Origin of the sequence: Paenibacillus sp. Y5S-9 (assembly GCF_036894235.1) — a bacterium.
In the GTDB taxonomy this organism is placed as follows: domain Bacteria; phylum Bacillota; class Bacilli; order Paenibacillales; family Paenibacillaceae; genus Paenibacillus.
On record NZ_CP145887.1, the window covers coordinates 6,055,502 to 6,113,172 of the forward strand.

68 protein-coding genes, 2 rRNA genes and 1 other annotated feature (1 of these 71 cut by a window edge) are annotated in these 57,671 nt (G+C 46.5%); of the genes, 1 reads left to right on the forward strand and 69 read right to left on the reverse strand.

All coding sequences use genetic code 11. The annotated features are described in order from the left end of the window. The 59 genes from rpsI to V6669_RS26950 all read right to left on the reverse strand — a co-directional run. On the reverse strand, positions 1–274 hold the 5' portion of the coding sequence (gene rpsI, locus V6669_RS26660) for a 30S ribosomal protein S9 (protein WP_017692105.1). The gene continues 119 nt to the left of window position 1, outside the view; 274 of the gene's 393 nt are visible here — the first part of the coding sequence; the start codon lies at positions 272–274; its stop codon lies off the left edge, out of view. Positions 275–293: 19 nt separating this feature from the next. Continuing rightward, a complete protein-coding gene (rplM, locus tag V6669_RS26665; protein ID WP_024633564.1) occupies positions 294–731 on the reverse strand; it encodes a 50S ribosomal protein L13 in 438 nt (145 codons plus the stop codon). Between the two features lie 206 nt (positions 732–937). Next, positions 938–1,711 carry a tRNA pseudouridine(38-40) synthase TruA gene (gene truA, locus V6669_RS26670; RefSeq protein ID WP_338588646.1) on the reverse strand — a complete coding sequence of 258 codons (774 nt, stop codon included), beginning with the start codon at positions 1,709–1,711 and terminating at the stop codon, positions 938–940. Positions 1,712–1,870: 159 nt separating this feature from the next. Beyond that, positions 1,871–2,236, reverse strand: coding sequence for a 50S ribosomal protein L17 (gene rplQ / locus V6669_RS26675; RefSeq protein WP_017692102.1), 366 nt, complete (start codon positions 2,234–2,236; stop codon positions 1,871–1,873). 34 nt (positions 2,237–2,270) lie between these two features. Beyond that, the gene (locus tag V6669_RS26680; protein WP_017692101.1) at positions 2,271–3,215 is read right to left on the reverse strand and encodes a DNA-directed RNA polymerase subunit alpha; all 945 of its coding nucleotides are present in this window, start codon (positions 3,213–3,215) and stop codon (positions 2,271–2,273) included. Positions 3,216–3,351: 136 nt separating this feature from the next. Further along, positions 3,352–3,747, reverse strand: coding sequence for a 30S ribosomal protein S11 (gene rpsK / locus V6669_RS26685; RefSeq protein WP_017692100.1), 396 nt, complete (start codon positions 3,745–3,747; stop codon positions 3,352–3,354). 19 nt (positions 3,748–3,766) lie between these two features. Next, positions 3,767–4,135 (reverse strand): 30S ribosomal protein S13, encoded by a 369-nt coding sequence (rpsM, locus tag V6669_RS26690; protein WP_062329455.1) that lies wholly within the window; start codon positions 4,133–4,135, stop codon positions 3,767–3,769. 20 nt (positions 4,136–4,155) lie between these two features. Continuing rightward, positions 4,156–4,269 (reverse strand): 50S ribosomal protein L36, encoded by a 114-nt coding sequence (gene rpmJ / locus V6669_RS26695; protein WP_003333770.1) that lies wholly within the window; start codon positions 4,267–4,269, stop codon positions 4,156–4,158. Positions 4,270–4,421: 152 nt separating this feature from the next. Then, entirely contained in the window at positions 4,422–4,637 is a 216-nt protein-coding gene (gene infA, locus V6669_RS26700; RefSeq protein WP_017692098.1) for a translation initiation factor IF-1, read from the reverse strand. 3 nt (positions 4,638–4,640) lie between these two features. Next, entirely contained in the window at positions 4,641–4,949 is a 309-nt protein-coding gene (locus tag V6669_RS26705; protein ID WP_091039171.1) for a KOW domain-containing RNA-binding protein, read from the reverse strand. Positions 4,950–4,959: 10 nt separating this feature from the next. Then, on the reverse strand, positions 4,960–5,712 hold the full coding sequence (map, locus tag V6669_RS26710) for a type I methionyl aminopeptidase (protein ID WP_036607191.1): 753 nt from the start codon (positions 5,710–5,712) through the stop codon (positions 4,960–4,962). 3 nt (positions 5,713–5,715) lie between these two features. Then, complete coding sequence (locus tag V6669_RS26715; protein WP_036607188.1) at positions 5,716–6,360, reverse strand: adenylate kinase; 645 nt, start codon at positions 6,358–6,360, stop codon at positions 5,716–5,718. Between the two features lie 90 nt (positions 6,361–6,450). After that, entirely contained in the window at positions 6,451–7,749 is a 1,299-nt protein-coding gene (gene secY / locus V6669_RS26720; RefSeq protein WP_047841120.1) for a preprotein translocase subunit SecY, read from the reverse strand. Continuing rightward, the gene (gene rplO, locus V6669_RS26725) at positions 7,749–8,189 is read right to left on the reverse strand and encodes a 50S ribosomal protein L15 (protein WP_062836188.1); all 441 of its coding nucleotides are present in this window, start codon (positions 8,187–8,189) and stop codon (positions 7,749–7,751) included. Before rplO ends, secY begins: the two co-directional genes overlap by 1 nt. 43 nt (positions 8,190–8,232) lie before the next feature. Further along, positions 8,233–8,418 carry a 50S ribosomal protein L30 gene (rpmD, locus tag V6669_RS26730; protein WP_017692092.1) on the reverse strand — a complete coding sequence of 62 codons (186 nt, stop codon included), beginning with the start codon at positions 8,416–8,418 and terminating at the stop codon, positions 8,233–8,235. A 13-nt stretch (positions 8,419–8,431) separates the two neighbouring features. Then, positions 8,432–8,929 (reverse strand): 30S ribosomal protein S5, encoded by a 498-nt coding sequence (gene rpsE / locus V6669_RS26735; RefSeq protein ID WP_017692091.1) that lies wholly within the window; start codon positions 8,927–8,929, stop codon positions 8,432–8,434. Between the two features lie 27 nt (positions 8,930–8,956). Then, positions 8,957–9,325 (reverse strand): 50S ribosomal protein L18, encoded by a 369-nt coding sequence (rplR, locus tag V6669_RS26740; RefSeq protein WP_017692090.1) that lies wholly within the window; start codon positions 9,323–9,325, stop codon positions 8,957–8,959. Positions 9,326–9,442: 117 nt separating this feature from the next. Then, positions 9,443–9,985 carry a 50S ribosomal protein L6 gene (gene rplF, locus V6669_RS26745; RefSeq protein WP_017692089.1) on the reverse strand — a complete coding sequence of 181 codons (543 nt, stop codon included), beginning with the start codon at positions 9,983–9,985 and terminating at the stop codon, positions 9,443–9,445. A 30-nt stretch (positions 9,986–10,015) separates the two neighbouring features. Continuing rightward, a complete protein-coding gene (rpsH, locus tag V6669_RS26750; protein ID WP_017692088.1) occupies positions 10,016–10,414 on the reverse strand; it encodes a 30S ribosomal protein S8 in 399 nt (132 codons plus the stop codon). 32 nt (positions 10,415–10,446) lie between these two features. After that, complete coding sequence (locus V6669_RS26755; protein ID WP_013312154.1) at positions 10,447–10,632, reverse strand: type Z 30S ribosomal protein S14; 186 nt, start codon at positions 10,630–10,632, stop codon at positions 10,447–10,449. 73 nt (positions 10,633–10,705) lie between these two features. Then, positions 10,706–11,248, reverse strand: a complete 543-nt coding sequence (gene rplE / locus V6669_RS26760; protein ID WP_338588647.1) for a 50S ribosomal protein L5 — start codon at positions 11,246–11,248, stop codon at positions 10,706–10,708. Positions 11,249–11,280: 32 nt separating this feature from the next. Beyond that, positions 11,281–11,634, reverse strand: coding sequence for a 50S ribosomal protein L24 (gene rplX, locus V6669_RS26765; RefSeq protein WP_017692086.1), 354 nt, complete (start codon positions 11,632–11,634; stop codon positions 11,281–11,283). 39 nt (positions 11,635–11,673) lie between these two features. Continuing rightward, complete coding sequence (rplN, locus tag V6669_RS26770; RefSeq protein ID WP_017692085.1) at positions 11,674–12,042, reverse strand: 50S ribosomal protein L14; 369 nt, start codon at positions 12,040–12,042, stop codon at positions 11,674–11,676. Positions 12,043–12,076: 34 nt separating this feature from the next. After that, positions 12,077–12,343, reverse strand: coding sequence for a 30S ribosomal protein S17 (rpsQ, locus tag V6669_RS26775; RefSeq protein WP_017692084.1), 267 nt, complete (start codon positions 12,341–12,343; stop codon positions 12,077–12,079). Positions 12,344–12,391: 48 nt separating this feature from the next. After that, positions 12,392–12,589, reverse strand: a complete 198-nt coding sequence (rpmC, locus tag V6669_RS26780; RefSeq protein WP_017692083.1) for a 50S ribosomal protein L29 — start codon at positions 12,587–12,589, stop codon at positions 12,392–12,394. Further along, positions 12,579–13,013 (reverse strand): 50S ribosomal protein L16, encoded by a 435-nt coding sequence (rplP, locus tag V6669_RS26785; protein WP_017692082.1) that lies wholly within the window; start codon positions 13,011–13,013, stop codon positions 12,579–12,581. The genes rpmC and rplP overlap by 11 nt, the downstream gene beginning before the upstream one ends. 2 nt (positions 13,014–13,015) lie before the next feature. After that, positions 13,016–13,681, reverse strand: a complete 666-nt coding sequence (rpsC, locus tag V6669_RS26790; protein WP_076216858.1) for a 30S ribosomal protein S3 — start codon at positions 13,679–13,681, stop codon at positions 13,016–13,018. Between the two features lie 15 nt (positions 13,682–13,696). Beyond that, complete coding sequence (gene rplV / locus V6669_RS26795) at positions 13,697–14,029, reverse strand: 50S ribosomal protein L22 (RefSeq protein WP_024633583.1); 333 nt, start codon at positions 14,027–14,029, stop codon at positions 13,697–13,699. 35 nt (positions 14,030–14,064) lie between these two features. Continuing rightward, positions 14,065–14,343: a 30S ribosomal protein S19 gene (gene rpsS, locus V6669_RS26800; protein ID WP_062836183.1), complete on the reverse strand. Its 279-nt coding sequence runs from the start codon at positions 14,341–14,343 to the stop codon at positions 14,065–14,067. A gap of 71 nt (positions 14,344–14,414) precedes the next feature. Continuing rightward, positions 14,415–15,245 (reverse strand): 50S ribosomal protein L2, encoded by an 831-nt coding sequence (gene rplB / locus V6669_RS26805; protein ID WP_017692078.1) that lies wholly within the window; start codon positions 15,243–15,245, stop codon positions 14,415–14,417. Between the two features lie 30 nt (positions 15,246–15,275). Continuing rightward, on the reverse strand, positions 15,276–15,566 hold the full coding sequence (rplW, locus tag V6669_RS26810; protein ID WP_017692077.1) for a 50S ribosomal protein L23: 291 nt from the start codon (positions 15,564–15,566) through the stop codon (positions 15,276–15,278). Then, complete coding sequence (rplD, locus tag V6669_RS26815) at positions 15,566–16,189, reverse strand: 50S ribosomal protein L4 (protein ID WP_017692076.1); 624 nt, start codon at positions 16,187–16,189, stop codon at positions 15,566–15,568. The genes rplW and rplD overlap by 1 nt, the downstream gene beginning before the upstream one ends. Before the next feature lie 25 nt (positions 16,190–16,214). Next, the gene (rplC, locus tag V6669_RS26820) at positions 16,215–16,838 is read right to left on the reverse strand and encodes a 50S ribosomal protein L3 (protein WP_024633587.1); all 624 of its coding nucleotides are present in this window, start codon (positions 16,836–16,838) and stop codon (positions 16,215–16,217) included. 45 nt (positions 16,839–16,883) lie between these two features. After that, positions 16,884–17,192 carry a 30S ribosomal protein S10 gene (rpsJ, locus tag V6669_RS26825; RefSeq protein WP_017692074.1) on the reverse strand — a complete coding sequence of 103 codons (309 nt, stop codon included), beginning with the start codon at positions 17,190–17,192 and terminating at the stop codon, positions 16,884–16,886. A gap of 434 nt (positions 17,193–17,626) precedes the next feature. Next, positions 17,627–18,817, reverse strand: coding sequence for an elongation factor Tu (tuf, locus tag V6669_RS26830; protein ID WP_062836181.1), 1,191 nt, complete (start codon positions 18,815–18,817; stop codon positions 17,627–17,629). Between the two features lie 95 nt (positions 18,818–18,912). Continuing rightward, positions 18,913–20,991, reverse strand: a complete 2,079-nt coding sequence (gene fusA / locus V6669_RS26835; protein WP_091039168.1) for an elongation factor G — start codon at positions 20,989–20,991, stop codon at positions 18,913–18,915. 49 nt (positions 20,992–21,040) lie between these two features. Further along, positions 21,041–21,511, reverse strand: coding sequence for a 30S ribosomal protein S7 (rpsG, locus tag V6669_RS26840; protein WP_018753997.1), 471 nt, complete (start codon positions 21,509–21,511; stop codon positions 21,041–21,043). A gap of 87 nt (positions 21,512–21,598) precedes the next feature. After that, positions 21,599–22,021, reverse strand: coding sequence for a 30S ribosomal protein S12 (rpsL, locus tag V6669_RS26845; protein WP_017692070.1), 423 nt, complete (start codon positions 22,019–22,021; stop codon positions 21,599–21,601). Positions 22,022–22,174: 153 nt separating this feature from the next. Continuing rightward, the gene (locus tag V6669_RS26850; protein WP_047841123.1) at positions 22,175–22,423 is read right to left on the reverse strand and encodes a ribosomal L7Ae/L30e/S12e/Gadd45 family protein; all 249 of its coding nucleotides are present in this window, start codon (positions 22,421–22,423) and stop codon (positions 22,175–22,177) included. A gap of 205 nt (positions 22,424–22,628) precedes the next feature. Then, positions 22,629–26,243 (reverse strand): DNA-directed RNA polymerase subunit beta', encoded by a 3,615-nt coding sequence (gene rpoC / locus V6669_RS26855; RefSeq protein WP_091039166.1) that lies wholly within the window; start codon positions 26,241–26,243, stop codon positions 22,629–22,631. Between the two features lie 113 nt (positions 26,244–26,356). Next, positions 26,357–29,902 (reverse strand): DNA-directed RNA polymerase subunit beta, encoded by a 3,546-nt coding sequence (rpoB, locus tag V6669_RS26860; protein ID WP_091039164.1) that lies wholly within the window; start codon positions 29,900–29,902, stop codon positions 26,357–26,359. A gap of 394 nt (positions 29,903–30,296) precedes the next feature. Next, positions 30,297–30,917: a class I SAM-dependent methyltransferase gene (locus V6669_RS26865; protein WP_338588648.1), complete on the reverse strand. Its 621-nt coding sequence runs from the start codon at positions 30,915–30,917 to the stop codon at positions 30,297–30,299. 96 nt (positions 30,918–31,013) lie between these two features. Beyond that, the gene (rplL, locus tag V6669_RS26870; protein WP_062836176.1) at positions 31,014–31,373 is read right to left on the reverse strand and encodes a 50S ribosomal protein L7/L12; all 360 of its coding nucleotides are present in this window, start codon (positions 31,371–31,373) and stop codon (positions 31,014–31,016) included. 73 nt (positions 31,374–31,446) lie between these two features. Continuing rightward, positions 31,447–31,950 carry a 50S ribosomal protein L10 gene (rplJ, locus tag V6669_RS26875; RefSeq protein ID WP_017692064.1) on the reverse strand — a complete coding sequence of 168 codons (504 nt, stop codon included), beginning with the start codon at positions 31,948–31,950 and terminating at the stop codon, positions 31,447–31,449. A gap of 23 nt (positions 31,951–31,973) precedes the next feature. Continuing rightward, positions 31,974–32,121, reverse strand: a sequence feature (ribosomal protein L10 leader region). Between the two features lie 68 nt (positions 32,122–32,189). Then, positions 32,190–32,882 carry a 50S ribosomal protein L1 gene (rplA, locus tag V6669_RS26880; RefSeq protein WP_017692063.1) on the reverse strand — a complete coding sequence of 231 codons (693 nt, stop codon included), beginning with the start codon at positions 32,880–32,882 and terminating at the stop codon, positions 32,190–32,192. 94 nt (positions 32,883–32,976) lie between these two features. Next, on the reverse strand, positions 32,977–33,402 hold the full coding sequence (gene rplK, locus V6669_RS26885) for a 50S ribosomal protein L11 (RefSeq protein ID WP_017692062.1): 426 nt from the start codon (positions 33,400–33,402) through the stop codon (positions 32,977–32,979). Positions 33,403–33,470: 68 nt separating this feature from the next. Beyond that, a complete protein-coding gene (gene nusG, locus V6669_RS26890) occupies positions 33,471–34,004 on the reverse strand; it encodes a transcription termination/antitermination protein NusG (RefSeq protein ID WP_024633599.1) in 534 nt (177 codons plus the stop codon). A gap of 21 nt (positions 34,005–34,025) precedes the next feature. After that, entirely contained in the window at positions 34,026–34,217 is a 192-nt protein-coding gene (gene secE, locus V6669_RS26895; protein ID WP_017692060.1) for a preprotein translocase subunit SecE, read from the reverse strand. Positions 34,218–34,234: 17 nt separating this feature from the next. Continuing rightward, positions 34,235–34,384, reverse strand: a complete 150-nt coding sequence (gene rpmG / locus V6669_RS26900; protein WP_072735843.1) for a 50S ribosomal protein L33 — start codon at positions 34,382–34,384, stop codon at positions 34,235–34,237. 305 nt (positions 34,385–34,689) lie between these two features. After that, positions 34,690–35,334, reverse strand: coding sequence for an RNA polymerase sporulation sigma factor SigH (gene sigH / locus V6669_RS26905; protein WP_017692059.1), 645 nt, complete (start codon positions 35,332–35,334; stop codon positions 34,690–34,692). A gap of 171 nt (positions 35,335–35,505) precedes the next feature. Continuing rightward, positions 35,506–36,027, reverse strand: a complete 522-nt coding sequence (locus V6669_RS26910; RefSeq protein WP_338588649.1) for an NYN domain-containing protein — start codon at positions 36,025–36,027, stop codon at positions 35,506–35,508. Between the two features lie 5 nt (positions 36,028–36,032). Continuing rightward, positions 36,033–36,779: a 23S rRNA (guanosine(2251)-2'-O)-methyltransferase RlmB gene (gene rlmB / locus V6669_RS26915; protein WP_017692057.1), complete on the reverse strand. Its 747-nt coding sequence runs from the start codon at positions 36,777–36,779 to the stop codon at positions 36,033–36,035. A 43-nt stretch (positions 36,780–36,822) separates the two neighbouring features. Further along, a complete protein-coding gene (locus V6669_RS26920) occupies positions 36,823–37,302 on the reverse strand; it encodes a ribonuclease III domain-containing protein (protein ID WP_017692056.1) in 480 nt (159 codons plus the stop codon). Beyond that, positions 37,299–38,699, reverse strand: coding sequence for a cysteine--tRNA ligase (gene cysS / locus V6669_RS26925; RefSeq protein ID WP_338595054.1), 1,401 nt, complete (start codon positions 38,697–38,699; stop codon positions 37,299–37,301). Before cysS ends, V6669_RS26920 begins: the two co-directional genes overlap by 4 nt. 42 nt (positions 38,700–38,741) lie before the next feature. After that, the gene (gene cysE, locus V6669_RS26930; protein ID WP_307415963.1) at positions 38,742–39,401 is read right to left on the reverse strand and encodes a serine O-acetyltransferase; all 660 of its coding nucleotides are present in this window, start codon (positions 39,399–39,401) and stop codon (positions 38,742–38,744) included. A 536-nt stretch (positions 39,402–39,937) separates the two neighbouring features. After that, a complete protein-coding gene (gene gltX, locus V6669_RS26935; protein ID WP_338588650.1) occupies positions 39,938–41,395 on the reverse strand; it encodes a glutamate--tRNA ligase in 1,458 nt (485 codons plus the stop codon). Between the two features lie 33 nt (positions 41,396–41,428). Further along, complete coding sequence (ispF, locus tag V6669_RS26940) at positions 41,429–41,905, reverse strand: 2-C-methyl-D-erythritol 2,4-cyclodiphosphate synthase (protein WP_017692052.1); 477 nt, start codon at positions 41,903–41,905, stop codon at positions 41,429–41,431. After that, on the reverse strand, positions 41,902–42,597 hold the full coding sequence (gene ispD / locus V6669_RS26945; RefSeq protein WP_338588651.1) for a 2-C-methyl-D-erythritol 4-phosphate cytidylyltransferase: 696 nt from the start codon (positions 42,595–42,597) through the stop codon (positions 41,902–41,904). Before ispD ends, ispF begins: the two co-directional genes overlap by 4 nt. Positions 42,598–42,679: 82 nt before the next feature. Further along, positions 42,680–43,765: a PIN/TRAM domain-containing protein gene (locus V6669_RS26950; protein WP_338588652.1), complete on the reverse strand. Its 1,086-nt coding sequence runs from the start codon at positions 43,763–43,765 to the stop codon at positions 42,680–42,682. A gap of 173 nt (positions 43,766–43,938) precedes the next feature. Here V6669_RS26950 and V6669_RS26955 point away from each other — a divergent pair, with 173 nt between their 5' ends. Beyond that, the gene (locus V6669_RS26955; RefSeq protein WP_017692049.1) at positions 43,939–44,334 is read left to right on the forward strand and encodes a hypothetical protein; all 396 of its coding nucleotides are present in this window, start codon (positions 43,939–43,941) and stop codon (positions 44,332–44,334) included. 126 nt (positions 44,335–44,460) lie between these two features. On the opposite strand, the gene pssA is transcribed toward V6669_RS26955, so the two are convergent. From pssA to V6669_RS27005, 10 genes are all read right to left on the reverse strand, one after another. Beyond that, positions 44,461–45,192, reverse strand: a complete 732-nt coding sequence (gene pssA / locus V6669_RS26960; protein WP_338588653.1) for a CDP-diacylglycerol--serine O-phosphatidyltransferase — start codon at positions 45,190–45,192, stop codon at positions 44,461–44,463. A 45-nt stretch (positions 45,193–45,237) separates the two neighbouring features. Further along, the gene (gene disA / locus V6669_RS26965) at positions 45,238–46,314 is read right to left on the reverse strand and encodes a DNA integrity scanning diadenylate cyclase DisA (RefSeq protein WP_062836168.1); all 1,077 of its coding nucleotides are present in this window, start codon (positions 46,312–46,314) and stop codon (positions 45,238–45,240) included. Between the two features lie 13 nt (positions 46,315–46,327). After that, a complete protein-coding gene (radA, locus tag V6669_RS26970) occupies positions 46,328–47,695 on the reverse strand; it encodes a DNA repair protein RadA (protein WP_036671578.1) in 1,368 nt (455 codons plus the stop codon). Positions 47,696–47,955: 260 nt separating this feature from the next. Beyond that, complete coding sequence (locus V6669_RS26975; RefSeq protein ID WP_062836200.1) at positions 47,956–50,418, reverse strand: ATP-dependent Clp protease ATP-binding subunit; 2,463 nt, start codon at positions 50,416–50,418, stop codon at positions 47,956–47,958. Between the two features lie 183 nt (positions 50,419–50,601). Further along, positions 50,602–51,672 (reverse strand): protein arginine kinase, encoded by a 1,071-nt coding sequence (locus V6669_RS26980; RefSeq protein ID WP_036607140.1) that lies wholly within the window; start codon positions 51,670–51,672, stop codon positions 50,602–50,604. A 28-nt stretch (positions 51,673–51,700) separates the two neighbouring features. Further along, on the reverse strand, positions 51,701–52,225 hold the full coding sequence (locus V6669_RS26985; protein WP_338588654.1) for a UvrB/UvrC motif-containing protein: 525 nt from the start codon (positions 52,223–52,225) through the stop codon (positions 51,701–51,703). 31 nt (positions 52,226–52,256) lie between these two features. Further along, positions 52,257–52,718 (reverse strand): CtsR family transcriptional regulator, encoded by a 462-nt coding sequence (locus tag V6669_RS26990; protein ID WP_036607135.1) that lies wholly within the window; start codon positions 52,716–52,718, stop codon positions 52,257–52,259. Between the two features lie 467 nt (positions 52,719–53,185). Continuing rightward, positions 53,186–54,361 carry a GNAT family N-acetyltransferase gene (locus V6669_RS26995; protein WP_338588655.1) on the reverse strand — a complete coding sequence of 392 codons (1,176 nt, stop codon included), beginning with the start codon at positions 54,359–54,361 and terminating at the stop codon, positions 53,186–53,188. Between the two features lie 179 nt (positions 54,362–54,540). Further along, a 5S ribosomal RNA gene (gene rrf, locus V6669_RS27000) occupies positions 54,541–54,657 on the reverse strand. Between the two features lie 75 nt (positions 54,658–54,732). Next, positions 54,733–57,658: ribosomal RNA gene (locus V6669_RS27005) — 23S ribosomal RNA — on the reverse strand. Positions 57,659–57,671: the final 13 nt, after the last annotated feature.

Consider the following 57,671-nt stretch of genomic DNA (forward strand, 5'->3'; position numbering starts at 1 on the left):
GATCTGCTTTCAACAGAGCGCGGGAGATACCATGACGGATTGCGCCGGCTTGACCGGAGATTCCGCCACCATGAGCAATAACAAGAACGTCATAGTTGTTGAGCGTTTCTGTCAAGTTCAGTGGTTGTTTTACGATCAGTTTGAGTGTTTCCAAACCGAAGTATTCATTAATATCACGTTTATTGATGACAATGCGTCCTTCACCCGGTACAAGGCGAACACGTGCTACCGAATGTTTACGACGACCTGTCCCATAGTATTGTACTTGTGCCATGAAACTGTCCTCCTTTTAATTAACCGCGAAGTTCGTAAACTTCTGGTTTTTGTGCTGCATGTGGATGCTCAGTGCCTCTGTACGCTTTAAGTCTCAACTTCATTTTCTCGCCCATGCGAGTTTTAGGAAGCATACCGCGAACAGCCAATTCCAACATACGCTCAGGTTTGTTTTTAACCATCTCTTCAGCAGTAGTTACTTTCAAACCACCTGGGTGCATAGAGTGACGGTAGTATTTTTTACCTTGCATTTTCTTACCAGTCAATACGATTTTCTCAGCATTGATGATAACAACGAAATCGCCAGTGTCCACATGTGGAGTGAATTGTGGCTTATGTTTGCCGCGAATCAAAGCAGCTGCTTCGCTCGCCAAACGTCCGAGGGTTTTGCCTTCAGCATCAATGATGTGCCATTGGCGCTCAACTTCGTTAGGCTTCGCCATGTACGTAGTACGCATGAAAAGTTCCTCCTTAAAATGTTCAAAATCATCATTTTCATTTATCTTCGTTCGTTAAGTTATAACTTTAGGTGTTGATGGATTGTAAATTTGATGTGAACCTCTTAATTGGGGCTGTGGGAAAGCCATTAAGAAAACACAACTTTTATATTACATGATAGGCGATTAAATCGCAAGTGTTAATTAAGCTTTTCACTCACCAAAATTTAATCTTTTTTGTATTCAAGATCCCAGAGCATTAAACCGCAGCTAACTGCAGTAGGTCCTGCAGCAGATCGATTACATGCAGCAATCATATTCGGTACATCAGAGGCTTTCCGTTTGCCCTCTCCGATCTCCAGCAGTGTCCCAACAATGATACGAACCATATGCTGCAAAAAGCCGTTACCACTCACATAAATGTGAATGACACCCTGATCGCGCGGATGGTCTCTGCACATTGATCGGTCCACTTCCATCCATGCTTCGTATACCGAACGGACATGATTCTCTTTCTGAGACTTGCGTGAAGCAAAAGAGGTAAAATCATACGTCCCTATGAAATGTCGTAAGCCCTCCTGCATTGCCATAATATCAAGCTTCGCATGATGATGATATTGCAGTCTTCTGTTGAATACATCCGGAAATTGATTCGCATTGACTGTATAACGATACGTTTTCTTTTTCGCTGCATAGCGAGAATGAAAATCAGCCGAAACTTCAATCGCATCAATAACGACAATATCGGAGGGTAGTCTGGAGTTGAGTGCAATACACCAACGTTCAATCGGGATCTGGGACTCCGTAGGAAAATTGAAGATCTGTCTGCGAGCGTGAACACCTGCATCTGTTCGGCCTGAACCAGTAATTTTAACCTTCTCACCGGTTAAAGCACGAATCGCATCTTCAAGATGATCCTGAATGGTATTCCCGCCCGGCTGTACTTGGAAGCCATGATAGGCAGTGCCATCATAAGTTAACGTCATACATAAGTTCCGCATTATTACCACACCTTTGTTCCATACTATACATATCCCTATCCCGAACAGCAAAAGAAGCCCCTTACGGAGCTTCTATTACAGCACGAATTCCGAAATGAAGAGAAAAAAAGGGTTAATCCAGAATCGTTGATTCTGTCCCCTTTCCTCATCTCATCTGTTTTACGCGCGGTCTACCAGTTCCAAGTAAACCATTGGCGCTGCGTCACCACGACGAGGTCCCAGTTTCAGGATACGAGTGTATCCACCTGGACGCTCAGCGTAACGACCGGACAATTCGCTAAACAGTTTTTGGATTGCATCTTGCTCACCATCGATAGTTTCGCGGCGAACATAAGCTGCCACTTGGCGACGGGCATGAAGATCTCCCTTTTTCGCTTTAGTGATCAATTTTTCAGCAATAGAGCGAACCTCTTTTGCTTTCGCTTCAGTTGTCTGAATGCGTTCGTATAAGAACAGGTCGGTTACCAGGTCACGGAACAAAGCTTTACGTGCGCTGGAATTACGGCCCAACTTTTGGTATGCCATTGTTTTCCCTCCTTCACTTCAAGCACTCGGCTGTCTATTCTTCTGTACGGAGTCCCAAACCAAGTTCCTCAAGCTTCTCTTGAACTTCTTCCAAAGACTTGCGTCCGAGGTTACGGACTTTCATCATGTCTTCTTCCGTTTTCGTAGTCAGCTCTTGCACGGTATTAATACCGGCACGTTTGAGGCAGTTGTAGGAACGAACAGAGAGATCCAGCTCTTCGATCGTCATTTCGAGTACTTTTTCTTTTTTGTCTTCTTCTTTTTCGACCATGATCTCTGCATCTTTCGCTTCGTCTGTAAGACCCACGAAGAGCATCAGATGCTCAGTCAAAATTTTAGCGCCGAGGCTTACAGCCTCTTCAGGACGAATACTTCCATCAGTCCAAACTTCCAACGTGAGCTTGTCATAGTTGGTCACTTGACCGACACGCGTATTTTCCACAGCGTAGTTAACGCGACTGATCGGGGTGAAGATGGAATCGACTGGGATGACGCCGATCGGCTGGTCATCGCGTTTATTCCGATCTGCCTGGACGTAGCCGCGACCGCGATTGGCAAAAATACGCATGTGAAGTCTCGAACCTGGTCCGAGCGTAGCAATGTGCAAATCCGGATTAAGGATTTCCACATCGGAGTCAGCACGGATATCTCCAGCCGTAATTGCTCCTTCGCCTTCAGCATCAATCTCGAGCACTTTCTCCTCATCAGAATGAATCTTAAGCGACAAAGCTTTCAGGTTAAGAATAACCTCCGTTACATCTTCCATTACGCCAGGAACTGTAGCAAATTCATGCAGAACGCCATCGATTTGAACCGAAGACACTGCCGCACCCGGCAGTGACGAGAGCAAGATTCGGCGAAGCGAGTTTCCAAGCGTCGTACCGTATCCGCGCTCAAGCGGTTCTACTACGAATTTCCCATAGGTGCCATCATCGTTGACGTCTACCGTCTCAATTTTCGGCTTTTCGATTTCAATCACTGCAATACCCCTCCTTCAAAACGTCGGTCCTCTATGAAACATTTACCTTCTCTTGCGAAAACATGTAGTAGTATGCCTAAACAACCATTATTAGCAGATTGTGCCGGAAATATACCACACGCAGGGGCAAATCTCATTAGACACGACGACGTTTTGGAGGACGGCATCCGTTATGCGGGACTGGAGTTACGTCTTTGATCAGGTTAACTTCAAGACCAGCAGCTTGCAAAGAGCGGATCGCTGCTTCACGGCCTGCGCCTGGTCCTTTAACCATAACCTCAACGGCTTTCATCCCATGTTCCATTGCAGCTTTGGCAGCAGTCTCAGCAGCCATTTGTGCAGCAAACGGAGTCGATTTACGGGAACCTCTGAATCCGAGGCCGCCGGAGCTTGCCCACGAAATTGCATTTCCGTGAGGATCCGTAATAGTAACGATAGTGTTATTGAAAGTGGAACGGATATGCGCCACGCCAGATTCAATATTCTTACGGTCACGACGTTTAGTACGTACGACTTTTTTCGGTTTAGCCATTTTCTCTTATCCCCCCTTATTATTTCTTCTTGTTCGCTACTGTACGACGAGGACCTTTACGAGTACGAGCATTCGTTTTCGTACGTTGTCCACGAACAGGCAGACCACGACGATGACGAACTCCACGGTAACAACCGATCTCCGTCAAACGTTTAATATTCAAAGAGATTTCTCGACGCAGGTCACCTTCTACTTTGACCTCTTTATCGATACTTTCACGCAATTTGCTGACTTCATCTTCCGTCAAATCACGAACACGAGTGTCCGGATTGATGCCTGTTGTGCTCAGAATTTTCTGGGAAGTCGTTTTACCGATTCCGAAAATATAAGTCAAGGCGATCTCAACGCGCTTATCACGTGGCAAATCCACACCAGCTATACGTGCCATTTTACGCTACACCCCCTTCTTTAACCTTGTTTTTGTTTGTGTTTCGGATTTTCACAGATAACCATAACATTCCCTTTGCGGCGAATGACTTTGCATTTTTCGCAAATCGGCTTGACCGAAGGTCTTACCTTCATGTGAATTACCTCCTCAAAGTTTTGCTAAGCAAAACCCTCTTCGTAAGCATTGACCTTGTTCTACTATTGTAAAACCGGCTTCGAAGCTTTCGCAAGTTTTGCCGGGCAAAACCCGCTACATAAGCTTCACAGTTCATTGCAACTGTCTACTACTATTTACGGTAAGTTATGCGACCTTTTGTTAAATCATAAGGCGACAACTGAACAACTACTTTGTCTCCAGTCAGGATACGGATAAAGTGCATCCGCAGTTTTCCGGAAACGTGAGCGAGAATTTGATGACCGTTCTCAAGCTCAACCTTGAATGTTGCATTCGGTAGCGGTTCGAGAACCGTACCTTCCACTTCAATGACATCTTCCTTGGCCATTAGTCAGTCTCCTTTCTCTTCAGCTTGAATGTTGGTGGATTCCAGAAATGAATGAACCGCGTAACGGAGCTTTCCATTTGTCACCCGACCACTCTCGTTTAAACTGTTCACAACCTCGCTGCTAATCATGGGCTGGAGTTCAAGATGAAGAAGATTCTTCTTCTTAGGTTGATCAAACTTACGTTTGTCTCCATCCGCAATATATACGAACTTACTGTCCGCTATAGCAACAATTACTGCGGCTTGGTCCGCATTGCGGCCTTTACGGATCTTCACAAGTTGACCGAGCTGCGGATTAGACTGACTGTTCATGCCTCATCACCTACGCATTCAGTTTCGTGAAAATTTCCATACCATCTGGTGTAACTGCTACGGTGTGTTCAAAGTGGGCACATAACTTACCATCAACCGTGACGACAGTCCAGTTATCTTCCAACGTTTTCACATACCGTCTACCTACGTTAACCATCGGCTCTATGGCCAGCACCATGCCCGCTTTAAGCCGTGGTCCCCGATCGGGAAGACCATAGTTCGGAATCTGTGGTTCTTCGTGCAGATCTGCGCCTATGCCGTGACCGACATATTCACGAACTACGGAGAACCCTTCATCTTCAATATATTTCTGAATCGCATGAGATATTGTAAACAAGCGAACGTCCGGTTTCACCAGCGCCAGACCTGCGTATAACGAAGCCTCGGTAACGTCCAGAAGACGACGGGCTTCTTCGGAAATACGGCCGACCGGATAAGTCCAGGCGGAATCTCCATGATACCCCTGGTACTGCGCGCCAATGTCAAACGTAACGATATCGCCCTCGTTCAACTTGCGTTTGCCGGGAAATCCATGTACCAACTCTTCATTAACTGAAGCGCACACACTGGCAGGGAAACCGTTATAACCTTTGAAAGACGGCACAGCTCCTTGACTGCGGATATATTGATCTGCCATATGGTCAAGTTCTCCAGTCGTAATACCGGGAGCGATATGCTCTGCCAAGAGACGATGCGTTTCCGCAACAATTCTCCCTGCTTCCCTCATCAAGCCCAGTTCCGTTTCGGACTTACCAATGATCATCAATTAACCTCTCAGTAAGGACACGATTTCTTGAGAAACTTGATCGATATCCTGTTCTCCGTTCATTTGACGAAGAAGACCTTTAGTCTCATAGAACGTGAGGAGTGGTGCTGTTTTGTTGATATACTCGTCCAGTCGTGTACCTACACTCTCTTCATTATCATCAGAGCGTTGATACAACTCACCAGCGCATTTATCACAAATACCTTCCTGCTTAGGCGGATTGAATACCACATGATAAGTGGAACCACAGTTTTTACAAATTCGACGCCCCGTCAAACGAGCGAGTAATTTGTTGCGATCCACTTTCAGGTTGATTACATGATCGAGACCTGAGTTCAATCGATCCAGAATGCCATCGAGCGCTTCTGCTTGCGAAAGGGTTCTTGGAAATCCGTCCAAGAGGAAACCTTCTCTGCAGTCAGGCTGCTGCAAACGTTCTTCAACGATGCCAATGGTTACATCATCTGGTACAAGCAATCCTTGATCCATATATTCCTTGGCTTTCATGCCAATGGGAGTTCCCTGTTTGATCGCTAGACGAAATGCATCGCCTGTTGAAATATGGGGAATACCGAACTCTTTCACGATGACGTCTGCTTGCGTTCCTTTTCCTGCCCCCGGAGGGCCCATGAATAGGATGTTCACGTTATGTCACTCCCTCCAAGACTACCCTACATCAACAAACAGCACAATAGGTGCCGGCAAGTAAATCTTCACTCGACCGGTACCTATTGCCTATTTATTGATAAAACCTTTGTAGTGGCGTTTGATCAATTGGCTTTCGATTTGCTTCATCGTATCCAGCGCAACACCGATAACGATCAGGAGGGATGTTCCTCCAATTTGCGCAGATTGAGGCAAACCAGAAAGTGCCCCTAAGAATACAGGCAGAACGGAAATGACTGCCAAGAAGATGGCTCCGGCCATTGTCAAACGAGTCATGACACGGGTCAGATATTTCTCGGTTGCTTTACCCGGGCGAATGCCTGGGATGTAACCGCCGTTCTTTTTCATATTGTCAGCCATCTGCTGTGGATTCATCTGTACAAAAGTATAGAAGAATGTGAAACCGAAGATCATCACGACATACAGCAACATACCAAGAGGTTTGTGTGTAGTCAGATTCTGTCCGATCCACTGTGCCCAGAGGCGATCTGCCCAGAAGTTGGCGATGATCGTTGGGAACATCAACAGCGATGAAGCAAAGATGACAGGGATAACACCTGCTGCATTAATTTTCAGCGGGATATGTGTATTCTGTCCACCGTACATTTTGTTACCTACGACACGCTTAGCGTACTGTACCGGAATCTTCCGAATCGCCTGCTGAATGTAAATGACCCCTATGATGATCAACACAATAACAATTGCGATGATAACACCTTTAAGAATATTCATAAACAGTTGGTCAGGTTGAATGAAGTCAGATTCGATTGTTTGTTTGATAATGTTAGGCACCGTAGATAGGATACCCGCAAAGATCAAGATCGAAATCCCGTTTCCTATGCCCTTCTCAGTGATCTGCTCACCAAGCCACATCAGGAATGAAGTACCGGCCGTAAGTACAATCGCGATCAAGATATAATCTGCAAATGTAGCGTTAGGCACCATCTCTGTATTGTACAAGCGGTTGAATCCGATCGACGTACCAAACGCTTGAATCAATGCCAGCCCGATGGTTAAATAACGGGTCAACTGTGCAGATTTCTTCTTACCTTGTTCACCTTGCTTTGCCCACTCCGCTAATTTAGGAATAACGTCCATGGAAAGCAACTGTACTATGATAGACGCAGTGATGTAAGGCACGATCCCGAGCGCAAATATCGAGAACTGGAAGAGTGCTCCACCCGAGAACGTATTGAGAAGTCCAAAAACTTCTTTACCCGCAGAATTTGTCGCTTCGAACACATCTTTGTTAACTCCCGGTACGGGAACAAAGGAGCCGATGCGGTAAATGATCAGTACAAAAAGGGTAAATAATACCCTTTTGCGCAGATCTTCAACCCGCCAGATATTCTTTAGGGTCTTGAACATTAAATCACCTCGGTTGTACCGCCGGCAGCTTCAATTTTCTCAATAGCAGATTGAGAAAACTTGTTAGCTTTAACAGTCAGCTTCACAGTGACATCACCGTTACCCAGGATTTTGATTCCGGATTTAGCGTTTTTAACTACGCCGTTCGTCATCAAGAATTCTGGAGTTACTTCAGTACCCGCAGCAAAACTGTTCAGGTCTTCAGTATTCACAACTGCATATTCTTTGCGAGTTGGGTTTACAAAACCACGTTTTGGCAAGCGACGATACAATGGATTTTGTCCACCTTCGAAGCCTGGACGTACTCCACCGCCAGAACGAGCGTTTTGTCCTTTGTGACCGCGACCTGATGTTTTACCTGTACCACTACTTGGACCGCGACCAAGACGTTTACGTTCTTTGCGGGATCCAGGAGATGGTGAAAGCTCATGTAACTTCATCGTTCGTTGCACCTCCTTAAAGATTTGTGGGATTAACCCGATATTAAGCTTCTACTTCTTTAACAGCAACCAAGTGGCTTACTTTGTTAATCATACCACGGATGGCAGGATTATCGTTTTGTACCACTTTGCTATTGATTTTGCGCAAACCCAATGTTTTCACAGTTGTTCTTTGCGTCTCCGGACGTCCGATCAAGCTGCGGACGAGGGTAATTTCTAATTTAGCCATGAGAATTCCCTCCTTAACCCAGAAGCTCTTCGACGGATTTTCCGCGCAGTTTAGCCACGTCTTCAGCACGCTTCAAACGGGACAAACCTTCCAAAGTCGCATTGACCATGTTCATGGAATTCGAAGAACCCAGAGATTTTGTCAAAATGTCACCTACACCAGCAAGTTCGAGAACCGCACGTACAGGACCACCAGCGATAACACCAGTACCTTCAGATGCTGGTTTCAACAGCACGCGTCCTGCGCCGAACTTACCTGTTACCAAGTGAGGAATCGATGTTCCTACGAGTGGAACGTGTACAAGGTTTTTCTTAGCGTCTTCAATACCTTTGCGAATTGCATCAGGTACTTCGCCCGCTTTACCGATACCAGCTCCAACCCAGCCGTTGCCGTCGCCGACTACAACCAGTGCGCTAAAGCTGAAACGGCGTCCGCCTTTTACTACTTTAGCTACGCGATTAATATTTACAACTCTTTCAGTCAGTTCCAAAGTATTCGGATCTACACGCAAGTCGTTAACCTCCTTTTGAAAAATATCTTAAAACTCAAGTCCTGCTTCACGAGCCGCTTCAGCCAATGCTGCGATACGACCATGGTACAGATAACCGCTACGGTCAAATACGATGTTGGAAACACCTTTGTCTTTCGCACGTTTAGCAACGAGTTCGCCAACTTTACGAGCTGATTCAACAGATGCACCATTTTTGATGTCAGTGCTCAATTCTTTGTCTACGGTAGACGCGGAAGCGATTGTTACACCAGCAACATCATCGATGATTTGAGCATACATATGTTTACCAGAACGGAATACGTTCAAACGAGGACGTGCTGCCGTTCCTTGGATTTTCTTACGAACACGAAGGTGTCTTTTCAGACGAGCCTTATTTTTATCTGGTTTCGTAATCATCTCAAAGATTCACTCCTTTCAGGTTACCTCGCTGGCTTCAAAGCAGAAGCCACGGGGTATATTAGAAACACACGAAGCAAGCAAGCCGAAAGCCGCGCAAAGGCGGTAAGAGAAATCTTATTTCTTCTTACCGGCTTTACCTTCCTTACGGATGATACGCTCGCCTTCATATTTAATACCTTTACCTTTGTACGGCTCAGGTTCACGTACGGAACGGATTTTAGCAGCGTAAGCACCTACACGCTCTTTGTCAATTCCGCGAACGATGATTTTTGTATTCGAAGGTACTTCGAATTCGATTCCCGCTTCCGGTGTAATTTCAACCGGGTGAGAGTAACCAACGTTCAGAACGATTTTATCTCCGGATTTGCTTGCACGATATCCGACCCCAACCAATTCCAGAGATTTCGCGAATCCTTCAGTAACGCCGCTCACCATATTGTTTACAACGCTACGCGTTGTGCCGTGCAAAGAACGGTGAGTTTTGTTATCGGAAGGACGCACAACTGTGATTTCGTTATTTTCAACTGTAACCTTCATGTCTTTATGAAGCTCACGAGTCAAAGTTCCTTTAGGTCCTTTTACCGTAATAACGGTGTTGTCCAGGGTGATGTCTACACCACTTGGTACTGTGATTGGTTTGCGACCAATACGAGACATATGTTGCACCTCCTATCTTGTGACGTTATATTACCAAACGTAGCAAACGACTTCTCCGCCGGATTTCGATTGACGAGCTTCTTTGTCCGTCATGATACCTTTAGATGTCGAGATGATCGCGATTCCCAGGCCACCAAGTACACGAGGTACTTCGTTGCTTTTCGTGTAAACACGAAGACCAGGTTTACTGATTCTTTTCAGACCAGTGATAACGCGCTCGTTATTTTGACCGTATTTCAGGAAAACACGGATAATCCCTTGTTTGTTATCATCGATAACTTCAGCGTCACGGATGAAACCTTCACGCTTCAGGATATCGGCGATTTGTTTTTTCATTGTCGAAGCAGGCATTTCTACCGTTTCGTGACGAACAGTGTTCGCGTTACGAATACGAGTAAGCATATCTGCAATTGGATCAGACATAGTCATTGTGAGTTAACCTCCTTCCCGTTCAGGACTTTTTACCAGCTTGCTTTTTTCACGCCAGGGATCTGGCCTTTATAAGCTAATTCACGGAAACAAATTCTGCAAATTTTGAACTTTTGCAGGACCGAATGTGGACGTCCGCAACGCTCACAGCGTGTATATGCACGTACTTTAAACTTAGGTGTACGTTGTTGTTTAACTTTCATCGAAGTTTTTGCCACTTAGCCTGACACCTCCTAAATAATTTCGGAGAAAAGGGAGTCTTTCCAGACACCCGGAAACGTTATGCCAACATTACTTAACGAAAGGCATTCCCATTTGCGTGAGCAATTCGCGGGACTCTTCGTCTGTTTTCGCCGTTGTTACGATGACAATATCCATACCGCGGACTTTATCAACTTTATCATACTCGATCTCTGGGAAGATCAGTTGTTCTTTCAGACCCAGCGTGTAGTTACCACGTCCGTCGAAAGCTTTGCTCGATACACCGCGGAAGTCGCGGACACGAGGAAGCGTAACGTTGAACAGTTTATCGAGGAAGAAGTACATACGCTCGCCGCGCAATGTTACTTTAACACCGATAGGCATATTCTCACGCAGTTTGAATCCTGCGATAGATTTTTTTGCACGAGTGATTACAGGTTTTTGACCTGCGATCAGTTGCAAATCGTTTACTGCGGAATCCAACACTTTGGAGTTTTGGACAGCCTCGCCCACACCCATGTTGATAACGATTTTCTCGATTTTCGGCACTTGCATTACCGTTGTATAGTTAAACTTCTGCATCAAAGCAGGAGCGATTTCTTGCAGGTAACGTTCTTTCATTCTTGATGCCATGAATCATAGCCCTCCTTTCTCATTCGGTTCAATTAGTCGATAATTTCTCCGGAACGTTTAGCAACGCGCACTTTCTTTCCGTTATCCAAAACTTTGTAACCTACACGGGTTACTTTTCCGCTCTTCGGATCGATGTGCATTACGTTGGAAACGTGAATCGGAGCTTCCTTCTCGATAATGCCGCCTTGCGGATTTTGCTGGTTAGGCTTCTGGTGTTTTTTCACCATGTTAACACCTTCCACAAGGACGCGGTTCTCACGAGGATAAGCAGCGATGACACGGCCTTTTTTACCTTTGTCTTTACCGCTGATCACCATAACCGTATCTTCCTTCTTAACGTGAAGTTTGTTGTTATGGGATTCCAGAACTTTTTTCACTCTTGGCATTTCGTACACCTCCTGTTTCTAACATCACGAGATTAAGCTTTAGATAACTTCTGGAGCCAAGGAAACGATTTTCATGAAGTCTTTATCGCGAAGTTCGCGAGCAACTGGTCCGAAAATACGTGTTCCACGTGGGCTTCTGTCGTCTTTTACAACAACCGCTGCATTTTCATCAAAACCGATGTAGGAACCGTCTTTACGACGTACAGAACGTTTCGTACGAACGACAACCGCTCTAACTACATCACCTTTTTTGACAACGCCGCCTGGTGTTGCTTGTTTAACAGAACAAACGATCAGATCACCGATTTGAGCTGTACGACGTCCCGTACCGCCGAGTACGCGGATACACATCAGTTCCTTCGCACCGGAGTTGTCAGCCACAGTCAAACGTGTAAATGGTTGAATCATTTAGTATTCCTCCTTTCAGCAGTGCTGCTGAGCATTAGATGATAACCGCTTTTTCTACGATTTCAGTAAGTCTCCAGCGTTTATCTTTCGAAAGCGGACGAGTCTCCATGATTTTCACCGTGTCACCGATTTTCGCAGTGTTTTCTTCGTCATGTGCTTTGAATTTTTTAGTAACCTTAATGCGTTTATGGTACAAGTTGTGTTTTTTGTAAGTTTCTACAGCAACAACAATTGTTTTGTCCATTTTATCGCTGACCACTTTACCAGTTTGCACTTTACGTGCGTTACGTTCTTCGCTCATTGTTGGCCTCCTTCCTGATTACGGACGGATTGTCCATCCTATCCCTAATTAACCGATTCCCAATTCTCTCTCACGGATAATGGTTTTAGCACGAGCTATTTCTTTCCGCACATCACGGATGCGAGTCGGGTTATCCAGCTGACCGGTAGCTAATTGAAAGCGGAGGTTAAAGAGTTCTTCTTTAAATCCGGCAATCTTTTGCTCGATTTCAGCAGAGGTTAGGTTGCGAAATTCACTAGCTTTCATTTGCTTCACCACCCAATTCTTCACGTTTCACGAACTTCGTTTTGATTGGCAGTTTGTGAGCGGCAAGACGCATTGCTTCGCGTGCAATTTCCTCCGGTACACCAGCAAGTTCAAACATGATCTTACCTGGTTTCACTACTGCAACCCATTTTTCTACGTTACCTTTACCGCTACCCATCCGAACCTCGAGAGGCTTTTGAGTGATTGGTTTGTCTGGGAAAATTTTGATCCAAACTTTACCACCACGTTTGATGTAACGAGTCATCGCAATACGAGCCGCTTCGATCTGACGGTTCGTAATCCAAGCCGGTTCCGTAGCTTGCAGACCGTATTCGCCAAAGTTCAGAGTCGTTCCGCCTTTAGCTTGGCCTTTCATATGTCCACGTTGTTGCTTACGGTGTTTTACGCGTTTTGGTACCAACATGATTAGTTGCCTCCTTCCTTAGCAGCTTGTTTCTTAGCCGTAGGAAGAACCTCTCCACGATAGATCCATACTTTTACGCCGATACGTCCGTAAGTAGTATGAGCCTCTGCTGTACCATAGTCAATGTCAGCACGCAGTGTGTGCAGTGGAACAGTTCCTTCGCTGTAGCCTTCAGAACGTGCGATCTCAGCACCGCCAAGACGTCCGCCTACTTGAGTTTTGATACCTTTAGCACCGGAGCGCATAGTTCTTTGAATTGCTTGTTTCAGAGCACGACGGAAAGAAACACGACGTTCCAATTGTTGTGCAATGCTTTCAGCTACAAGAACAGCGTCCAAGTCTTGGTTCTTAATTTCAGAAATGTTGATGTGTACTTTTTTACCGCCAGCAATTTTCGTAATTTGGTTACGAAGATTTTCAACTTCCGAACCACCCTTACCAATAACCATACCTGGTTTAGCAGTGTGAATCGTTACGTTTACGCGGTTAGCCGCTCTCTCAATTTCTACACGAGATAAAGCGGAGTCTTTCAATTTATTTTTCAGGAATTCACGAATTCTCACGTCTTCCATCAAAAGATCACCGAAGTCTTTGCCTGCATACCACTTAGATTCCCAGTCACGGATAATTCCGACACGGAGTCCGACTGGATTTACCTTTTGGCCCACACATTTCCCCTCCTTCTACTTCTCAGATACCACCAAAGTAATGTGGCTAGTACGTTTGTTAATACGACTTGCACGTCCCATTGCACGAGGGCGGAAACGTTTCATTGTCGGTCCTTGGTTCACGTAAGCTTGCGAGATAACCAAGTTGTTAACATCCAAAGAATAGTTATGTTCCGCATTCGCAATAGCGGAGTTAAGCAACTTCTCAACGATTGGAGAAGCGGATTTCGGAGTGTGACGGAGAATGGCAACCGCCTCACCTACTTGCTTGCCGCGAATTAAGTCAACAACGAGTTGAACTTTACGAGGAGCAATCCGGATAAACTTAGCATGTGCTTTTGCTTCCATTGTGTAACCTCCTCTCAAACATTAAAGATGTTCATTTATCTTCTTGTTTTCTTATCATCATCAGTATGGCCTTTGTACGTACGGGTTGGAGCGAACTCACCCAGTTTGTGTCCGACCATGTCCTCAGTTACATACACTGGCACGTGTTTACGACCATCGTAAACGCCAAATGTGTGTCCGATGAATTGTGGGAAAATTGTAGAACGACGGGACCAGGTTTTGATTACGTTCTTCTTACCTGAAGCTTCCATCTCTTCTACCTTTTTGAGCATGTAGCCATCAATGAATGGCCCTTTTTTCAAACTGCGACCCATGTGGAGATCCTCCCTTCAAACGTAGCTATTATGCATCCGCAGATGCCTCACGAAGTTATGCACAATGTGTATTACTTCGTGCGGCGGCGAATGATGTATTTATCAGAAGCTTTATTTTTCTTACGCGTTTTATAACCAAGAGTAGGTTTACCCCATGGTGACATTGGCGATTTACGTCCGATTGGAGCACGACCTTCACCACCACCGTGTGGGTGATCGTTAGGGTTCATTACTACACCACGAACCTCAGGACGTTTACCCAACCAACGGCTACGACCGGCTTTACCGATTTTGATGAGCTCGTGGTCTTGGTTACCAACAGATCCGATTGTCGCGCGGCAAACTTTCAAAATACGACGAACTTCTCCGGAAGAGAGACGAACGGAAACGTATTTTTCTTCTTTACCAAGCAATTGAGCTTCTGTACCAGCAGCACGAACCAATTGTCCGCCTTTACCTGGTTTCAACTCGATGTTGTGGATAACGGTACCTACTGGAATGTTTTCGAGTGGCAGTGCGTTACCGATTTTGATGTCTGATTCAGGTCCGGAGAATACTTGATCTCCAACTTTCAAACCTTTAGGAGCGATGATATAACGTTTCTCACCATCAGCATAGTGAATCAGAGCGATGTTGGATGTACGGTTCGGGTCATACTCAATCGTAGCAACGCGGCCCGGTATTCCATCTTTAGTACGTTTGAAGTCAATGATACGGTATTTACGTTTGTGTCCACCACCATGGTGACGAACTGTAATTTTACCTTGGTTGTTGCGGCCTGCTTGTTTGCTCAACGGGGCCAACAACGATTTCTCCGGCTGATTTGTGGTGATTTCCTCAAATGTAGAAACGGACATGTTCCGTCTTGCCGGGGATGTTGGTTTATACTTTTTGATTGGCACTGGGTTTCCCTCCTTACTTCAAAAATTCAATTATACTGTTTCAAAGAACTCAAGCGTTTTGCTGTCTTTTGTCAGCGTTACAAACGCTTTTTTCCATTCGCTAGTATATCCGGAATAACGTCCGTACCGTTTCGGCTTAGCTGGAACACGAAGCGTGTTCACGTTTTTCACTTTTACATTGAAAATAGCTTCTACTGCCTTTTTGATCTCGGTTTTGTTTGCACGGATATCGACTTCAAATACATATTTCAAGTCGTTCATCATGTCAGCAGTACGTTCCGTAATAATCGGACGTTTTACAATATCACGAGGATCCTTCATTACGCGAGCACCTCCTCTACCTTCTGAACTGCTTCTTTCGTAATGATCAATTTGTCGTGCGAAAGCACGTCAAGAACATTAATGCCGTCAGCAGCTACGAATTTCACGCCTGGAATATTCCGTGCGGAAAGAGCTACATTATCATCATAGCTAGGAGCTACGATCAAAGCTTTACGTCCCACTTTGAGGTTACTCAAGATGGCTGCGAATTCTTTAGTTTTAGGCGTGCTCAATGTGAGAGCGTCCAAAACGATAATGTCATTGTCAAGCACTTTGGATGAAAGGGCTGATTTGATCGCCAAGCGGCGAACTTTCTTAGGCAGTTTATACGCATAGCTCCGTGGTGTTGGACCAAATACGATACCGCCGCCTTTCCATTGTGGTGAACGAATTGAACCTTGACGAGCGCGACCTGTACCTTTTTGTTTCCAAGGCTTACGTCCACCGCCACGTACTTCAGAACGTCCTTTTACTTTGTGGGTACCTTGACGAAGGGAAGCGCGTTGCATAAGAACTGCATCGTACAGAACGTGTTGGTTCGGCTCAATTCCGAAAACCGCATCGTTCAATTCAACTTCGCCTACTTGGCTACCATCTACATTGTAAACTGATACTTTTGGCATTTTGTGTTCCTCCTTTCTTCAGTGGTTATTTTTTCACCGTTTCTTTAACTTTAATGAGACTGTTTTTCGGTCCAGGAATGGAACCTTTCACGAGCAACACGTTACGCTCAGCGTCTACTTTAACTACTTCAAGACGTTGGATTGTAACAGTATCATGTCCCATGTGTCCTGGCAGGCGTTTGCCTTTAGGAACGCGGTTAGCTTGGATCGAACCCATTGAACCAGGGCCACGGTGGTAACGCGAACCGTGTGACATAGGTCCAGTGCTTTGTCCCCAACGTTTGATAACGCCGGCAAAACCTTTACCTTTAGAAATACCCGTTACGTCAACGAATTCGCCTTCAGCGAAAATGTCAGCTTTCAGTTCTTGGCCAACTTCATATTCTGCGATGTTGATACCGCGAACTTCACGAACGTAGCGCTTAGGGGCAGTGTTCGCTTTTTTAGCGTGACCTGCTTCTGGCTTGTTAGCATTTTTCTCTTTCTTATCGGAGTAACCGATTTGAATTGCTTCGTAGCCATCATTCTCAATGTCTTTCTTTTGCAAAACAACACAAGGGCCTGCTTCGATAACCGTTACTGGAACGACGTTACCTTCAGGAGTAAATACTTGAGTCATTCCGAGTTTTTTTCCTAAGATTGCTTTCATGTTGACACCTCTTTTCCTCTATACATGGTCTTTGTTGTAGCTATATTACAATTTAATTTCGATATCTACACCGGACGGCAGATCCAAGCGCATCAAGGCATCCACAGTTTGTGGAGTCGGGTTAACGATGTCGATCAAACGTTTATGAGTACGTTGTTCGAATTGTTCCCGAGAATCCTTGTACTTGTGCACCGCACGAAGAATAGTAATGATTTGTTTTTCAGTAGGAAGCGGAATCGGACCGGATACACCAGCACCCGAACGTTTTGCTGTTTCAACAATTTTCTCCGCGGATTGATCAAGAATTCTGTGGTCGTAAGCTTTCAAACGAATACGAATTTTTTGCTTTGCCATTTTAGTCCCTCCTTCTATCGCCCAATTTTTTATCGGACATACTCCGTGAAAATTTTCTAGCCACTCTCCCATGGCAAAGGGGCCGGGTGTGCCAGTAACCTCTCACATCATCGCAACGTCACAGAACAACATTCATTATTATATAGAAAAGATAGGCGTATTGCAAGCATATTTAAGAAAAACATTTAAACTTATCTTTTCTGATGAAATGACTTCGTTTATTGCAGTGTTTATCTTCAATATCCAGGCTGCCTTGCCAATCCTTCTAAACTCGTAAATGATGTTCATCGTATGACGCAGGTTCCGAGCTTTAAACATAATAAAAGAGTTCTCTATCCGATGTCGGATAAAGAACTCTTCCGAAGCTTCGTTACAATACAATGTTACTCGTTCCAGTACACTGTTACATATGCTTTATTCAGCGTTAAGCCGAATTATTTTTGGATAGATGCTACGGAACCGGCACCTACTGTACGTCCGCCTTCACGAATGGAGAATTTAGTTCCTTCTTCAATCGCGATTGGGGAGATCAGGGAAACAGTAACAGTGATGTTATCACCAGGCATTACCATTTCAGTACCTTCAGGCAAGTTGATGATGCCTGTTACGTCAGTTGTACGGAAGTAGAACTGTGGACGGTAACCAGTGAAGAATGGTTTGTGACGTCCGCCCTCTTCTTTAGTCAGAACGTAGATTTGAGCTGTGAATTCTGTGTGAGGCTTAACAGAACCCGGTTTAGCCAAAACTTGGCCACGCTCGATGTTGTTACGGTCAACACCACGAAGAAGTGCTCCGATGTTGTCACCAGCTTGAGCGGAATCCAGCAATTTGCGGAACATCTCAACGCCTGTTACAACAGATTTTTTAGTTTCTTCAGTGATACCAACGATTTCGATCTCTTCGCCGACTTTAACAGTACCACGCTCTACACGGCCAGTAGCAACAGTACCACGACCAGTGATGGAGAATACGTCCTCGACAGGCATCAAGAAAGGTTTGTCAGTTTGACGCTCAGGCAGTGGGATGTAAGTGTCGATCTCTTTGAACATCTCAACGATTTTTTGAGCCCATTCGCCATCTGGGTTTGCCAGTGCTTCACGAGCGGATCCACGAGTGATTGGAGTATCGTCACCTGGGAACTCATATTCGTTAAGAAGGTCGCGAACTTCCATCTCAACCAATTCCAACAACTCTTCGTCTTCAACCATGTCACATTTGTTCAAGAATACAACAATGTAAGGTACGCCTACTTGACGGGAGAGCAAGATGTGCTCACGAGTTTGTGGCATTGGGCCGTCAGCTGCGGATACTACCAAGATAGCTCCGTCCATTTGTGCCGCGCCAGTGATCATGTTTTTAACATAGTCGGCGTGACCTGGGCAGTCTACGTGAGCGTAGTGACGAGTGTCAGTTTCGTACTCAACGTGTGCTGTGGAGATAGTGATACCGCGCTCGCGCTCTTCTGGCGCTTTGTCGATTTGGTCGAATGCTACAGCAGCACCACCGTAAGTTTTGGACAATACAGTTGTGATTGCAGCAGTCAGTGTTGTTTTACCATGATCGACGTGACCGATAGTACCGATGTTAACGTGGGGTTTATTACGTTCGTATTTAGCCTTTGCCATTTGAACGTGGCCTCCTTAAAATTATAATTTTATGTTTTCACTGAATGAAGTGCTCCGAATTAAATTCTTATGCACTTGCATCCAGTGTGAGAAAACTACTCGGTGCCTTTTGTTTTGGCAACGATTTCTTCAGCGATGCTCTTAGGAACTTCTTCATAATGAGAGAGTTCCATGGAGAATACGCCGCGTCCTTGAGTACCGGAACGAAGAGTTGTAGAGTAACCAAACATTTCAGACAGAGGTACCTTAGCACGGATGATTTGAGCTCCACTACGGGAATCCATACCTTCGATGCGGCCACGACGGGAGTTCAACATACCCATTACGTCACCCATGTACTCTTCTGGAACAGTTACTTCTACTTTCATGATAGGCTCAAGAAGAACTGGTTTACACTTGTCTTTAGCCGCTTTAAGCGCCATAGATCCGGCAATTTTAAATGCCATCTCATTGGAATCGACATCATGGTAAGATCCGTCTACGATTGTAGCCTTAACGTCAACAAGCGGGAAGCCTGCAATAACGCCGTTTTTCATTTGCTCTTCAATCCCTGACAGTGCAGGTTGAATGTATTCTCTAGGTACGGAACCACCGACAACCTTACTTTCGAACTGGCTGCCTGTACCCGGCTCGAGAGGTTCGAATTCAACCCATACGTGACCGTATTGACCACGACCACCGGATTGACGTACGAATTTACCTTCAACGCGCGCTGGAGCACGGAATGTTTCACGGTAAGCTACTTGTGGTTTACCCACAGTAGTTTCAACCTTGAACTCACGACGCATACGGTCGATGATGATATCAAGGTGAAGCTCACCCATACCTGCCAAGATTGTTTGACCTGTTTCTTCGTCAGTATGAGCACGAAGAGTTGGATCCTCTTCAGTCAACTTACCGAGAGCAACACCCATTTTATCTTGGTCAGCTTTGGTTTTAGGTTCAACGGCGATTTCGATAACCGGATCAGGGAAGTTCATTGACTCCAGGATAACCGGATTTTTCTCATCACATAGTGTATCACCTGTACCCGTATCTTTCAAACCTACGGCAGCTGCAATATCACCGGAGTAAACTTCAGTGATCTCTTGACGGCTGTTCGCGTGCATTTGAAGGATACGACCGATACGCTCACGTTTGTTTTTAGTGGCATTCAATACATATGATCCGGATTGAAGAACACCGGAGTATACGCGGAAGAATGTCAATTTACCAACGTAAGGGTCAGTCATGATTTTGAATGCCAATGCGGAGAATGGCTCTTCATCAGAGGACTTACGAACTGCTTCAGTTCCATCTTCAAGATGACCAGTGATTGATGGTACATCTGTTGGAGCTGGCAAGTAGTCGATAACAGCATCCAACATCAGTTGAACACCTTTGTTACGGTATGAGGATCCACAGATAACCGGGAAGATCTTAACATCTACAACACCTTTACGGAGTACGGCTTTGATCTCATCAATTGTGATCTCTTCGCCTTCCAGGTATTTCATTGTCAAATCTTCGTCCAGTTCAGCAACGCGTTCAATCAACTCGTTGCGAAGTTCTTCAACTTGATCTGCAAATTCTGCAGGAATGTCGGTTTCTTCGATATCTTGTCCAAGATCATCTTTGTACATATGAGCTCTTTGTGCAACGATATCGATGATACCTTTGAAATCATTTTCAGCGCCGATTGGAAGTTGAATTGCAACAGCGTTCGCTTGAAGGCGATCACGCATGTCAGATACAACGTTCAGGAAGTCAGCACCGATGATATCCATTTTGTTTACATATGCGATACGAGGTACGCCGTACTTGTCAGCCTGTCTCCATACGGTTTCGGACTGAGGCTCAACGCCTTCTTTCGCACTGAATACACCAACTGCTCCGTCCAATACACGAAGGGAACGTTCAACTTCAACAGTGAAGTCAACGTGTCCCGGGGTATCAATAATATTAACGCGGTGGCCTTTCCAAGCAGCGGTAGTTGCAGCGGAAGTAATCGTAATTCCGCGCTCCTGTTCCTGTTCCATCCAGTCCATTGTCGCAGCGCCTTCGTGTACTTCACCGATTTTGTGCGTACGTCCTGTGTAGAACAAGATCCGCTCAGTTGTCGTGGTTTTACCCGCATCAATATGAGCCATGATCCCGATATTACGTGTATTTTTCAAGGAGAACTCTCTAGCCATGAAATGGGTCTCCCTTCAAAATTGAAGTTTTTTTATTGTGAACTGAATCCTACCAACGGTAGTGAGCAAACGCTTTGTTCGCTTCAGCCATTTTGTGCGTATCTTCACGTTTTTTAACGGAAGCGCCTGTGTTGTTGGAAGCGTCGATGATCTCAGCCGCCAAACGCTCTTCCATTGTTTTCTCACCGCGGTTGCGGGAGTAGTTCACGAGCCAACGTAGTCCCAGAGCAGTACGTCTCTCTGGTTTTACCTCGATTGGTACTTGGTAGTTGGCACCGCCGACACGGCGAGCTTTAACTTCCAGGACTGGCATGATATTCTTGATTGCTGCTTCAAATACTTCCATCGGGTCATTACCCGTACGTTCTTGAATCAACTTGAACGCATTATACAGAATGCTTTGAGCAACACCGCGTTTTCCGTCGAGCATGATGCGATTGATCAAACGAGTAACCAACTTGCTGTTGTATACCGGATCTGGCAACACGTCTCTTTTCGTAACTGGACCTTTGCGTGGCATGGATATCCCCCTTTCTTTCTTGTTCAGCAGACCCTGTACCTTCCAGACCTAAGCCAGAAGGCTTTCAGGTTCTCTGCTTATAATGGTTTAGGCTTTTTTAGCTTTTGGACGTTTTGCACCGTATTTCGAACGAGCTTGCATACGGTTGTTTACGCCTGCAGTATCGAGAGCTCCACGAACGATGTGATAACGAACTCCTGCAAGGTCTTTAACTTTACCTCCGCGGATCAATACCACACTGTGCTCTTGAAGGTTATGTCCGATTCCCGGGATATAAGCAGTTACCTCGAGACGGTTCGTCAAACGAACACGAGCATACTTACGAAGTGCAGAGTTTGGTTTACGTGGAGTCATTGTACCTACACGAGTGCAGACACCACGTTTTTGTGGGGCACTGATGTTAGTAGATTCACGTTTCAAAGCGTTGAATCCTTTTTGCAAAGCTGGAGATTTTGACTTCTCAACTTTTGCTTGACGTCCTTTACGAACCAGTTGATTAATAGTTGGCATGTGATTGCCACCCCCTTCCTCAAATATTCATGTTTCTTTATAAACCTCTTTTCGCTAAGTCCACAGACCCAGGCGGTTCATAAAAAGACAAATGAAAAGTTTTTGCCTTAGAGAATCCCTAAAAGTTCTCGGACAAAAACGTTCCTTACACTATCATTTTACGACAGCAGCCATAGCTGCTCCCACTCCAATCCCGCAAGCTTTGCCGAGATTTTTCATTGTATCCACTTTCGTGTACTTCACATTGTGTTGTTCACACAAAGCAATGATTTTGGAAGTGAGCTGCGGATCACTATCTTCTGCGACATAGACTTCAGAAGCCATACCTGTCTGCACCATCCGCATGGTCTGTTTGGTACCTATTTTGACATGAGCATCTTGCAAGGCTTTTTCATTAGACATTGTGCATTCCTCCGAATAGAACCATGTACAATCAGCTGCCCACGCACCTTTGATATATTAGCATCTAGCGCAAGCATTGTCAATGCTAATCCTAAAACATTTTTTAAAAGTTTACGCACATCAGGATTCGTCCGCCTGCATTATACAAGCGTCCGCCTCCTGAAGTACAAAACTTTCATTCTCCTCTAAATGAGGAGGAATCTATTTAATCAACCGAAACTGGCTCAAGTTCTTCTACTGAAGATTGACCATCTTCTGGCTCAGCAAATTTGATGCTGCGGTAACGGTGCATACCTGTACCTGCAGGAATCAATTTACCGATGATTACATTTTCCTTCAGACCTAGCAACTGATCGACTTTACCTTTGATCGCTGCATCTGTCAGTACACGTGTAGTTTCTTGGAACGAAGCCGCCGAGAGGAAGGAGTCTGTTTCCAGGGATGCTTTCGTAATACCGAGCAGGATTGGTTTAGCAACCGCTGGCTCTTTATCACTAAGAATCGCAATTTTGTTAGCTCTTTCGTACTCATGCGTATCAACGAACGATCCTGGCAACAGCGTTGTATCTCCTGCATCTACGATGCGGATTTTACGCAGCATTTGACGGATCATAACTTCAACGTGTTTGTCATTGATTTCTACGCCTTGGTTACGGTATACGCGCTGTACTTCCTGCAAAATGTAGTTTTGTACGCCACGTACGCCTTTAATGCGCAGCATTTCTTTTGGATCAATGGAACCGTCTGTCAACTCGTCACCAGCTTCAATTTCCATGCCTTCGCTTACGCGCACACGGGAACCGTAGGTAACGGAGTATACTTTGGACTCCGCTTCACCTTGAATTTCAATTTCACGACGATCTTTCGCTTCGCGAATCTCTTTTACCACACCATCAATCTCACTGATCGTTGCTTGACCCTTAGGATTACGAGCTTCAAACAACTCTTGGATACGCGGCAAACCTTGCGTAATATCGTCTCCGGCTACACCGCCGGTGTGGAACGTACGCATTGTAAGCTGTGTTCCTGGCTCACCAATGGATTGTGCTGCAATGATACCAACTGCTTCACCAATCTCCACGTGTTTACCTGTCGCAAGGTTACGACCATAACACTTCTTGCAGACACCATGACTTGCACGGCAGCTGAGTACGGAGCGGATTTGCAATTTGGTGATTCCCGCTTTGATGATCGCTTCTGCTTTATCGGAGTCAATCAACTCATTGCGACCTGCAATGATTTCTTTTGTTTCCGGATGACGAACTGTCTCGAAGCAGTATCTGCCTTCAATACGGTCGTAGAGATCTTCAATAACCTCTTTACCATCCTGGATACGACTTACCGTAAAGCCTTTATCTGTACCACAATCATCATCACGCACGATTACGTCTTGGGCTACGTCTACGAGACGACGAGTCAGGTAACCTGAATCGGCTGTACGCAGGGCTGTATCCGCCAAACCTTTACGCGCTCCGTGAGTGGAGATAAAGTACTCGAGTACTGTCAGACCTTCACGGAAGTTCGATTTGATTGGGAGTTCGATAATACGACCGGATGGGTTGGCCATCAGACCACGCATACCGCCCAATTGGGTGATTTGCGATTTGTTACCCCGTGCTTTGGAGTCTACCATCATCATGATCGAGTTGTAACGATCCATGGACTTCATCAGAATCTCAGTGATGTCATCTTTGGATTTTGACCAGATATCAATGATACGGTCATAGCGCTCTTCATTCGTAATCAGACCACGACGGTACTGATTCGTAACGATTTGTGCTTTTTCCTCAGACTGTCTAAGAATTTCAAACTTCTCAGGCGGAACGATAACATCAGATACCGCAACCGTAATACCGGCACGTGTAGAGTATGTGAATCCAAGTTGTTTGATTTTATCCAAAATAACGGCTGTTTCCGTTGTGTGATAAATTTCAAAACAACGTGCAATGATGGAGCCGAGGTATTCTTTACCGACACCGCCAGCCAGAGGAGCATTCATAATAGCTTCTCTGAGATCAGCACCTTTTTCATATACAAATGAGTGATCTGCAGTACCTTGGTATAGGTTAGCACGAGTCGCATCATTGATATACGGGAAGCTTGCCGGGAAAATTTCGTTAAAGATAATTTTACCGATAGTTGTCAGCAACATTCCTTCTTGCTGTTCTTCCGTGAAGCTTGTTTTACCAAGCGCCTTAACCGGAATAGCAACACGAGCATGCAGACCAGCAGTACCACGTTGATATGCAGATACAGCTTCGTTAACTGTACGCAAGATCATACCTGTGCCCTTTTCTTCCTTGTTGTCCATAGTGAGGTAATAAGAACCAAGCACCATATCCTGGGAAGGAGTAACAACCGGTTTACCGTCTTTCGGGTTCAAAATGTTACCAGATGCAAGCATCAGGATACGTGCTTCCGCTTGAGCTTCAGCGGACAACGGAACGTGCACGGCCATTTGGTCACCGTCAAAGTCGGCATTGTATGCCGTACATACGAGTGGGTGAAGACGAATTGCTTTACCTTCAACGAGAATCGGTTCAAATGCTTGAATACCGAGTCTGTGAAGCGTAGGGGCACGGTTCAACAGAACCGGATGCTCCTTGATTACTTCTTCAAGAACATCCCATACTTCAGGACTTACACGCTCAACTTTACGTTTCGCGCTCTTGATGTTGTGGGCAAGCCCTTTATTTACAAGCTCTTTCATAACGAAAGGCTTGAACAATTCAAGTGCCATATCTTTTGGCAGACCACACTGATACATTTTCAGGTAAGGTCCAACAACGATAACGGACCGACCAGAATAGTCAACCCGTTTACCGAGCAAGTTCTGACGGAAACGTCCTTGTTTACCTTTCAGCATGTGGCTGAGAGATTTCAATGGACGGTTACCAGGACCCGTTACCGGACGTCCGCGACGACCATTATCGATCAATGCGTCAACAGCTTCCTGCAACATCCGTTTTTCATTTTGCACGATAATATCTGGCGCGCCCAGATCAAGCAGACGTTTCAGACGGTTGTTCCGGTTGATTACACGGCGATACAAGTCATTCAGGTCAGACGTTGCAAAACGTCCACCATCCAACTGTACCATTGGACGAAGTTCCGGCGGGATAACAGGAAGTACATCCATGATCATCCACTCTGGCTTGTTGCCGGAGTTGCGGAATGCTTCGATAACTTCCAGACGTTTGATTGCACGATTACGACGTTGTCCTTGCGCAGTCCGGAGCTCTTCTTTCAGGAACTCGAGCTCTTTGTCTATATCAAGGTCTTGAAGCAGTTTTTTAACCGCTTCTGCGCCCATGCCAGCCTGGAAACCATAGCCGTATTTTTCACGATAACTGCGGTATTCTTTCTCGGACAACAGCTGTTTTTTCTCCAGTGGAGTTTCTCCTGGATCAGTTACAACATATGATGCAAAATAAATAATCTCTTCAAGAGATCTTGGAGACATATCCAGAGCAAGACCCATACGGCTCGGAATACCTTTGAAGTACCAGATATGCGATACCGGAGCAGCGAGCTCAATATGGCCCATCCGTTCGCGGCGTACTTTCGCACGTGTTACTTCAACGCCACAACGATCACAGACAACGCCTTTATAACGGACGCGTTTGTATTTACCGCAATGACATTCCCAGTCTTTTGTAGGGCCAAAAATCTTTTCGCAGAACAGCCCTTCTTTTTCCGGTTTCAACGTACGATAGTTGATCGTTTCCGGTTTTTTCACTTCTCCGCGGGACCAAGAACGAATTTTCTCTGGGGAAGCAAGCCCGATCTTCATGTATTCGAAATTGTTGACGTCCAACAAGGAGCAACCCTCCTTAACCAATTCCTGTATTCTAGGTTACGCCCACTCCGGCCGAAGCCGGAGCAAGACGCGAGCCTGATGAAAAACGCCGGTCATCATGCGCTCGAAGCGGTTTATTCCGCTCCGACCTCTGTACCCTCAAGGTTGAGGCTGAGCTTATCGCTCGCAGCGTCATCTTCATCGTCCATTTCTCTCATTTCAATCTCTTGCTCATCTTCGCTCAAAATCTTAACGTCCATACCCAAGCTTTGCAGCTCTTTGATCAATACTTTGAATGATTCAGGAACACCTGGTTCCGGAACATTCTCACCTTTGACAATGGATTCATACGTTTTAACCCGACCAACAACGTCATCGGATTTAACAGTCAAGATTTCTTGCAGTGTATAAGCAGCACCGTATGCCTCAAGCGCCCATACTTCCATCTCCCCGAAACGCTGTCCACCAAATTGGGCTTTACCACCCAATGGCTGTTGCGTAACAAGTGAGTAAGGACCCGTGGAACGGGCATGGATTTTATCATCAACCATGTGTGCCAATTTGATCATGTGCATGACACCTACGGTAACTTCACGTTCAAACTCTTCACCTGTACGACCATCATACAGGACAGTTTTACCATTACGTTGCATACCTGCTTCTTCCATCGTATCGAAGACGTCATACTCCTTCGCTCCGTCGAATACAGGAGTTGCTACGTGAATACCCAGTTGCATCGCGGCCATACCCAAGTGAACCTCGAGCACTTGACCGATATTCATCCGGGAAGGTACGCCCAGTGGGTTAAGAACGATCTGAACTGGTGTACCGTCTGGCAGGAAAGGCATATCTTCTTCCGGCAAGATGCGGGCCACGACCCCTTTGTTACCGTGACGTCCGGCCATTTTATCACCCTCGGAAATTTTCCGTTTTTGAGCGATATATACACGAACGAGTTGGTTAACACCTGGAGGCAGTTCATCACCGTTTTCACGGGTAAATACTTTCACGTCTACTACGATACCGTCAGTACCATGTGGTACACGCAAGGAAGTATCACGTACTTCACGTGCTTTCTCACCAAAGATTGCATGCAAGAGACGTTCTTCTGCTGTCAGCTCTGTTACACCCTTAGGTGTTACTTTACCAACCAGAATGTCGCCAGCACTGATCTCAGCACCGATGCGGATAATACCGCGCTCATCCAAGTTACGCAACGCTTCTTCCCCAACGTTAGGGATATCACGTGTGATCTCTTCAGGTCCAAGCTTGGTATCACGTGCTTCTGACTCATACTCCTCGATATGGATGGATGTGTATACATCTTCCTTAACGAGTTTTTCACTGAGCAAGATCGCATCCTCGTAGTTGTAACCTTCCCAAGTCATGAAGGCAACAACAACGTTACGTCCCAGAGCCAATTCACCCATTTCCGTTGAAGGACCATCAGCGAGGATATCGCCAGCTTTGACAGCAGCACCTCTTTTGACAATCGGACGCTGGTTAATGCATGTTCCTTGGTTCGAACGCATAAATTTGTGTAATTTATATTTAACGATATCGCCTTTAACTTCCTGACCGTCCACTTCTTCAACACGACGGAGCCAAATTTCGTTCGCAGAAGAACGTTCAATAATTCCGTCATAATCGGAGACAATACATACACCAGAATCTTTTGCAGCTTTGTGCTCCATACCTGTTCCTACAAGTGGTGCTTTAGGAATCAAGAGTGGAACCGCCTGCCGCTGCATGTTAGATCCCATGAGTGCACGGTTGGAGTCATCGTTCTCAAGGAACGGGATCAGCGCTGTAGCGACGGATACAACCTGTTTAGGAGATACGTCCATGTAGTCAACTCGCTCACTCGGCATCGTAAGAATGTTATCCGACTGTTTGTTGTAACGTACAATGATCGCTTCTTCTTCAAATGTACCGTCTTCGTTCAACTTTGCATTCGCTTGCGCGATAACATAGTTGTCCTCTTCGTCCGCTGTCAGGTAATCAATTTGCTCGGTTACAATACCTGTCTTCGGATCAACCCAACGATATGGAGCTTCAATGAAGCCATATTCATTCACACGGGCGAACGTAGACAAGGAGTTGATCAAACCGATGTTTGGTCCCTCTGGAGTCTCGATTGGACACATACGGCCATAGTGTGATGGATGGACGTCACGCACTTCCATACCTGCACGCTCACGCGTCAAACCACCGGGTCCGAGTGCGGACAAACGACGTTTATGTGTCAACTCACCCAGTGGGTTCGTTTGATCCATAAACTGTGACAACTGAGAGCTACCAAAGAACTCTTTAATCGATGCAATAACAGGACGTATGTTGATCAAAGCCTGTGGTGTAATTACGTTAGCATCTTGAATGGACATTCTCTCACGAACCACACGCTCCATACGGGACAAACCGATACGGAACTGGTTCTGCAGGAGTTCACCCACCGAACGCAAACGACGGTTACCCAGATGATCGATATCATCCGTGCTACCAATTCCCTGCAGAAGGTTAAGGAAATAACTGATGGACGAAATAATATCCGCCGGTGTCACGTTTTTAACGGACTTGTCAATGTTTGCATTGGCAATCAGTTTGACCACTTTACCATCTTCAGTTGGTGAGAACACATCAATCGTTTGCATAGGGATATCATTGGCATCCAAAACGCCGTTACCCACGTGATAAGTGCGGAATCCAACGCTTTTCTCCAGATACGGCATGATTTCATCCAACAAACGACGATCAACCATTTGACCTGCTTCAGCAATGATTTCACCTGTCTCAGCGTCAACAAGTGACTCAGCCAAGCGCTGGTTAAACAAACGGTTTTTGATGTGAAGTTTTTTATTCATTTTGTAACGACCTACATTAGCCAGGTCATAACGTTTTGGATCAAAGAAACGTGCTACGAGCAAGCTTTTCGCATTATCCAGCGTTGGCGGCTCGCCCGGACGAAGACGCTCATAGATCTCAATGAGTGCTTTCTCCGTGGAATCCGTGTTGTCTTTGTCCAGTGTGTTGCGGATATATTCGTCATTACCGAGCAGATCCAGAATCTCAGCATCTGTGCCAAAACCAAGTGAACGCAGGAGAACCGTAACCGGTATTTTACGTGTACGGTCGATCCGGACGTAAACAACATCCTTCGCGTCCATCTCCAGTTCCAACCAAGCGCCGCGGTTAGGAATAACTGTAGCGGTATACGTTTTTTTGGCGTTTTTATCTACTTTGGTACTGAAGTAAACGCTAGGAGAGCGAACCAACTGGCTGACAATAACCCGTTCCGCACCATTAATAATAAATGTGCCCGTGTTGGTCATCAGCGGGAAATCTCCCATGAATACTTCCTGCTCTTTGACTTCGCCGGTTTCCTTATTAATGAGCCGGACTTTGACCCGAAGCGGTGCTGCATACGTAACGTCACGCTCTTTCGCGTCGTCTACTGTATACTTCGGTTCACCGAGACTGTAATCGATAAATTCCAAAATCAAGTTACCTGTAAAATCCTGGATCGGCGAGATATCCTGGAACATTTCGCGCAACCCTTCCTCCAAAAACCAATCATAAGATTTTTGTTGGATTTCAATCAGGTTCGGAACTTCGAGTATCTCGTTAATTCGTGCATAACTGCGCCGAGTGCGTCGACCATATTGAACAAGATGTCCTGCCAACTTAAACTCACCCCTCAATGTCTACTCACTTTAAAAATTTCGTTGCGAACCTCTGTTTGTAACCTTATAATGGTACACATACAGAGCAAAGCAATGCATCCACAAATAAAGAAAAGCCCTTACTCGAAATGTCGTTCGAAAAAAGAGCAACTTTGATCGGCGGATGTCTTTCCAAATCATTCTTATCCCCAGTTTGCCCAAAATGTACATATTATACGCCAAACGTAGGCATAATAAGCCCGTTCGGCGTAAAAAAAGGTTGACATTTTTAGTTAGCTAAAGCCAAGTAGGGCATCTTAATACTGACATTTTACAACTATACCACGACCTGAATTTCAAGTCAATAGTCCTATTGCAAAAAAAATGATCCCCTGCTTACTTTACAAACTTGGATTCAGCTTTTAGTAGATACCTCTTCCGATTTCACCGCTTTGAAAATCCGATAGCCTTTATCCTTCGTCACTTCTTCCACTCTTCCAAACAAAGATTCCAATTTTGCTTGCGCTGACGGAGCCCCTTGTTTCTTCTGAATGACAATCCACAACGAACCGCCTACCTTCAGATGGCGATGTGCCTGTTCGAAAATAGTATGAACCGTCTCTTTCCCAGCCCGTATAGGCGGATTGGTTAGGATAACGTCAAAATCTTGCTTTTTTACTTCAGCCAGTAGATTACTTTGTAATACCGTAACATTGTTAATTCCGTTCGCTTTTGCATTTTCCCTGGAAAGTTCAACGGCTCTCTCGTTGATATCGATCATGGTGACATGCCCATCCGGTACAAGTTTGGCTGCTGTAAGACCCATTGGCCCATATCCACAACCCACATCGAGAACATGAGCCCCTGATGGCAACTCTATCGCATCAATCAATACTCTGCTGCCATAATCGATTCCGTTTTTGGAAAACACACCGGCATCCGTCACGAATCGCAGACTGAATCCGCGAAGAACCGCTTCAGTTGCTTTGCGATCATGCGCTACTTGCGGTTTGTCCGAATAATAATGATTGGACATGCCCTCACTCACTTTCCATTTACAATTACAGCAACAAACCCCTTGATATAAGTCAAGGGGTTTGTTGTTTTGTTCATCTAGCTTATAAAAGCTAAATTATTTAACTTCGATTGTAGCGCCTGCTTCTTCAAGCTTAGCTTTAACCGCTTCAGCTTCTTCTTTAGCAACTTTTTCTTTCAATGCTTTTGGAGCGTTGTCAACCAGTTCTTTTGCTTCTTTCAGGCCAAGACCTGTGATTTCGCGAACTGCTTTGATAACGTTGATTTTGGAAGCACCAGCGTTAGTCAAGATTACGTCAAACTCGGATTGCTCAGCTTCAGCAGAAGCTACTGCACCTGCAGCAGCTACTGGAGCTGCAGCAGTTACGCCGAATTCTTCTTCGATTGCTTTAACAAGATCATTCAATTCCAGTACAGTCATGCCTTTGATTGCTTCCAAGATTTGCTCTTTACTCATGAGTGAACCTCCATATATAATATTATTTTTTTTGAATTCATTTGCCGCCTAAGCAGCATTCAGATCAAGTTGCTTACGCGCCTTGTTCTTCTTTTTCTGCAACTGCTTTAACCGCAAGCGCGAAGTTGCGCACTGGCGCTTGAAGCACGCTGAGGAGCATGGAGAGAAGTCCATCGCGGGATGGCAGTTCTGCCAATGCCTTAACTTCTTCTACTCCGATTACGCGACCTTCTACGACTGCACCTTTCAATTCCAGTGCATCGTTCTTTTTCGCGAAGTCGTTCAGAATTTTAGCTGGAGCCACAACGTCATCTACGCTGAATGCAATTGCAGTAGGACCTGTAAGAACACTATCGAGTTCTGTCAGTTCTGCTGCTGCAGCTGCACGGCGAAGCAACGAGTTTTTCAGCACTTGGAATTCGATACCTGCTTCACGAAGTTGCTTACGCAACTCAGTTACTTGGGCAACGTTCAATCCGCGATAGTCAACAACAACAGTTGTAACGCTCTCGCGCAATTTTGCTGTTACTGCATCAACGGACTCTTGTTTTGCTTGAATCACTTTTGCGTTTGCCAATCTGTACACCTCCTGATCAAATTTATCCCATTAAGAAAAGCCTCCGTAGAATCACGAAGGCTTGATATATACTCATCATCGATTTGCATCGTTCTAAGTTCTATAATCACACCTCGGCAGGAAATTAAGCCAAATGGCACCTACTGTCTACGGCAAGCATATTCAAATGTCAACGGTCAGTCACTCGGACTCACAACTTTTATATCTTATCAAAAACAGGACAAGCCTGTCAAGAGATATTATCTAAAAGCTGCTGCGTTCACGCGTGCGCCAGGGCCCATCGTGGAAGAAAGACTAACATTCTTCAGATAAACACCTTTTGCTGCCGCTGGTTTAGCACGATTCAGAGCTTCCATGAGAGCTTTGAAGTTCTCATTAAGTTGCTCAGAAGAGAAAGAAGCTTTACCAATCGGTGCATGAATTTGACCTGCACGATCCAGACGATATTCGATTTTACCGGCTTTAATTTCTTGAACAGCCTTAGTTACATCGAAAGTTACCGTTCCGGCTTTAGGGTTAGGCATCAGACCTTTACCGCCGAGCAGTCGGCCCAATTTACCTACTTCACTCATCATATCTGGTGTCGCTACGCAGACGTCGAATTCGAACCAGCCTTGTTGGATTTTGTTGATCATGTCTGCATCACCAACATAGTCCGCGCCAGCCGCTTCCGCTTCTTTCGCTTTGTCACCTTTTGCAAATACCAATACGCGTTGTGTTTTACCTGTGCCGTGTGGCAAGACAACAACACCACGTACAGCCTGGTCTTGCTTACGAGGGTCTACGCCCAAACGAACTGCTGCTTCGATTGTTTCATCGAATTTTGCAGTAGCTGCCTTTTTCACAAGCTCTACAGCTTCTGAAGGCTCGTAAGTTGCTTCGCTGTCAATCAGCTTAGCAGCTTCCAGGTATTTTTTACCGTGTTTAGCCATGTTTTATTCCTCCTTTGTGGTGTTAGCGGATATACCTCCCACATCAACCGGTCGCGAATCGACCGGTTTTACGAAGCCATGTTTCTTATGAAAATTAGTCTTCGATGGTGATACCCATGCTGCGGGCAGTACCTTCGACCATACGCATAGCGGACTCAACGTCTGCTGCATTCAGGTCAGGCATTTTTGTTTCTGCGATTTGACGTACCGCATCACGTTTAACAGTAGCAACTTTTTTCTTGTTCGGTTCGCCGGATCCTTTTTCAACTTTAGCTGCCACTTTCAACAGAACTGCTGCTGGTGGAGTTTTAGTGATGAAAGTAAAGGAACGGTCCTCGAATACAGAAATTTCAACTGGAATAATCAATCCCGCTTGATCAGCTGTACGAGCATTGAATTCTTTACAGAATGCCATGATGTTGACACCTGCTTGACCCAAAGCTGGACCTACTGGTGGTGCTGGGTTTGCTTTACCTGCTGGAATCTGCAGTTTTACCATTTTAATAACTTTTTTCGCCATGATTGACACCTCCTTGCAAAATAGTGGTTAACGGGTTTTTCAACCCTCCCACAAGAAACTTGAAGAGACTATATCTTCTCCACTTGTGTGTATTCCAACTCAAGCGGTGTTTCCCGTCCAAACATGTTCACGTGCACTTTCAACTTGCTTTTGTCTACCAAAATTTCTTCCACGGAGCCTACGAAATTCGCAAAAGGACCGACTTTAATACGTACGGATTCCTTAATATCGAACTCAATTTTCGGCTTAGGTTCAACCATACCCATGTGCTTCAGAATTTGTTCCACTTCTTCAGGCAACAAAGCAGTTGGTTTGGACCCAGAACCTGTCGAACCGACAAATCCTGTAACACCTGGTGTGTTGCGCACAACGTACCAAGAGTCATCCGTCTGTACCATTTCCACCAAGACATAACCGGGGTAAACTTTACGCATAACGGTTTTTTTCTTACCGTCCTTGTTTACCACTTCTTCTTCCATAGGAACAAGAACGCGGAATATCTTGTCTTCCATGCCCATAGACTCGACGCGTTTTTCCAAATTGGCCTTGACCTTGTTCTCATACCCTGAATAGGTATGAACGACGTACCATCTTTTTTCCATATCAAGCCACCGGAACCCTTCTTAAATAATCGCTTCGATCACAAAGGAGATGCCAATGTCAATGACCCAAAAAAACAGCGTCATAACCACAACAGTACCAAGTACGATCAATGTGTAGTTGGTCAGCTCTTTACGATTAGGCCAGCGAACTTTTTTAAGTTCAGCCCAGCTTTCTGAGAAAAAGGAAATCAGAGATTTGAAACTTCGTTTCACGCCGACACCTCCAAAAACTATCTGGTTTCGCGATGAGAAGTCTGCTCGTTACAAAACTTGCAAAATTTCTTCATCTCCATGCGGTCGGGGTGATTACGCTTGTTTTTTGTCGTAGTGTAATTTCTTTGTTTGCAGTTAGTACAAGCCAAAGTAATAATTACCCGCATGATGTACACCTCCCGAAGACTTCCACATTCAAGCAGAGTCTCTAAATTGATCCTGAAAAAAAGCCATAAATTTAGGCCTACCTAAAACACTTTATCACAAGGGTATAACCATGTCAATGAAAGAATAGCCTTTCATTCATTGGGTATTACTTCCGTACAACGTACATTCGTTTCTCATCTCTGTTTTTTCTCTTCTCCTGCATGGACCGAGCGATTACTAGTATAAACATTCTTAGATTTTATAAACTTGAGACACTAAAAAAAGACTCAAACACCGAGCCTTTTCCGTCAACGACAACATGTGTTTAATTATCTCGAACTTCCAGGTACTTTTCAAGTTTGCGCTTGACGCGCTGAAGTGCATTATCAATGGACTTCACATGTCTGTCCAAATCTACTGCAATCTCTTGATAAGATCTCCCGTCCAGATACAACATCAATACTTTACGTTCCAGATCACTCAGAATCTCGGACATTTTATCTTCCAGGCCCACAAACTCTTCCTGATTGATGATAAGTTCTTCCGGATCACTGACCTGGGTTCCACAAATCACATCGAGTAACGTACGATCAGACTCTTCGTCATAAATAGGCTTGTCCAGAGATACATAAGAATTAAGCGGAATATGCTTCTGACGTGTTGCTGTCTTAATCGCCGTGATGATCTGTCTTGTAATACACAGTTCGGCAAAAGCCTTGAACGAAGCCAGCTTGTCCCCTTTGAAATCTCGAATGGATTTGTAGAGGCCAATCATTCCTTCTTGAATAATATCTTCCCGGTCTGCCCCAATCAGAAAATAAGATCTTGCCTTGGCGCGTACAAAGTTACGATATTTGTTAATTAGAAACTCTAACGCTTCGCTTTCGCCTTCACGGAAAGCTTCGACAATGTCTTCGTCACTTTGGTAATCATACTTGGATAACATGATATCTTTGAGGTCGACACTCACAGACAATCCCTCCGGCTGCAACGCAAGGTACCCCGTTACTCTACTCTATGAAATATAGGATCAGTATATATGATGGTACCTCACACCGTCAACCACGCTCTGCCTAAAAAAGAACATCAATAACATAAATGTCAAGAGTTTCAATATTCTAAATTTTGTAAAAACGTGCTGTTATTCCCGGCGCCATCGCTCAAACTCTTTTAATACATCCGGGCTCAACTTGCCCCCAAGTGTGTTACGCGTGGCCTTCGCCTGATCTTCTTCCAGTCGTTTTTTTAATTCTTTTTCGTTCTGCTCAACTTCAATTAGCAACTCCCTTGCAGATACACGTAGCGCTCCCTGTCCAAAAATGACATGTTGCTCTACCATATCGCTCGTAGCCACATAGATTTGGCGTCTTCGCATGCTTAGTTCCCGAACGAGTCTCTCAATGCATTCGTCTGCCGTCTCTTTTTCCTTTGTAAAATAGATCTGCACTTTGCTCTGAGTAAAGGATTTACCGAGTCCAGGCACGAGGTAGGCGTCAAACACAACAATGACTCGCCGGCCGGAGAAAGCCTGGTAGTCTGCAAGACGAAAGAGAAGCCTGTTACGTGCCTCTTCGAGCCCACTTTCCGCCAGTTTGGTTAATTCCGGCCAGTCGCCAATCATGTTGTACCCGTCTACAAGAAGCACATCACGGGAATCAGCCATACCTTCTATTCCTGCGCTTGACGCGAGCGGAGCACTTCGTACATGACAACCCCGGCTGCCACGGAAGCATTCAGGGAATTAATCTGACCTTGCATTGGTAGTTTGATCAGCACATCGCATTTCTCACGAATAAGTCGTCCCATTCCCTTGTTCTCATTTCCGATTACCAATGCCACAGGGCCAGTAAAGACTCCATTACCAAAGACACCTTCGTGAGCCGTGACATCTGTCCCTACAACCCATACACCTTCCTCTTTGAGGCGATCAATGGTCTGACCAAGATTACTTACACGAGCCACCGGCACGTACTCCACAGCGCCTGCTGATGTTTTGGATACTGTCACGGTTACCGCTGCCGAGCGACGTTTGGGTACAATGACGCCATGCGCACCCGTGCAATCTGCTGTCCGCAAAATGGACCCCAGGTTATGAGGATCTTCAATCTCATCCAGCAGAATCAGGAAAGGATGCTCATTCTTCGCTTTTGCTGCGGCAAGAATGTCTTCTACCTCCACATAAGCGTAAGGTGCTGCTTGAGCAACTACCCCCTGATGCTGAATGCCTGGTACCGTTTGGTCCAGCTTACGCTTGTCCACGTGTTGAATGACAATACCTAGTTTTTTAGCTTCCGAGATAATAGGTTGAGTCAGATGTTTCTGTGCTGTATCGGCAATCCATATTTTATTAATGGTCCGGCCTGAACGCAGCGCCTCCGTCACGGAGTGTTTACCGGCGATCCATTCTTCTTCCATCGTTGTTCGATCCTCTCTGTAATGCGTTGTTTTGTTGAAATTTCTATTTTTTTGTCGGCGATGGCGATTGTTGTTCCGCGTGCTCAATGCCAAGCCCGATCAGTTCAATCATGCGATCATGATGACCACTGCTATAGAGGTAACCAATGAGACATTCAAAAGCCGTAGCATGTCTGTACTCCAATACATCTGCATTTTTGGGTACACTACCCGACTTAGCATTCCGCCCTTGCCGGACGATATCCCGTTCTTCCTCTGTCAGTTCATCCTCAATCGTTGTAAGTATGCGGCTCTGTGCCTTCGCTGATACCAACCCGGTTGCACTACGGTGCAAATGATTGGGACGCATGTTGGCCTTCGACAACAGATATTGACGAACAGCTACCTCATATACCGCATCACCAATATAGGCCAGTGCGATAGGTGGAATCAACCTCGCAGGTCTGGAAGGAGGATACGGGAACCATCCTCCCTCTGTGACCTGCTCCTGTTGTTTTGGTGTATTTGGATGTCCTTCGCTCATTTGCGCCGCCATCTCATTCCCTGCGCCGTATCTTCAAGCAGAATGCCACGTGCAGACAATTCATCGCGAATTTCATCCGCTCTTGCCCAGTTTTTGAACTTGCGTGCTTCTACACGCTCTTCAATCAGACGTTCTACTTCCTCATCCAGAAGTTCTGGCTCTGCGTCAGTATAGATTCGCAGTACCGCATTCAGTTCATTGAACAATTCGAGGAGCGCACGAATGTCAGCCGCATTGACTACTTCTTGCTGCAGCAGTTGGTTGGCTTCCCCTGCCCACTCAAACATAGCTGTAATCGCATCAGGAGTATTGAAATCATCCTGCATCTTCTCGTGATACTGCTGACGAATTTGGTCGAGTCTTGCCGCAAACTCTGCTGTGATATCATGATCAACAGTTACTGCATTCAGACGATGGTTCAGGTTACCTACCGCATTTGCAATCCGGTCCACACTGTTCTGTGCCTGCTCCATCGTATCATCCGTGAAGTTCAATGGGTTGCGATAATGGGTAGACAACATGAAATAACGAATCGCTTCGCGTTTATATTGATTCCGCAAGTCTTTAACAAGAACACCATTACCGAGTGATTTTGACATCTTCTCGTTATCAATCCGGATGAATCCATTATGCATCCAGTAGTTCGCAAGTGGTTTACCTGTTAATACCTCGGATTGGGCGCATTCGCACTCATGGTGCGGGAATTGTAGATCCTGTCCACCCCCGTGAATGTCCAGTGTATCCCCAAGGTACTCCCTAGCCATGGCGGAGCACTCAATATGCCAACCTGGTCGACCATCGCCCCAAGGACTGGACCAATAGATCTCACCGGGTTTGGCAGCCTTCCAGAGCACAAAATCTTCGGGATGCTCTTTGCGCTCATCCACACCCACACGGATTCCGAATTGCAGCTCCTGCAGGTTTTGTTTCGAAAGTTTGCCATATTCGCTGAATTTGCCTGTACGATAATAAACGTCACCGCCATTTTCATACGCAAATCCTTTTTCAACGAGCTCATGGATAAAATCAATGATCAGCGGCATGTTTTCCGTTACTCTCGGGTTGCTGCTCGCCTTAGGAATACCCAATCCCTCAAGGTCTTCATAGTAAGCCGCAATAAACTTCTCCGCGACATGAGGGACGTCTGTTCCAAGTTGTTCTGCTTTGCGAATCAGCTTATCGTCCACATCCGTGAAGTTCACCACATAGTTCACATCATGTCCTGTCTGTTCCAGGTATCCACGAACGGTGTCGAAAAAGATAACCGGGCGTGCATTCCCGATGTGAATGTAGTCATATACCGTTGGTCCGCAAACATACATTTTCACTTTCCCTGGCTCTTGGGGAACAAATTCCTCTTTGGTACGACTCATCGTATTATAAATCTGAAGCGTCATGGTCACTTATCCTTTCATCCTATACTGCCTTTATTTATTGTATCACGTATCACGCACAGTCTCATTTTCACGGGCATTTTGCAGTGTACGTACTTCTTCCTGCAATCGTTCGAGTTCTTTTTGCATACTGCGCAAGGAGTCAACGACCGGATCGGGCAATTGCTGACTGAGGCGATCTACCCGTCGGCCATCCTGTTTAACAATTCTGCCCGGTATACCTACCACGGTACTATTGGAAGGGACCTCCTTAAGCACTACAGAGTTCGCACCAATGTTACATTGATCCCCCACGCTAAATGAACCCAGCACCTTGGCTCCGGATGAGATAACCACATTATTACCAATGGTCGGATGTCTCTTCCCTTTTTCTTTCCCTGTTCCGCCCAGGGTAACCCCCTGATAGATAACGACATCATCGCCAATCTCACATGTTTCTCCAATAACGACGCCCATTCCGTGGTCAATAAACAACCGATTTCCGATCGTAGCTCCAGGATGTATCTCGATCCCTGTCATAAAACGGCTAACCTGCGAAATGAACCTGGCAACCGAGAACCATCTTCGCTTGTATAAAAAATGAGCGATCCGGTGTGCCCATATCGCATGCAGCCCTGAGTAGGTGAATACCACTTCAAACCAACCTCGGGCTGCCGGATCGTTTTCAAACACCGCCTGGATATCTGATCTGATCTTCTTGAACATGCTCGTTCCCCTCTTGTTCAGGTTCCCGTCCTCCGGCTTACCGGACGGCGCGTTCCTTGGTAGTGTACTGCACACTCGCCTAAACAAAAAAACGCCCCTGCAGCATTTAGCTGCAGAGGCGTTTATCGCGGTCCCACTCTGCTCGGTTCATTCTTAAATAGAATAAGCCCTCAAGCGGTTTGGTAACGGAAACCAATCGTCACAACCTATCCTAACGTTTTCCTATGTCATGATCGACAAAGGCGGGGCTGGATTCGGCTGTGCAGCTCACGGGCGCATTTCGACTGATGGACAGTGGACGGTTCACAGCCACCGCAACCAAAGAAATCTCTTTGGTGCGGGACCATCCTCTCTGAATCTGTCCGGGTCAGTCTACTCCTCCCGATCTTTGCTGTTCTATTAGATAAATCATATCAATTATTCGTTGTGTTGTTATTATAGCGAAAAGGCCTCAGACTGACAACAGCCTCCTACGTAATCCATACATCATAGGACTGTGTTCAGATTCCAAATTAATGGAATATCCTCGATTAAGCTTATTTTACTTGCGCAAGCAAACGCTCGATCACCGTATCACGACCCAGAAGCACGATCGTTTGGTTCAGATCCCGTCCATGCGTCTGTCCAGTCAAGGCTACACGAATTGGCATAAAGAGCTGTTTGCCTTTAAAGCCGGTTTCTTTCTGTACTTCCTTGATCAATGCAGCCATTTTGCTTGGAGTAAACTCTTCGCTCGCCTGTACTTTATCCGCAAATGCCTTCAGTACGGTTGGCACCTGCTCCTCCGCAAGCACGGCTTCTCCTTCACTTTCAAGCTCCAGATTGGAACGGAAGAATACTTCCGACAATTCGACAATATCGGAGGCAGAATTCATTTGCTCCTGGTACAGGTGTACCAGAGTATAAGCCCATTCTTTTTGTTCAACAGACAGCTCGGAAGAAATACGTCCAGCCTTTTGCAGATGCGGAATGGCCATTTCGGCAATACGTTCCGGGTCAGCATGTTTGATATAGTGGTTGTTCAAGTGAGCCAGCTTGTGGGTATCAAATACCGCCGGGCTCTTGGACAGACGTTTCGTATCAAAAATGGAGATCAGCTGCTCTTGCGAGAAGATTTCTTCCTCCCCTTCCGGCGACCAGCCAAGCAGGGAAATGAAGTTAAACATCGCTTCAGGCAAATAGCCGAGCTGATCATACTGCTCAATAAACTGAATGACGGATTCATCCCGTTTACTCAGCTTCTTGTGATTTTCATTCACGATCAGCGTCATATGACCGAATTGCGGTGGCTCCCAGCCAAGCGCTTCATAGATCATCAGTTGACGCGGCGTGTTTGAGATGTGATCTTCCCCACGCAGGACGTGGGAGATCTTCATCAAGTGATCATCCACAGCAACGGCATAGTTGTATGTGGGAATGCCGTCTTTTTTCACAATGACGAAGTCACCGGATTCCTTGCTGTTGAACGAGATTGTACCTTTAACCATGTCATCAAACGTATATGTGCGCTCTTCCGGCACACGGAAACGAATACTCGCTACGCGGCCTTCCGCTTCAAACGCACTAATTTGCTCTGGAGTCAGGTCACGGTGTTTGCCAGAATAACGCGGTGTTTCTCCACGTGCTGACTGTTCCTCGCGCTCTTGCTCCAATTCTTCTTCCGTGCAGAAACAACGGTAAGCCAGACCTTTATCCAGCAATTCCTGCGTATATTTACGATAGAGGTCCAGACGTTCCGTTTGACGGTATGGTCCGTATTCTCCGCCCACGTCAATACTTTCGTCCCACTCGATTCCGAGCCATTTCAGGTATTTCAGTTGGCTTTCTTCACCACCAGCAATATTCCGTTTCACGTCTGTATCTTCAATACGAATAATGAATTTACCGTTATTATGTTTGGCATATAAATAGTTAAACAACGCCGTACGGGCATTCCCGATATGCAGGTGTCCCGTTGGGCTCGGCGCGTAACGCACACGAATTTCCGTGCTCATATGATCCCCTCCGTCACTAATTGATTGATGATATCACACACGTACAAGGCAAACAACGGATTGAGCGGCAATGCCCTCTCCCCGTCCCGGGAATCCCAGTTGCTCTGTCGTTGTTGCTTTCACGTTCACCTGTGTTACATCCGCTTCTAGCGCCTTGGCAATAACCTCAGCCATCTGTGGAATGTAAGGAGCCATCTTCGGCTTTTGGGCAATAATCGTTGAGTCGATATTCCCTAGCTTATACCCGCGATCCTTCACAAGCTGCCATACATGCTCCAGCAATTTCAGGCTGTCGGCATCTTTGAATTCCGGATCGGTATCCGGGAAGTGCTTGCCAATATCTCCAAGTGCCAGCGCACCCAAAATGGCATCACTAATCGCGTGTAACAGCACGTCTGCGTCCGAGTGACCCAGCAGTCCTTTTTCATAAGGAATCGTTACTCCGCCAATAATACACGGGCGTCCCTCTACCAGCTGATGTACATCAAATCCCTGTCCTACACGTATCATCGCTTCTTCTCTCCCCCCAGCAAAAACGCAGCGTATTGCAAATCTTCCGGCGTTGTTAATTTGATATTGGTATAATTGCCTTCCACAACCTTGACCGACATTCCCTGACGTTCAGCCAGCATGGCGTCATCTGTCCCCAGAAATCCGTCCCGCTCGGCTGATTCGTAGGCGGAGAGCAGGGAAGAAAGACGAAAAGCCTGCGGGGTTTGAATGCTCCACAGACTGCTGCGGTCTGGCGTCGCCATAACGACTCCTTCCGCATTCACTTGTTTGATCGTATCCTTCACGGGAACCGCCAGTACAGCTGCTCCACCACCGGATATGGCAGCCGCCATGCATCCCTTGATCTGCTCATGGTTCACAAAAGGACGTACCCCGTCGTGAACGAGAACCCAATCCGTCCCAAGTGCCACAAGGCCTTTATGGACAGAATGTTGTCTCTCTTTCCCTCCGGGGATAACACGGACACGTGAATCCAGTTGGTATTCTTTTACCCAATCCTGGCAGCGTTCAACATCTGCGGCTCCTGTGACCAGCACCATCTCGCGGATCTCGTCCAGCGCAGCAAATACCTCAAGCGTATGTATGAAAACGGGCTTGTCCTGCAGCAACAGAAACTGTTTGCTCTCGGTCGTCCCCATCCGGGTTCCGCGACCTGCTGCCACAATGACAACGCCCCACCCTTTATCCATGCCGCAATCCCTGCCTTGTCTGTCAGTTTATCGTCCAAAGATATACAATATCATTCAACGATACACTACCCATCATACCGCTTTATTGGGCTTTTTCCAACAGTTTAGGCTTGGCAAAAATCATTCGTCCCGCTGAAGTCTGCAACACACTGGTCACCAGCACTTCCATCATCATGCCGATATACTCGCGTCCACCCTCCACAACGATCATTGTGCCATCATCCAGATAAGCTACACCTTGACCATGTTCCTTACCATCCTTGATGATCTGCACCATGATCTCCTCACCTGGCAGAACAACCGGCTTAACCGCATTGGCGAGATCATTAATGTTCAATACAGATACACCCTGGAGTTCGCACACTTTGTTCAGGTTAAAGTCATTGGTGACCACTTTGCCCTGAAGCACTTTAGCCAGTTTAACCAGTTTGCTGTCCACCTCGGAGATTTCCTCGAAATCCCCTTCATAGATGAGGACTTTTACATCGAGTTCCTTCTGGATTTTGTTCAAAATGTCCAGTCCACGCCGTCCTCTGTTCCGCTTGAGCAGATCCGATGAATCGGCAATATGCTGCAGCTCCTCCAGAACAAATTCCGGGATTACGATCGTGCCTTCAATAAATCCGGTTTTGCATATATCAGCGATACGTCCATCGATAATAACACTGGTATCCAGAATTTTATGTTCTTCCATCCGTCTATCCTCGTCCACCTCGGGATGACCCCATCGTCCAGACATCCAGAAGGCCCCCAGATCGTCTTTCTTTGCCATGGCAAGGGTGTAGCCGGAATAAGCACTAATCACCGTCAGCGCCACTTGCAGCACTTCTCCTGCCGTCCCCATCCATCCCACAACAGGGTAGAGCAACAAGGCCACCAGCAATCCTGCAACGGTACCTGCGGCACCTGCCGCCAGTTCGTTCATAGGTACTTTTGCCAATGAATTTATTCCACTATGCAGCCTGTCTGCCATCAATGTTCCACCAATATTACATACAGCCATAAACATTACAGCTCCCAGCAGCGTTGATATACCAGCTCCCAGTAATCCTGCTGACTGAATCCACTCCGCCATCCATGGGACCGATTTTCCTGCCAGATGATATGCCGTGTAGCCGAACCATGCACCGCACAATCCTGTAAAAGTTAAAATGCCTTTTTTCCACATTAGTCCCTGCACCTCCTTCAATGTATCTTGATCTTTATATCCAGTATGATCCAATTCCCGAAATGCTAATCCCATCCGGAAGAACTTTTTGGAAATGTTGCAATCGTCAGTTGAAAGTAGGTAAATTATTGGCATATAATGAATTCAATTCATATCCCGAGGTGAGTGGCAAAATGAGTACGCTAAGTTTACAGGCTTTCCAGGATCAAGTTTCTGAACTGTTGCTGCGTCATCGCAGCCTGATTGATGTACTGTCCAAAACGGGACAAGCCGGAGCGTCTGTTAACCGTGCCGTGTCCAAAGCCATTACCGAATGCGGCTGCATCGAGCTGCACGCCACCAAGCAGAAATATGCCCCGGAGAGCGATATCGCTCAAACCAAGGGCCTGCTGGAAACGCATGTGGAAGGTGAGTTGTGTGAGAACTGCAGAGAGGTCATCAGCTCTGAGCTAGGGCGTAACCTGTTCTACATGTCGGCTCTCTGCAATCTGCTGGACATTAACATGGAAGAGGTCGTAAATCACGAATCACAGAAGTGTTCAACGTTAGGGATGTTTAATCTGTCGTAAGAAGATATGTATGTCGTCCGCAAGGGTTTCTTTTACCGTAAATAGATCTGAATAAACAAAAAGCACGCATTCTCCAGTTCAGGAGAGTACGTGCTTTCTTTGTATACTGTCTGTACCCAAGGCGACTTAACGATCGGAAGGACGGGAAGATTTCTCATCCTTGCGCTTTTTCGCCCGACTACGCGAGGCCGCTGTTCGCACATTATGCTTCATTCCATACAAGGCGTATAACACCAGCGGAATAAAGATTAATTTGGATAACTGTTCCGGGAAAATAACGGCTACGGCTATGGCAAATAACACAACCCATGGTGCAATCCAGATTGCCTTGCGTGGCAAACCGACCTTTTTGAAATTGGGATATTTAAGCGCACTCACCATCAGATACGATAATAGCAACGTAGCAATCATCATGCTAACCGGGCCAATATCCTTATTGAACAAGGAAAGTGTAGCCAGTACCCCGCCGGCTGCCGGAATTGGCAGACCCGTGAAGTACCCGGGGATTCCCGGCCGAACATTAAACCGCGCAAGACGAATGGCTCCACAGATCGGAAAAGCCGCTGTTGCGATCCAGGCGAGGATCGGCATCGAATCTTGAAACGACACCATAAATATGATCAGGGCTGGTGCTGCACCAAAGGAAACCATGTCAGACAAGGAATCAAGTTCCTTGCCGAATTCGCTTTGGGCATTGAGCGCACGTGCCACTCGGCCATCCAGACCATCCAGCAGCATCGCTACAATGACCATAATGGCAGCCAAACTGTAATTTCCATCAATCGCAAGCAAAATTGCCATCATTCCAAGAAACAGATTACCCAGGGTAAAGAGATTCGGAATGAATCTGGTTAGCATCGTTGTTTCACCTCATCCATTTCAAGCCTTTATATAGGCAAACCCTTACATCTGTCTGTCGATAAACATTTGCTCCTGCAAACGTTTGAGGCCTTCCTTAATGGTCCGGGCACGAACTTCACCAATACCATCCACTTCGTCCAGTTCTTCAATTGTAGCCATAATAACATGAGGCAATTGTTCGAATTGATCCACCAGATTATGGATAATGACATTGGGCAGGCGGGGGATCTTATTTAATACCCGGAATCCACGAGGTGCAACCGAATCCTCAGAAGTAGCCGCTGATGATGGATAGCCGAGCAGACGGACAATATGATGTGCATCCAGCAACTCATCGTCCGACAATCTTTTCAGTCCCACGATAATTTCACGGATTTTGTCATCACTGTCGTCACGGGCATAGTCCTTATACAACAACCAGGCTTCTTCTTCCGTTGTACCCACGAGTTCTTCCATTTGCATGGAAATGAGTCGTCCCTCATTCCCGAGTTCATGAATATATCGTTTGATTTCCGTTTTGATCCGCATCACCATTTCGGTACGCTGAATTACATTGACCACTTCAGGAATCGTCACCAGTTCCTCAAATTCAGAGGCACTCAGATTTGTAAGGGACTGTGTTAATACCGCTTTGTATTTCTCCAGGGTTTGAATCGCTTGATTCGCTTTGGTCAAAATAACCCCGATTTCCTTGAGAGAATAACGAAGTGTTCCCTGATACAAGGTAATGATATTCCGGCGCTGTGATATGGATACGACCAATTTACCCGTTTGCTTTGCTACACGTTCTGCCGTCCGGTGACGAATCCCCGTCTCTGATGAAGAGATCGAAGAGTCCGGGATTAACTGGGTATTGGCGTAAAGAATACGCTTCAAATCCTCGCTAAGAATAATGGCTCCATCCATCTTGGCAAGTTCGTACAGGTAGTTCGGGGAGAAATCACAGTTAATTGAGAATCCCCCATCCACCACTTCCATTACTTCAGGGCTGTATCCTACAACAAGCAGTGCGCCCGTCTTGGCGCGCAGCACATTTTCCAGACCTTCGCGGAAAGGTGTACCTGGTGCGATCAGCCTTAACAATTCATTCATATTATCCAGTTGGCTCGAATCTTTCATCTTGTTATGCCCCCTAATCTAAAGCAACCGCTAGTGCATCTGCCACGGTATTCACACCGATCAGTTGTATCCCGCGAGGATGTTTCCAGCCCTTTAAGCTTTTTTCCGGTAAAATGACTCGTTTGAAGCCCAGCTTCGCGGCTTCCTTCACTCGTTGTTCGGCCCGTGATACGGCTCGAACCTCACCTGTCAGACCAATCTCGCCAAAGATGACGTCGTCCGGCTTGGTCGGTACATCTCTCAAACTGGATGCAATGCTGACAGCAACCGCCAAATCTACAGCCGGCTCATCCAACCGTACTCCACCAGCCACGTTAAGATACGCATCCTGGGTCTGTAAAAACATCCCCATTCGTTTCTCCAGCACTGCAATGATCAGATTTAATCGATGCAGATCTACCCCTGTTGCCATACGGCGGGGAGAAGGAAAGTGGGTAGTCGAGATCAACGCCTGCAATTCCACGAGCAGAGGGCGTGTACCCTCCATACTGGCAACTACCGTTGAACCGGCTACACCCAGTGGACGTTCCGATAAAAAGAGTTCGGACGGATTGCCCACCTCACGAAGTCCATCCTCACCCATTTCAAAAATGCCAATCTCATTGGTGGAACCAAAGCGGTTCTTCACCGCACGCAGCAGGCGATACGTATGATGCCGTTCTCCTTCAAAATAAAGCACGCAATCCACCATATGTTCTAACATACGTGGACCGGCAATGGCACCTTCTTTGGTAACATGCCCCACAAGAACCGTTGCAATGCCTCTGCCTTTGGCAATCCGCATGAACCTTGACGTACATTCCCTTACCTGTGCTACACTACCAGGCGCACTGGTAACTTCGGGAAGATATACCGTCTGAATGGAGTCGATGACAAGAAAATGCGGCTGGATCTGATCCACCGCTTCCTCTACACGTTCCATATTGGTTTCACACAGCACATACAACTCCGCAGAGAGCGCCCCTAGACGGTCTGCCCGCAATTTAGTTTGCTTGACTGATTCCTCACCGGAAACATATAACACACGCAAACCTGAATGCGTCAAAGCATGGGACGTCTGCAACATCAACGTTGACTTACCGATACCTGGATCTCCACCCACCAGAACGAGGGAACCTGGAACGATTCCGCCACCCAATACCCGGTTCAACTCTCCGATTCCAGTCTGTACACGCGGTTCCTGACCGCTATCTATATCTATGATAGGAAGCGGTTTATCTTTACTGTCAAACAGCGGAGAATTTCTCCCTTGTGTTTTGACTACCGTCTCTGTCTCCTCCACCATTGAATTCCATGACTGACAACCCGGACACTTACCGTACCACTTGGGGGCTTCATAGCCGCATTCCGTACATTGAAACTTGGTTTTAACTTTGGCCACTTCAGCACTCCTATAATTTAGTTTTATAACAGCATTTTGCATTATTCGACGAATTTCACCCAAACTCCCTGACGTGCAGGGTTACTAAAAGTTTACCATTGTTTGAGATTTTTCGTAAAGGATTATCGCAAACTTTACACATGTTCCTAACATAATCATGTCCGTCTTCTGTCCAAAGTGCAAAAAATCCTCCCCGGCCGAAGCCGAGAAGGATTAAGGATTAATACAAGCTGAAGTTCAACTCCAAAGCTTGCTACATATTATTTAGTTTCGATTTCCTCGTTAGAAGGAACAACCACGTCTTTTTTCGTAACAGACAGTGCACCGTTCTCTTCGTCGATAAGCAATGAATCCCCTTTGGTTACGTTACCTGTAAGCAACTCTTCGGACAATTTGTCCTCGATATGCTTCTGGATTGCCCGACGAAGCGGACGCGCACCGTAAGCTGGATCAAAGCCGGCTTTGGCAAGGAAATCCTTGGCATTGTCGGTGAGTTCGAAGTCAACCTCGTATTCACGTAGCCGTTTGCGAAGCTCCTCACTCATGAGGGTAACAATCTCTGCAATGTGTTTCTGTTCCAGAGAGTGGAATACGATAATTTCATCAATCCGGTTAAGGAACTCTGGACGGAAGCTTTTCTTCAGCTCATCCATGACTTTACCCTTCATGTTATCGTAATCCGCACCTGCATCCACAACTGCTGTGAAGCCAAGTGTAGAGTTACGTTTGATCGCTTCAGCACCCACGTTGGATGTCAGGATAATCAGCGTATTCCGGAAGTCAACAACGCGACCTTTGGAATCTGTCAGACGACCATCTTCAAGCACTTGCAGCAAGATATTGAATACCTCTGGATGTGCTTTCTCGATCTCATCAAGCAGGACTACGGAGTATGGTTTGCGACGAACTTTCTCTGTCAGCTGACCACCTTCTTCGTATCCAACATATCCCGGAGGCGCTCCGACGAGTCGGGAAGTCGAATGTTTCTCGCCATACTCGGACATATCAATCCGGATTACTGCATTTTCATCACCGAACATTGCTTCAGCCAGAGCACGAGCAAGTTCTGTTTTACCTACACCTGTAGGGCCGAGGAAGATGAATGAACCCATCGGACGTTTTGGATCTTTAAGTCCCGCACGAGCACGACGTACCGCACGGCTGACCGATTTCACAGCCTCATCCTGGCCGATGACACGTTCATGCAGAATCGATTCCAGATTCATCAGACGTTGTGTCTCTTCTTCTTTCAGCTTGTTCACCGGAATTCCTGTCCAGTTGGCTACCACTTGTGCGATATCCTCAGGTGTTACTTCGGAATCCGTGCGACCTTGTTTTTCTTTCCATTGGTTCTTCGTTACATCCAGCTCTTCACGGATTTTTTGTTCCGTATCACGCAGAGCGGCTGCTTTTTCGAACTCCTGGCTTTGAACTGCAGCGTCTTTTTCCTTGCGGATATCTTCCAGACGGCTTTCCAGTTGTTTCAGGTTTGGTGGGATCGTGTAAGAGTTCAATCTTACTTTGGAACCCGCCTCATCAATCAGGTCAATCGCTTTGTCTGGTAGGAAACGGTCTGTGATGTAACGGTCAGACAGTTTAACTGCCTGCACAATCGCTTCGTCCGTAATTTTCACGCGGTGATGCGCCTCATAACGGTCACGCAAGCCATGCAAGATTTGAATCGCTTCTTCCGGAGAAGGCTGATCTACAGTAATCGGTTGGAAACGACGCTCAAGCGCTGCATCCTTCTCGATGTATTTACGATATTCATCCAGTGTTGTCGCACCGATACATTGCAATTCTCCACGGGCCAGAGCCGGTTTCAAAATGTTAGAAGCATCGATGGCACCTTCAGCTCCGCCTGCGCCAATCAAAGTATGCAATTCGTCGATAAACAGGACAATGTTACCTGCTTGGCGAATCTCATCCATGATTTTTTTCAGACGATCTTCAAACTCACCACGATATTTGGTTCCAGCGACTACTGAACCCATATCCAGAGTCATTACACGTTTGTCGCGCAATGTTTCCGGAATCTCATTTGCAATGATTTTTTGTGCAAGGCCTTCAGCAATCGCTGTTTTACCTACACCTGGCTCACCGATCAATACCGGGTTGTTCTTGGTACGACGGCTGAGCACTTGGATGACACGCTCAATTTCTTTGCTACGTCCAATGACTGGGTCCAGGTTATTCTCTCTAGCGTAAGCCGTGAGGTCACGTGCCAGACTGTCCAGTGTTGGTGTGCTGACATTGGCAGGTGTTCCATTATGGCTGGATACAGCTTCACTGCTGCCAAGCAACTGTAACACTTGTTGACGTGCTTTGTTCAGGCTAATTCCCAGGTTATTGAGCACACGCGCTGCAACACCTTCGCCTTCACGAATCAATCCGAGCAGGATATGCTCTGTGCCTACATAGGTATGGCCCAATTTACGAGCTTCATCCATAGACAGTTCAATTACTTTTTTCGCACGTGGCGTATATGCAATGTTGGTAGGTTGCTCTTGGCCACGGCCAATCAGCGTTTCTACTTCATCCTGAATTTTTTCCAATCCGAGTCCCAGGCCGATCAGTGCTTTGGCTGCGATGCCTTCGCCTTCACGAATGAGGCCGAGCAAAATATGCTCAGTACCGATGTTATTATGACCGAGACGGACAGCTTCTTCCTGCGCGAGTGCGAGCACCTTTTGGGCCCGTTCCGTAAATCTTCCAAACATCATATCTCCTGCACCTCCATGGTTTTGGATAAAACGAGGGGTTTCAAACAATACCCGTCGTATTCTTCATATCATTTTTGTTTGCAGCCGTGCTGCGAATAAAGTCATTCGGCATTTGTACATGCCTTATTATATAAAAGCCGCAATGCGGCATGAAACCATAATTCAATACAATATCAGGCTAAGCTAGGACTGCTTCGCTGCATTGATCGTATCACGAATCAACTGAGCACGATAGATGTCACGCTCATCTGTGCGCATATCTTCCCCGAATGTTTTCTGCAAAAATCCCGGCTGTGTCATCACGTTCAACTCATTCATTACCGTGATGGACAGTCCATCCAACAAGCCGAGATCCACGCCAAGGCGTACATCCGATAAGCGCTGTGCAGCTTCCTTTGAATCAACAATAGCTGCATGAGACAATATGCCGTAAGAACGCATGACCCGATCCGTAATTCGAAGTCTGGAGTCGGTAATTAACCGTTCTCTGGCAGTACGTTCATGACCAATCATCTGTAATACAACACCATGCAGGTTCTCGATGACTTCCTGTTCGGTCTGTCCCAGTGTAATCTGGTTCGAGATCTGAAACAGGTTACCCATCGCCTCACTGCCTTCACCGTATATCCCCCTTACAGTCAATCCCACTTGGGAAACTGCGGTTAAAATACGGCCAATCTGCTGCGTCATCACCAGGGCAGGCAGGTGCATCATAACCGATGCTCTGACACCTGTACCTACATTAGTAGGACAGCTGGTTAAGTATCCTCTGCGATCATCAAAAGCATAATCCACGTGCGCTTCAAAAGCATCATCTATTGCAGAAGCTTTCTCCCAGGCTTCTTTCACCTGGAACCCCGGATAGAGGCACTGGATACGAAGATGATCCTCTTCATTAATCATAATACTGACAGACTCATCCTCACTGAGAATAACCGCACCATTTCTGGATTCATTCGCAAGACTTGGACTGATGAGATGTTTCTCCACCAGCACCCGTTTGTCGAGTTCGTCAATATCGATCAGATCCAACGTATGAAAATCCCCAAAGGCATGAACGTCATCGTATTGAAGTACTTCGCTCAGCTTATTCAGCACCTCTTCCGATTGCTCATTGGAAGCCAGCATCGGAAACGGAACATGCTGAAGGTTGCGCGCAATCCGGACACGGCTGCTAATGACGATTTCGGAATCAGCCGCATCACTGCGCATCCAGTCGCTGAGCGCCTTCTCTGTAAAGCGCAGATTAGGCATTACGCATCCCTCCTACTCATGACAAACTTTACTCCTGAGCTATTCCTTTTTCAAGTCCTCTGATCTGGTCACGGATCTGAGCCGCCTCTTCAAATTCCTCTTGGGCGATACTCTCCTGGAGCTCACGCTTCAGATCAGCGATTTGCCGTTTCACCTTGATGCGACCCCCAGCTCGTGCAGGCACTTTGCCTACATGGGACGTACTACCATGAACCCGCTTGAACAAAGGATCCAGACGGCTGTCAAAATATTTATAACATGAACTGCAGCCAAATCGGCCTATCTTGCTGAATTGTGAGTACGTCATACCACACTCTTCACACTGAAGTACTTTTGCAGGTGGTGTTCCTGCCGATCCACTTTTGCCGGCTGGATCAAAATCAAGCAACCCGGACAACAAGTTGTGAATGGAAAAACCGCCTGCTGTCCCAGGGATCATTTCCCCTTTTTCACGGGCACATGACTCACAAATATGGAATTCCGTCTTCTCTCCATTTACAATCTTCGTGAAATGAAGTGTCGCCGGACGTTTATTGCATTCTTGGCACAGCATATTGATGTACCTCCTTTGACCCCGATAGTTTTCATTTACCGAGCAAAGATATTAACATCGCCTTCAACATTCTGGCACGAATTTGATCCCGGTAAGGAAGTTTGACCAATATAACCTCTCTAGATACAGCAGCTCGCATCAACCCGGCTTCCCGCTTGCTCAAGAAGCGCGCTTCTTCCAATTGATAGATCAGACCTTCGGCAGCTGTCTGCCCGATCTCTTCACCAATACTATGGTGCAAATGATTATGCAGAGCTGATTGGGCCGGTAATTCAATGCGCTGTATGCGAACATAACCACCACCGCCGCGTTTACTCTCTACCAGGTATCCCTTCTCGAGTGTAAAACGTGTGCTGATGACATAATTGATCTGGGAAGGTACACATGAGAATTGATCTGCCAGATCATTACGCTGAATTTCAACCATTCCTTCGGGACTTTCATGCAAAATACTCTTCAGATATCGTTCGATAATATCAGAGATATTACGCATCCAATCATCCTCCACTGTCTGAAACGTTAAGTCAATAAGGACCCACACGCCCCCACAGAGTACACCTTCTCTACCCATTTAACCAATCAGGGAAACAGCGAATCTTGCTTCCACAGGTGTCAACAGGAGAGCGAAGGAAGCACGAAGGTCCTTTAATATTCCCTTGATCCTCCGATGAAATGAATCCCGTATATTGGCGCTCATCCATCAGATTGTAGAAAGAAAGTTACTTCAGTATTAAACCTTTAGTTGACTTTGACTTTCTTTGACTTTATAACCATTATAGCATATTTTGTGGTTTTGCCAAGTGGGGTCACTATTCATTTTTTACGATTTTACACGAAATATTCCCCAGACACAAAAAAACCTCTCCAAAATTGCTGGAGAAGTCCATTTGTCTTTCGATCACGCCGTATTTCTATATAAGCCAATCAAGTTAAATGAAGCAGTGGGAATAGTAATAGTCATCAGAAGAAATCGAGTAAATAGGTTTCTCGTTCAGGAATCGCTTGTTCTAAAGCCTTGATTGCTGCTTCTGGTCCGTGAATTCTTCCGATCCGTGCCATTTCCGTTGGTCTGCGATACCCCATCAGCACTGCGGTAAGGGACTGAATGTCTAACTTAATACTCTGATCATCAGTAATTGGTTCCGAAGTTTTCCATATGGACGCTGTTCCATTCATCGCTACGTTTAATTGCCATACCCCTTCATTCCACGGAGCGTGGGTATCCTCTACCTGTAAAACAATCTGCACCGGTGAGTCCTGGCTTGCAAATGGATACTGGGATATAAACTGCTCCACACTAACGATGCGTGCCATAAAATAAGGTACGATCTCCTGCTGAATCCGTGGGTTATCCAATTGGAAGGCAAGCGTATCACTGGCAGGCGCCTGTAAAGTAACTTCCTGGATCATGGAATCATGGTTAGCAATGAAGGTCCACAGCCCTTGCCTAGCCTCTTCATTCAGATAGATGATCTCTTTAATGGTAAATTTATTTTCCTTAACTTCATATAAAAGATAACCTTGTGCTGCATCAGCTTCATCGTAATATACAGCCTTCTGGCTGGTCCCATTAACAAGAACTGAATTCTCCCACCTTGCATCATCCCGAACCAGAGTTCCGTTATAACGCTCAGCATAAGCACTGTATACTTCCTTTAAAATACTGAGGCCCGGATCCCCACGCCGAATTGTTCCCGGTGTCGCTTTTTTCATAGGCAAATTAGCTGTAGGTACTTTATAACGTTTAAATTCAACATAAGTCTCCCATCCATACTTCCGATAGAAACCAAAAGAGAATGGATGCAAGAACGATATACTTTGTTTGTTACGATTCATTTCTTCCAACGCATGCTTCAGCAGACCCGCTACCCAGCCTTTGCGTCTATACTCTGGCCAGGTGGCTACACCCGCAATACCGCCCATTTCGAACGATCTGCCATGAATATAGGTTTGAAAAGGAATGATGTGAAGTTTGGCTCCTAGCTGCCCGTCCTCATATACACCCCATATATCCTGTGACGAAAATTGACTCCGCCGTTTTTCTTTTTGTTCCTCACTCATTACTACTTGAAAAGCATATTCGGAGAGTGCCATAGCCGGTTCAAAATCATCTACCGTCAATTTCTGAATTTCCATGTCGTCCTACACCCCATTCGCTAGAGTTATTATCAATCCAAATCATGGCCTGATATGTGATATATGTACCCCTTAGAGTGTGTCAGAGGATTCTTACAAAGTCAAATAAGAGATGCTTTCGCATCCCCTTAAATAAACAAATAAAAACCACCACCGAATAACATCGGCAGTGGTTCTTTGCTTGGCGGCGTCCTACTCTCCCAGGACCCTGCGGTCCAAGTACCATCGGCGCTAGAGGGCTTAACGGTCGTGTTCGGGATGGGTACGTGTGGAACCCCTCCGCCATCGCCACCAAACGCATAGCTTACATTTCAGAGATCGTTCTCTGAAAACTAGATTCGAAACGAAACATGCGAATTATCACTTGCTAATTGGATAAGCCCTCGACCGATTAGTACTGGTCAGCTCCATGCATTGCTGCACTTCCACCCCCAGCCTATCTACCTCGTCGTCTTCAAGGGGTCTTACATACTGGGAAATCTCATCTTGAGGGGGGCTTCACGCTTAGATGCTTTCAGCGTTTATCCCGTCCGTACATAGCTACCCAGCGGTGCTCCTGGCGGAACAACTGGTACACCAGCGGTACGTCCATCCCGGTCCTCTCGTACTAAGGACAGCTCCTCTCAAATTTCCTACGCCCACGACAGATAGGGACCGAACTGTCTCACGACGTTCTGAACCCAGCTCGCGTACCGCTTTAATGGGCGAACAGCCCAACCCTTGGGACCTACTTCAGCCCCAGGATGCGATGAGCCGACATCGAGGTGCCAAACCTCCCCGTCGATGTGGACTCTTGGGGGAGATAAGCCTGTTATCCCCAGGGTAGCTTTTATCCGTTGAGCGATGGCCCTTCCATGCGGTACCACCGGATCACTAAGCCCGACTTTCGTCCCTGCTCGACTTGTAGGTCTCGCAGTCAAGCTCCCTTATGCCTTTGCACTCTTCGAATGATTTCCAACCATTCTGAGGGAACCTTTGGGCGCCTCCGTTACTCTTTAGGAGGCGACCGCCCCAGTCAAACTGCCCACCTGACACTGTCCCCGCACCGGATTACGGTACCAGGTTAGAACCTAGATACGATCAGGGTGGTATCCCAACGTTGCCTCCACAGAAGCTTGCGCTCCTGCTTCAAAGGCTCCCACCTATCCTGTACAGATCGTACCCAAATTCAATATCAAGCTGCAGTAAAGCTCCATGGGGTCTTTCCGTCTTGTCGCGGGTAACCTGCATCTTCACAGGTATTAAAATTTCACCGGATCTCTCGTTGAGACAGCGCCCAAGTCGTTACGCCATTCGTGCGGGTCAGAATTTACCTGACAAGGAATTTCGCTACCTTAGGACCGTTATAGTTACGGCCGCCGTTTACTGGGGCTTCGGTTCACAGCTTCGGATTGCTCCTAACCACTCCCCTTAACCTTCCAGCACCGGGCAGGCGTCAGCCCGTATACTTCGCCTTACGGCTTCGCACAGACCTGTGTTTTTGCTAAACAGTCGCTTGGGCCTTTTCACTGCGGCCCCCTCGTGCTATTCACACTACCGGGGCACCCCTTCTCCCGAAGTTACGGGGTCATTTTGCCGAGTTCCTTAACGAGAGTTCTTCCGCGCGCCTTAGAATACTCTTCTCGCCTACCTGTGTCGGTTTGCGGTACGGGCACCATCACCTGGCTAGAGGCTTTTCTTGGCAGTGTGAGATCATGACCTTCGCTACTACAATTTTCGCTCCCCATCACAGCTTAGCCTTACAATGTGCGGATTTGCCTACACATCAGCCTTACTGCTTAGACGGACATCCATCAGTCCGCGTCACTACCCTACTGCGTCCCCCCATTGCTCATAACGGCTTACGGTGGTACAGGAATTTCGACCTGTTGTCCTTCGACTACGCCTTTCGGCCTCGCCTTAGGTCCCGACTTACCCTGAGCGGACGAGCCTTCCTCAGGAACCCTTAGGCTTTCGGCGGATCAGATTCTCACTGATCTTTTCGTTACTCATACCGGCATTCTCACTTGTATAATGTCCAGCGCTCCTTACGGTACACCTTCAACCCTTATACAACGCTCCCCTACCCCTGATGCAAAGCATCAAGCCATAGCTTCGGTGGTGTGTTTAGCCCCGTTACATTTTCGGCGCAGAGTCACTCGACCAGTGAGCTATTACGCACTCTTTCAATGGTGGCTGCTTCTAAGCCAACATCCTGGTTGTCTGTGCAACTCCACATCCTTTCCCACTTAACACACACTTGGGGACCTTAGCTGATGGTCTGGGCTGTTTCCCTTTTGACAATGGATCTTAGCACTCACTGTCTGACTCCCGGAAGTAAGTCTATGGCATTCGGAGTTTGACTGAGCTTGGTAACCCTTGCGGGCCCCGCACCCAATCAGTGCTCTACCTCCACGACTCTAGTTTCCGAGGCTAGCCCTAAAGCTATTTCGGGGAGAACCAGCTATCTCCGAGTTCGATTGGAATTTCTCCGCTACCCCCACCTCATCCCCGCATTTTTCAACATGCGTGGGTTCGGGCCTCCAGTGCGTGTTACCGCACCTTCACCCTGGACAGGGGTAGATCACCCGGTTTCGGGTCTACGTCCACGTACTATGTCGCCCTATTCAGACTCGCTTTCGCTGCGGCTCCGGCTCTTCACCTTAACCTTGCACGGGAACGTAACTCGCCGGTTCATTCTACAAAAGGCACGCCATCACCCCTAAAACGGGCTCTGACTTTTTGTAAGCACACGGTTTCAGGTTCTATTTCACTCCCCTTCCGGGGTGCTTTTCACCTTTCCCTCACGGTACTGCTTCACTATCGGTCGCTAGGAAGTATTTAGCCTTGGCAGATGGTCCTGCCGGATTCATACGGGGTTTCACGTGCCCCGCACTACTCGGGATCCGTCTCGGAGGGAACAGACTTTCAACTACAGGGCTTTTACCTTCTTTGGCGGGCCTTTCCAGACCTCTTCGCTTAACCGGTTCCTTTGTAACTCCATGTGAGACGTCCCACAACCCCAAAGAGCAAGCTCTCTGGTTTGGGCTTCTCCGCGTTCGCTCGCCGCTACTGACGGAATCACTATTGTTTTCTCTTCCTCAGGGTACTTAGATGTTTCAGTTCCCCTGGTATGCCTCTGCATAACCTATGTATTCAGTTATGAGTAACTGGAAATTACCCCAGCTGGGTTTCCCCATTCGGACACCCCCGGATCAAAGCTTGCTTACAGCTCCCCGAGGCAGTTTCGTTGTTCGCCACGTCCTTCATCGGCTCCTAGCGCCTAGGCATCCTCCGTGTGCTCTTAGTAGCTTAACCAAATTGCTCCGGT

Coding starts and splice junctions, on each gene's coding strand:
- infA (WP_017692098.1), bottom strand. CDS start 4,637: ATGGCCAAGGAAGATGTCATTGAAGTGGAAGGTACGGTTCTCGAACCG.
- fusA (WP_091039168.1), bottom strand. CDS start 20,991: ATGGCTAGAGAGTTCTCCTTGAAAAATACACGTAATATCGGGATCATG.
- V6669_RS26910 (WP_338588649.1), bottom strand. CDS start 36,027: ATGGCTGATTCCCGTGATGTGCTTCTTGTAGACGGGTACAACATGATT.
- rplL (WP_062836176.1), bottom strand. CDS start 31,373: ATGAGTAAAGAGCAAATCTTGGAAGCAATCAAAGGCATGACTGTACTG.
- rplD (WP_017692076.1), bottom strand. CDS start 16,189: ATGCCAAAAGTATCAGTTTACAATGTAGATGGTAGCCAAGTAGGCGAA.
- V6669_RS26705 (WP_091039171.1), bottom strand. CDS start 4,949: ATGAACAGTCAGTCTAATCCGCAGCTCGGTCAACTTGTGAAGATCCGT.
- V6669_RS26990 (WP_036607135.1), bottom strand. CDS start 52,718: ATGCGTAATATCTCTGATATTATCGAACGATATCTGAAGAGTATTTTG.
- rpmJ (WP_003333770.1), bottom strand. CDS start 4,269: ATGAAGGTAAGACCTTCGGTCAAGCCGATTTGCGAAAAATGCAAAGTC.
- disA (WP_062836168.1), bottom strand. CDS start 46,314: ATGAAAGATTCGAGCCAACTGGATAATATGAATGAATTGTTAAGGCTG.
- rlmB (WP_017692057.1), bottom strand. CDS start 36,779: ATGGAAGAAGAATGGATCGCCGGTAAACACTCCGTGACGGAGGCGCTG.
- rplC (WP_024633587.1), bottom strand. CDS start 16,838: ATGAAAGCAATCTTAGGAAAAAAACTCGGAATGACTCAAGTATTTACT.
- rplA (WP_017692063.1), bottom strand. CDS start 32,882: ATGGCTAAACACGGTAAAAAATACCTGGAAGCTGCTAAGCTGATTGAC.
- rplQ (WP_017692102.1), bottom strand. CDS start 2,236: ATGGCATACCAAAAGTTGGGCCGTAATTCCAGCGCACGTAAAGCTTTG.
- V6669_RS26995 (WP_338588655.1), bottom strand. CDS start 54,361: ATGGAAATTCAGAAATTGACGGTAGATGATTTTGAACCGGCTATGGCA.
- gltX (WP_338588650.1), bottom strand. CDS start 41,395: ATGAGCACGGAAATTCGTGTGCGTTACGCGCCGAGCCCAACGGGACAC.
- V6669_RS26985 (WP_338588654.1), bottom strand. CDS start 52,225: ATGCTGTGCCAAGAATGCAATAAACGTCCGGCGACACTTCATTTCACG.
- cysS (WP_338595054.1), bottom strand. CDS start 38,699: ATGACGCTTCAGATTTATAATACGATGAGTCGTACCAAAGAGGAATTT.
- ispD (WP_338588651.1), bottom strand. CDS start 42,597: ATGGATAAAGGGTGGGGCGTTGTCATTGTGGCAGCAGGTCGCGGAACC.
- rplE (WP_338588647.1), bottom strand. CDS start 11,248: ATGGCATCAAGAATGAAAGAACGTTACCTGCAAGAAATCGCTCCTGCT.
- rplV (WP_024633583.1), bottom strand. CDS start 14,029: ATGGAAGCAAAAGCACATGCTAAGTTTATCCGGATTGCTCCTCGTAAA.
- rpsK (WP_017692100.1), bottom strand. CDS start 3,747: ATGGCTAAACCGAAAAAAGTCGTACGTACTAAACGTCGTGACCGTAAG.
- rpsJ (WP_017692074.1), bottom strand. CDS start 17,192: ATGGCAAAGCAAAAAATTCGTATTCGTTTGAAAGCTTACGACCACAGA.
- ispF (WP_017692052.1), bottom strand. CDS start 41,905: ATGATACGTGTAGGACAGGGATTTGATGTACATCAGCTGGTAGAGGGA.
- rplK (WP_017692062.1), bottom strand. CDS start 33,402: ATGGCGAAAAAAGTTATTAAAATGGTAAAACTGCAGATTCCAGCAGGT.
- V6669_RS26955 (WP_017692049.1), top strand. CDS start 43,939: ATGAGTACGCTAAGTTTACAGGCTTTCCAGGATCAAGTTTCTGAACTG.
- pssA (WP_338588653.1), bottom strand. CDS start 45,192: ATGCTAACCAGATTCATTCCGAATCTCTTTACCCTGGGTAATCTGTTT.
- V6669_RS26950 (WP_338588652.1), bottom strand. CDS start 43,765: ATGTGGAAAAAAGGCATTTTAACTTTTACAGGATTGTGCGGTGCATGG.
- rpmG (WP_072735843.1), bottom strand. CDS start 34,384: ATGCGGGTAATTATTACTTTGGCTTGTACTAACTGCAAACAAAGAAAT.
- rpsM (WP_062329455.1), bottom strand. CDS start 4,135: ATGGCACGTATAGCTGGTGTGGATTTGCCACGTGATAAGCGCGTTGAG.
- V6669_RS26865 (WP_338588648.1), bottom strand. CDS start 30,917: ATGTCCAATCATTATTATTCGGACAAACCGCAAGTAGCGCATGATCGC.
- rplP (WP_017692082.1), bottom strand. CDS start 13,013: ATGTTGGTACCAAAACGCGTAAAACACCGTAAGCAACAACGTGGACAT.
- V6669_RS26975 (WP_062836200.1), bottom strand. CDS start 50,418: ATGATGTTTGGAAGATTTACGGAACGGGCCCAAAAGGTGCTCGCACTC.
- rpsG (WP_018753997.1), bottom strand. CDS start 21,511: ATGCCACGCAAAGGTCCAGTTACGAAAAGAGACGTGTTGCCAGATCCG.
- map (WP_036607191.1), bottom strand. CDS start 5,712: ATGATCATTGGTAAGTCCGAAACGGAACTGGGCTTGATGAGGGAAGCA.
- rpsQ (WP_017692084.1), bottom strand. CDS start 12,343: ATGAGCGAAGAACGTAACGCACGTAAAGTGCAAACTGGTAAAGTGGTC.
- V6669_RS26850 (WP_047841123.1), bottom strand. CDS start 22,423: ATGTCTAATGAAAAAGCCTTGCAAGATGCTCATGTCAAAATAGGTACC.
- rplW (WP_017692077.1), bottom strand. CDS start 15,566: ATGAAGGATCCTCGTGATATTGTAAAACGTCCGATTATTACGGAACGT.
- tuf (WP_062836181.1), bottom strand. CDS start 18,817: ATGGCAAAGGCTAAATACGAACGTAATAAACCCCACGTTAACATCGGT.
- rpsS (WP_062836183.1), bottom strand. CDS start 14,343: ATGGGTCGCAGTTTGAAAAAAGGGCCATTCATTGATGGCTACATGCTC.
- rplR (WP_017692090.1), bottom strand. CDS start 9,325: ATGATTACGAAACCAGATAAAAATAAGGCTCGTCTGAAAAGACACCTT.
- secY (WP_047841120.1), bottom strand. CDS start 7,749: ATGTTCAAGACCCTAAAGAATATCTGGCGGGTTGAAGATCTGCGCAAA.
- cysE (WP_307415963.1), bottom strand. CDS start 39,401: ATGTTCAAGAAGATCAGATCAGATATCCAGGCGGTGTTTGAAAACGAT.
- rpsL (WP_017692070.1), bottom strand. CDS start 22,021: ATGCCAACTATTAATCAACTGGTTCGTAAAGGACGTCAAGCAAAAGTT.
- rpsH (WP_017692088.1), bottom strand. CDS start 10,414: ATGACTATGTCTGATCCAATTGCAGATATGCTTACTCGTATTCGTAAC.
- rpmD (WP_017692092.1), bottom strand. CDS start 8,418: ATGGCTAAATTAGAAATTACCCTCGTCCGCAGCTTGATCGGACGTCCG.
- rplN (WP_017692085.1), bottom strand. CDS start 12,042: ATGATTCAACCATTTACACGTTTGACTGTGGCTGACAACTCCGGTGCG.
- rplO (WP_062836188.1), bottom strand. CDS start 8,189: ATGAAGTTACATGAGCTTTCACCATCTCCTGGATCCCGCAAAGAACGT.
- V6669_RS26980 (WP_036607140.1), bottom strand. CDS start 51,672: ATGCCTAATCTGCGCTTTACAGAGAAGGCGCTCAGCGACTGGATGCGC.
- rpmC (WP_017692083.1), bottom strand. CDS start 12,589: ATGAAAGCTAGTGAATTTCGCAACCTAACCTCTGCTGAAATCGAGCAA.
- V6669_RS26920 (WP_017692056.1), bottom strand. CDS start 37,302: ATGAGCGAAGGACATCCAAATACACCAAAACAACAGGAGCAGGTCACA.
- rplX (WP_017692086.1), bottom strand. CDS start 11,634: ATGCCAAGAGTGAAAAAAGTTCTGGAATCCCATAACAACAAACTTCAC.
- truA (WP_338588646.1), bottom strand. CDS start 1,711: ATGCGGAACTTATGTATGACGTTAACTTATGATGGCACTGCCTATCAT.
- rplM (WP_024633564.1), bottom strand. CDS start 731: ATGCGTACTACGTACATGGCGAAGCCTAACGAAGTTGAGCGCCAATGG.
- rplF (WP_017692089.1), bottom strand. CDS start 9,985: ATGTCTCGTATTGGTCGCAAACCAATCACAGTACCAAGTGGTGTAGAC.
- nusG (WP_024633599.1), bottom strand. CDS start 34,004: ATGGAAAAAAGATGGTACGTCGTTCATACCTATTCAGGGTATGAGAAC.